This window comes from Roseibacillus persicicus (assembly GCF_014651675.1).
Lineage (GTDB): Bacteria > Verrucomicrobiota > Verrucomicrobiia > Verrucomicrobiales > Akkermansiaceae > Roseibacillus > Roseibacillus persicicus.
In genome coordinates this window covers 65,968-123,638 of the sequence record NZ_BMXI01000001.1, presented here as the reverse complement: position 1 = coordinate 123,638, position 57,671 = coordinate 65,968, and the positions used below count along the sequence as shown (strand labels likewise).

The 57,671-nt window shown below is 55.2% G+C and carries 25 protein-coding genes, 1 tRNA gene and 1 pseudogene (1 of these 27 running past the window's edge); 13 read left to right on the top strand and 14 right to left on the bottom strand.

Annotated features, from left to right (window positions below; translation table 11 throughout):
* The 6 genes from IE099_RS00435 to IE099_RS00410 form a co-directional block, all read right to left on the bottom strand.
* Positions 1-2,586: the 5' portion of a PSD1 and planctomycete cytochrome C domain-containing protein gene (locus IE099_RS00435; RefSeq protein ID WP_189566266.1), read on the bottom strand. Its footprint begins 888 nt before the window's first position; the window shows 2,586 of its 3,474 coding nt (coding positions 1-2,586); the start codon lies at positions 2,584-2,586; its stop codon lies beyond the left edge, outside the window.
* Between the two features lie 3 nt (positions 2,587-2,589).
* Entirely contained in the window at positions 2,590-3,126 is a 537-nt protein-coding gene (locus IE099_RS00430; RefSeq protein WP_189566265.1) for a sigma-70 family RNA polymerase sigma factor, read from the bottom strand.
* Positions 3,127-3,173: 47 nt separating this feature from the next.
* Complete coding sequence (locus IE099_RS00425) at positions 3,174-4,625, bottom strand: DUF1501 domain-containing protein (RefSeq protein WP_189566263.1); 1,452 nt, start codon at positions 4,623-4,625, stop codon at positions 3,174-3,176.
* 84 nt (positions 4,626-4,709) lie between these two features.
* Positions 4,710-6,074: an FAD-binding oxidoreductase gene (locus tag IE099_RS00420; RefSeq protein WP_189566261.1), complete on the bottom strand. Its 1,365-nt coding sequence runs from the start codon at positions 6,072-6,074 to the stop codon at positions 4,710-4,712.
* A gap of 75 nt (positions 6,075-6,149) precedes the next feature.
* The gene (locus IE099_RS00415; RefSeq protein ID WP_189566259.1) at positions 6,150-6,842 is read right to left on the bottom strand and encodes a hypothetical protein; all 693 of its coding nucleotides are present in this window, start codon (positions 6,840-6,842) and stop codon (positions 6,150-6,152) included.
* Positions 6,843-6,921: 79 nt separating this feature from the next.
* Complete coding sequence (locus IE099_RS00410) at positions 6,922-10,596, bottom strand: hypothetical protein (protein ID WP_189566257.1); 3,675 nt, start codon at positions 10,594-10,596, stop codon at positions 6,922-6,924.
* A gap of 169 nt (positions 10,597-10,765) precedes the next feature.
* Between IE099_RS00410 and IE099_RS00405 the strand changes: the two genes are divergently transcribed.
* A complete protein-coding gene (locus IE099_RS00405) occupies positions 10,766-15,718 on the top strand; it encodes a ThuA domain-containing protein (RefSeq protein WP_189566255.1) in 4,953 nt (1,650 codons plus the stop codon).
* On the opposite strand, the gene IE099_RS00400 is transcribed toward IE099_RS00405, so the two are convergent.
* Complete coding sequence (locus IE099_RS00400) at positions 15,696-16,490, bottom strand: histidinol-phosphatase (RefSeq protein WP_189566253.1); 795 nt, start codon at positions 16,488-16,490, stop codon at positions 15,696-15,698. The two genes, IE099_RS00405 and IE099_RS00400, sit on opposite strands and share 23 nt — an antisense overlap.
* 143 nt (positions 16,491-16,633) lie before the next feature.
* On the opposite strand from IE099_RS00400, the gene IE099_RS00395 reads away from it, so the two are divergent.
* Positions 16,634-17,701, top strand: a complete 1,068-nt coding sequence (locus IE099_RS00395; RefSeq protein ID WP_189566251.1) for a phosphate acyltransferase — start codon at positions 16,634-16,636, stop codon at positions 17,699-17,701.
* Positions 17,702-17,787: 86 nt separating this feature from the next.
* Here IE099_RS00395 and IE099_RS00390 read toward each other — a convergent pair.
* The 3 genes from IE099_RS00390 to IE099_RS00380 form a co-directional block, all read right to left on the bottom strand.
* A tRNA-Leu gene (locus IE099_RS00390) sits at positions 17,788-17,870 on the bottom strand.
* Positions 17,871-18,111: 241 nt separating this feature from the next.
* Positions 18,112-18,726, bottom strand: coding sequence for a PEP-CTERM sorting domain-containing protein (locus IE099_RS00385; protein ID WP_189566248.1), 615 nt, complete (start codon positions 18,724-18,726; stop codon positions 18,112-18,114).
* A 187-nt stretch (positions 18,727-18,913) separates the two neighbouring features.
* The gene (locus tag IE099_RS00380; RefSeq protein ID WP_189566246.1) at positions 18,914-21,463 is read right to left on the bottom strand and encodes a c-type cytochrome; all 2,550 of its coding nucleotides are present in this window, start codon (positions 21,461-21,463) and stop codon (positions 18,914-18,916) included.
* 264 nt (positions 21,464-21,727) lie between these two features.
* Here IE099_RS00380 and uxaC point away from each other — a divergent pair, with 264 nt between their 5' ends.
* Complete coding sequence (gene uxaC, locus IE099_RS00375) at positions 21,728-23,131, top strand: glucuronate isomerase (RefSeq protein ID WP_189566244.1); 1,404 nt, start codon at positions 21,728-21,730, stop codon at positions 23,129-23,131.
* Positions 23,132-23,185: 54 nt separating this feature from the next.
* Here uxaC and IE099_RS00370 read toward each other — a convergent pair whose 3' ends face one another.
* Positions 23,186-25,555 carry a PPC domain-containing protein gene (locus IE099_RS00370; protein WP_189566242.1) on the bottom strand — a complete coding sequence of 790 codons (2,370 nt, stop codon included), beginning with the start codon at positions 25,553-25,555 and terminating at the stop codon, positions 23,186-23,188.
* 76 nt (positions 25,556-25,631) lie between these two features.
* A complete protein-coding gene (locus IE099_RS00365; RefSeq protein ID WP_189566240.1) occupies positions 25,632-26,966 on the bottom strand; it encodes a DUF1501 domain-containing protein in 1,335 nt (444 codons plus the stop codon).
* A 98-nt stretch (positions 26,967-27,064) separates the two neighbouring features.
* Between IE099_RS00365 and IE099_RS00360 the strand changes: the two genes are divergently transcribed.
* A complete protein-coding gene (locus IE099_RS00360; RefSeq protein WP_189566237.1) occupies positions 27,065-29,494 on the top strand; it encodes a protein kinase domain-containing protein in 2,430 nt (809 codons plus the stop codon).
* A gap of 168 nt (positions 29,495-29,662) precedes the next feature.
* Here IE099_RS00360 and IE099_RS00355 read toward each other — a convergent pair whose 3' ends face one another.
* Positions 29,663-30,859, bottom strand: coding sequence for an AraC family transcriptional regulator (locus tag IE099_RS00355; protein ID WP_189566235.1), 1,197 nt, complete (start codon positions 30,857-30,859; stop codon positions 29,663-29,665).
* Between the two features lie 122 nt (positions 30,860-30,981).
* On the opposite strand from IE099_RS00355, the gene IE099_RS00350 reads away from it, so the two are divergent.
* The 4 genes from IE099_RS00350 (at position 30,982) to IE099_RS00335 (ending at position 44,159) form a co-directional block, all read left to right on the top strand.
* Positions 30,982-31,710 carry a PEP-CTERM sorting domain-containing protein gene (locus IE099_RS00350; RefSeq protein ID WP_189566233.1) on the top strand — a complete coding sequence of 243 codons (729 nt, stop codon included), beginning with the start codon at positions 30,982-30,984 and terminating at the stop codon, positions 31,708-31,710.
* Between the two features lie 91 nt (positions 31,711-31,801).
* Positions 31,802-34,057: a hypothetical protein gene (locus tag IE099_RS00345; RefSeq protein ID WP_189566231.1), complete on the top strand. Its 2,256-nt coding sequence runs from the start codon at positions 31,802-31,804 to the stop codon at positions 34,055-34,057.
* A gap of 85 nt (positions 34,058-34,142) precedes the next feature.
* Complete coding sequence (locus IE099_RS00340; RefSeq protein ID WP_189566229.1) at positions 34,143-39,149, top strand: glycosyl hydrolase 115 family protein; 5,007 nt, start codon at positions 34,143-34,145, stop codon at positions 39,147-39,149.
* Positions 39,150-39,302: 153 nt separating this feature from the next.
* The gene (locus IE099_RS00335; protein WP_189566227.1) at positions 39,303-44,159 is read left to right on the top strand and encodes a glycosyl hydrolase 115 family protein; all 4,857 of its coding nucleotides are present in this window, start codon (positions 39,303-39,305) and stop codon (positions 44,157-44,159) included.
* A 53-nt stretch (positions 44,160-44,212) separates the two neighbouring features.
* On the opposite strand, the gene IE099_RS00330 is transcribed toward IE099_RS00335, so the two are convergent.
* On the bottom strand, positions 44,213-45,142 hold the full coding sequence (locus tag IE099_RS00330; RefSeq protein WP_189566224.1) for an ROK family protein: 930 nt from the start codon (positions 45,140-45,142) through the stop codon (positions 44,213-44,215).
* A 643-nt stretch (positions 45,143-45,785) separates the two neighbouring features.
* On the opposite strand from IE099_RS00330, the pseudogene IE099_RS21120 reads away from it, so the two are divergent.
* The 5 genes and pseudogenes from IE099_RS21120 to IE099_RS00310 all read left to right on the top strand — a co-directional run.
* Positions 45,786-47,072, top strand: a pseudogene (locus tag IE099_RS21120) (LamG domain-containing protein); the annotation flags it as partial.
* Between the two features lie 51 nt (positions 47,073-47,123).
* Positions 47,124-50,051: a LamG-like jellyroll fold domain-containing protein gene (locus IE099_RS00325; RefSeq protein WP_229809325.1), complete on the top strand. Its 2,928-nt coding sequence runs from the start codon at positions 47,124-47,126 to the stop codon at positions 50,049-50,051.
* 27 nt (positions 50,052-50,078) lie between these two features.
* A complete protein-coding gene (locus IE099_RS00320) occupies positions 50,079-51,014 on the top strand; it encodes a HEAT repeat domain-containing protein (RefSeq protein WP_189566220.1) in 936 nt (311 codons plus the stop codon).
* A gap of 195 nt (positions 51,015-51,209) precedes the next feature.
* Positions 51,210-57,011, top strand: coding sequence for an RHS repeat domain-containing protein (locus IE099_RS00315; protein ID WP_189566218.1), 5,802 nt, complete (start codon positions 51,210-51,212; stop codon positions 57,009-57,011).
* Positions 57,012-57,013: 2 nt separating this feature from the next.
* On the top strand, positions 57,014-57,484 hold the full coding sequence (locus IE099_RS00310; RefSeq protein ID WP_189566216.1) for a hypothetical protein: 471 nt from the start codon (positions 57,014-57,016) through the stop codon (positions 57,482-57,484).
* The last annotated feature ends 187 nt before the right edge of the window (positions 57,485-57,671 follow it).

Sequence of the window (57,671 nt, the reverse complement as noted above, 5' to 3'; positions counted from 1 at the left end):
GCGGGCGGTGATGGGGTTTTCGCGGCTGACCAGCCAGCGGGCCAGTTCCAAGCGATCGGCGGGTTGGTCGTCACCGGGAAGGAGAGCTTCGAGCATTCGGCGAGGCAGGGCTTCGGATTTGTCGGGCTCGTTGTATTGCCCCCGATTGAGCAAGTAGGCTGGAGCCGGCTCACCGGAACTCTCGTTCATTACCATCACGGGAACTGCTCCAAGTCCTTTGCTCGCAAACTCACCCTCGACTTTTGCGAGATTCTCTTCCGCCTTCTTCATCACTGGATCGATGGTCTTGAAGTGGTCTTGCAAAAGCTTCTTCTCGGCGGCGCTGCGGTCGGCTTCTTTCTTGCGAATCGCGGCGTAAACGGGCTTGTTGGTCTGGAGCCCGAGTCCATTTAGTAGATCCTTGCTGGAGCTGGTCTGGACTCGGAGGCGACCGATGTTGTGATCCGCGAATGGAGAATTGAACTGAAGATGAATCTCGAGTTCACCTGCGACCTGAGCCTCCAGTGCTTTTTCTAAGACGAGGACGAGAGAGGCCTCTGAGTCGGGATTGCCACTGACCGCCCAACCGGTGTTATCTTTATTATCGAGGGCATTTTGAGCCGGATAGTTCTTTTGCTCGAAGCTGGCGACAGCTTTCGCAATCTTGACTGACAGGGCCTGTTCCGTCTGAGTAGGAGTGTGGGAGAGGTTCACTCCAGTGAGGACAAAGTTGCCGTTGTTAGAGCGGGAAAGTCCTTTGAAAGAATCATGGCCCAATGCGTCGAGTCGTAGGCCGGTGAGTCGCTCGCCTTTTTCTAATTTCAACTGCAAGTAGTAACTGGTCTGCGAGATGTTGTTGCCCTCGAAGAGGTAGGTGTGATCCGGCAAAGCGGTTAGAGCTCCTTGCCCTTCGGTGGTGGAAGCAGATTGCAAAAAGGCTTGGTTCCATCTGTTTGAGTCTTCGGACGCCAGCTGATGATGATTCTCGAGCCACTCTTGCAGTCTCTCGGGCGCGGTCTTTCTGGCGTCAGTGATCGCTTGCTCGGCCAAGTCCTTCTTGCGCTGGAGGTCGGCGGGGATTTTGTTGAGTGGGGAAGTGAAACGCTTGACGGGTTGAGCTTCGATGCCGCGACCGATTCCGCGTTCGTTGATGTTGTTGAAGTAGGCGTAGAGTTGGAAGAACTCGCGCTGGGAGATGGGATCGTATTTGTGGTCATGACAACGGGCACATCCCGTGGTGAGACCCAGCCAGATGGTGGAGGTGGTCTCCACGCGGTCGATGACGTTTTCCACCAGGAATTCCTCGGCCAAGGCGCCGCCCTCGTTGTTCTGGCGGTGATTGCGATTGAAGGCACTGGCCAGTTGTTGGGTCTCGGTGGCATCGGGCAACATGTCACCAGCGAGTTGTTCGATGGTAAATCGATCGAAGGGCATGTTGTCGCGATAGGCCTTGATCACCCAGTCGCGCCAAGGCCAGTTCGAGCGCGGGGAGTCATTCTGGTAGCCGTCGGTGTCGGCGTAGCGTCCAGCATCGAGCCAGAAGAGCGCCATGCGTTCGGCGTAAGCATCACTTTCTAACAACTGGTCGACATATTGCTCGTAGGCTTGCGAAGTCGGATTGGAGAGATACTGGTCGAGAAGGTCGAGGTCGGGTTGCAAGCCGGTGAGTGCCAAACTGGCGCGGCGCGCGAGGACTTCGGGTTTAGCCTCAGGGGAGGGGCTCAGCCCCTTTTCCGCCAGTTTACTTTGGATGAAGTGGTCGATGGGATTGTGGACGGGGACCGAGTGGTCTTCGACGGTCGGAGGGGCTGGCTTTTCGGGAGGGACAAAGGCCCAGTGTTTTTCATACTCCGCTCCTTCTGCAATCCAGCGCTTGAGCAATTCCTTCTCTTCATCTGTGAGAGAGCGGTTGGAGTCCGATGGGGGCATGGGATCATCCTCGTCGAAGATCCGGTGCACGACCTCGCTCTCGTCAGGTTTGCCAGGGACGATGGGGGCGATGCCCTTGATGGCGGCATAAGCCACCTCGGGTTCGTGAAGGGCGATATCGGCTTCGCGCTTGGCCTGGTCCGGCCCGTGACAATGGAAGCAGTTCTCCGACAGGATGGGGCGGATGTGTTGGTTGTAGCTAATCTTTTTCCCGGGTGCGGAAACCAAGGTGGGCGCTTGCGAGACCGAGCGTTTTTGGCTGCCGGAATCCTGAAGCTTCGCGATGGCGCGGGAGTAAGTTTCCTCAGGGGTCGGGTTTGGTTTAGGTTTTTCGAGTTGTTCGTCCCTTACGGCAAGCTCTTTCGGGGGGGCGGAGTCAGGCCGCAGCGCGACAAAGGAAATTCCAGCAATGGTGAGGGCAGCAGCTGCTCCCAAGGCGAGCGGGAGAGTCTTTTGTCGCCGGGGATTCTCCTTCGGGGGGCTGGTGTTGAAGGGGATGACGGAGACTTCGGGTTCACCGGAGACATCGTGCAAGAGTTGGTCGAGATGAGCCTGCTGCAGAAGCGCGGCCCGGGCCTCGGGATCGGAGCGCAACAATTGATTGAGGGCCTCGGACTCCTTGGGAGTGAGTGTGCCGGCGAGGTATCCTGTGAGGAGCGAGCGGTCGTGGTCGGTCATGATTCAGGAAGAAGGAGTTGAATTTTTTTTCTGGAGGCAGAGTTGGAGACTGTGGCGGGCACGATAGAGAGCCTGCCCCACCGCGGGAACGGTGGTGGCGAAATTTTTAGCGAGGGTTTTGAGGCTTTTGCGTTCGAAGTAATGCCCTTCGACGAGATGGCGTTGTCGCTCGGGAAGAGCGGCGAGGCAGGAGCGCAATCTCTTCTCCTGAGGTTCCTTTTCGTGCGAGAGAGTGTCGGGGGCTTCGGCTGCCATGAGGTGGACGACGTCGTCATCCAGAATTAAGCGGTTCTGGCTCCGGCGTTTGCGAAAGGCCATCAGCTGAAAGAAGGCCACCCGCTGGGACCAGGCCCAAAAAGAGGTGCCGTCCTGAAAGTCGGAGCGCTTCCGCCAGAGGACTAGATTGGTCTCCTGCAAGATATCGTCAGCGTCGGAACGATTGCCTACGGATGCAAAAAGATAGCTTTTGAGACGGCTTTGTACCGAGCGAATATCTTGCTCGAATCGGGAGAGGGAAGAATCTTCTTCGGCCACGAACATATCGGATGGTTATTGTTTTTTTTCGGGGATGGGTGGGAATGACCGGACTAGGCGAGAATGTCCTTCACGATGTGTCCGTGGACGTCGGTGAGGCGGAACTGGCGTCCTTGGAAACGGTAGGTCAAGCGTTCGTGGTCGATGCCCATCTGGTGAAGGATGGTGGCGTGCAGGTCGTGCACGTGCACGGGGTTCTCGGTGATGTTGTAGGAGTAGTCGTCGGTCGCGCCGTAGGTCATGCCTGGTTTCACACCACCACCGGCGGCAAAGATCGAGAAGCAGCGCGGGTGATGGTCGCGGCCATAGTTGTCACGCTTCAAGGTGCCTTGGCAGTAGGCCGTGCGACCGAATTCGCCGCCCCAGACTACGAGGGTGTCCTCTAACAGACCTCGCATCTTGAGGTCCTTGATGAGAGCGGCGGTCGGTTGATCGACGTCTTCGCATTGGCCGGGGAGCTGCTTGGGCAGGGTGAAGTGCTGGTCCCAGCCCATGTGAAAGAGTTGCACGAAGCGTACGTCCCTTTCCGCCAGTCGGCGGGCCATGAGGCAGTTGTATGCGTAGGTGCCGCGCTTTCTGACATTAGGTCCATACATTTGTAAGACGCTCTCGGGCTCGTTGCTGAAGTCGGTGAGCTCGGGAACCGAGGTCTGCATGCGGTAGGCGAGTTCGTATTGCTTGATGCGGGTGGCAATTTCCGGATCAGCGAATTCCGACAGCTTCTTTTCGTTCAATTCGGCCAAGTCGTCCAACATGCGCCGACGTGAACGAGCGGGAAATCCCTTGGGGTTGGAAAGATAGAGCACGGGATCGCCGGTACTCATGAACTTGACCCCAGCGTGTTGGGTGGGAAGGAATCCGGAGCCCCAGAGTCGATCGTAGAGGGGCTGACAGTTGGGACGACCCGTGCCACGCGATACCATTGCGACAAAGTCCGGCAAGTCCTTGTTAGAGGAGCCCAAGCCGTAGGACATCCAGGAACCGATACTGGGGCGCCCGGGGATCTGCGAGCCGGTTTGGAAGAACGTGATCGCGGGGTCATGGTTGATAGCCTCGGTATACATGGAGCGAATCACGCAAATGTCGTCCGAGATACCTGCGATGTGCGGGAGGAGTTCCGAGATCTCGGTGCCAGCCTGGCCATGTTTGGCGAACTGATACTTGGAGGCCGCAAGGGGGAAGCTCTTTTGTCCTGCAGTCATACCAGTGACCCGCTGGTTCATCTCGACGTGGTCGCTGAGTTCTTGGCCGAAGTACTTGTCGAGTTGAGGCTTGTTATCGAAGAGTTCTTGCTGGGACGGGGCGCCACTTTGGAAGAGGTAGATCATGCGCTTGGCCTTGGGCGCAGTGGTGCGAAACTGGTCCGGAATTTTCACTCCACCAGTAGCGAGTAGGTCTTGGCCCAGCATGTTGGCCAGGGCGGCTACACCCACGCCTTTGGCCGACTTTCCAAAGAAGTGGCGTCGATTGAGATGCAATTGGGATTCGGAAAAGGGGTCGGACATGGTGATAGGAAACGGTGGTTCGCTCCTATAGATAGCCTCCGGTGACCCGATTTAACGGTGAATCCTCCTTTTTCTCAAAAAAATCTAGCCGAGGAACTTGCCTGGATTGAGAACGGCGTCTACGTCGAGGGCGTTTTTGATCGCCTGATGGACCGAGAAATTGGCTTCGCCGACCGCTTGCTGGAACCAGCGTTTCTTGGCTAGGCCGACGCCGTGCTCGCCGGTGATGGCACCACGGTTGGCTAAAATCCAATTGAAAAGTTGGTCGAGGGCCGCGTCGGCGGGCTTCTTCTTCTCGGGATCGTCGTAGTCTTCGACCATGAGGTTGACGTGGATGTTTCCATCGCCGGCATGGCCAAAGCAAGCAACCGGAATTCCGGTATTGGCTGCGAGTTCCTGCGCGAATTCCACCAACTCGACGAGCTTGGAGCGGGGGACAACGATGTCTTCATTGAGTTTGGTGAGGCCGGTAGCGCGCAGAGAATAGGAGAACTCACGGCGAAGCTTCCAGACGGCTTCGCAGGCAGCGTCGTCCCGGTGGGTCTCGATGGAGAGTGCTCCGGCGGTGGAGAGGAGGCTTTCGAGCTCGGGGAGCTCGGCTTCCACTGCTGAATTGCGTCCATCGATTTCCACGATGAGGTGGGCTTCACCAGCGGGGAGGGAATCAGCACCGAGATAGTCGCGGGCGGCTTGAAGAGTGAAGGCATCGGTGATTTCCAGCGCGGAAGGAAGGTGGCCGGAGTTGAGGATGGTTTGCACCGCAGCGGCAGCTTCGCTGAATTGCGCAAAGGTGGCGGTCAGCATCGCCCGGCGTTGCGGGTGGGGAATGATGCGGAGGGTAGCTTCGGTGACGATACCTAACAAGCCCTCGGAGCCAACAAAAAGCTCGGTTAGAGAGAAGCCGGTTTTATTTTTATGGCAGCGCCCTCCCACTCGGGTGATGGTGCCGTCAGCGAGGACGACTTCCAAGCCCATCACATAGTTCTTGGTGACCCCGTATTTGAGACAGCGGGGGCCACCGGCATTGGTGGCGATGTTGCCACCCAGTGAACACTCTTTTAGCGAAGCTGGATCAGGCGGGTAATACCAACCGACTTCGGCTGCGGAGTCTTGGAGAGTTTTGGTGATGACTCCCGGTTGAACCACGGCCAAGCCGTCCGCGGGAGCCAGCTCCAGAATCTGATTCATGCGGGCGACGGACAGGACGATTCCGCCTTGAATGGGAACGGCGCCCCCGACATACCCAATTCCCGCTCCCCGAGTTGTAACGGGAATCTTGTTTTGATGGGCAAAGGCGAGGACTTTGGAGACGTCGTCAGTGCTTTCGGCAAAGACCACGACCTCGGGAGAGGCCGCAAAGTTCCATTTGTCGATGGCGTGGGTAGCCAAATCGTCGGTGGCTACGGAAACCTTGTCCGCGCCGAGAAGGGCGATGAGCTCTTGCTGCATGAGCGCGAGTGTAGGGGGAAGTTGTCAGCACTCGCAACGCTACATTCTGGTCCAGATGGATTGGAGGCGTTCTACTTACCTCACTTGAGCCGCAGCCCGGGGACGGATGGTGTCCTTGAAGGTCTTGACCCGGGGTCTGCTGGAGCGAGGGTCGATGTAGGCGACCAGAAGATAGCGGGAGGTGGGGAGAAAGCGATAGGAGGTTTCCTTGCCATTGACCCACTCGTCGCGGCTGTTCTTAAACTGAAAGGCGACGGGAGCCATATTGAAGTCATCTCTGTTGGTTGGCATTTCGAACCCTTTGGACTGATTGGGTTTGAGGACTTCTTTGGTCTGTCCAAGAATGAAGCGGATTTCGTCCGCGTGAAGGTTCACGACGTGGGTGCCACCGGCAGGGAAGCTGTCCTCGGTATTGTCGATGGGAAAAAGTTTCCAAGCGGTCTTGCCGCCCTGGTTGCCTTTCACGAAAATGAAGATGGCCTTCTTAATTTTGGCTGGAACTGCGGTGGAGGTGAGCAGTTCGCCTGACTTTTCATCGAAGAAGTTCAACTTCCCGTCGACCGCGTAGCATTCCATGGGGTCGGAGATGCGGTTCCTCATGACTTTGACAGCGACTTGATTCTTTTCGCCCGCGGTATTGACGAGAGCGGGAGGGGCTTCTTCGAGAGCGAGGAAGCGACACTCCAGAGCCCGGGTTTCCGCCTGAACCAGCGAGGAAAGGGCGAGCAGGGCGGAGAGTCCGAGGGTGAATTTACGAAATGGAATCATGAGTGAAATAGGATCTGTTAGGTAATAACTACTAGGGCTTTTGCCGATGAGGCGCAATAGAAGAAGGGGCGGACTTTCCTTAAACTTCGTCTTGGCTCAACCAGCGGAAGGAAACGACCCGGAAACGGCGACCGAATCTCTCGTTATCATCGCTGGTCAGATCCGCAGGCTTGGTCTCGACCGCGTCGCGGCTATCGAGCCACTCGGGATAACGTTGGACGACCGCTTCGCAAACGGCAGAGGCGAGAACCTTGCCGGCCTTGTTGCGGGACTCACCCATTCCACGGACGACAAAGGTATCCGAGCGGGCCGTTGCGGCGTTGCCCAACGTGTTCAAGAGGTCGGCCTGAGTCAGGTAACCGGGAGCGCCCTGATAGCTGGCTCCAGCAGCGGCCTCGGTGTTGGAATATTTGTAGTCGGCAATTTCGGCTCTATCGATTTCGTATCCTGCAGTTGCCTGCTGGGCGACCTCTTCGTTCAGATTTGCCAAATCGATGGCGGCCTGGAGGGCTCCTTTCATCGCGAGCTCATCGTTGCCCAACTGACGGTTGACGAATTCGGCCAAGGAGAGGAAAGGTCCCCGCTGCTTGACTTGCTCGACGATATTCTCGGCCAAGACCTCGATCTGGGCTTCAGTGTATTCACGCGGCGCAAGCCAGTAGGCGCTTCTATCTTCCCCACCATCTTCAGCTGAGCGGGATAGTGGGACGCGGAGGCGACTGAGCCGGGTTTCACCGGAACCGGTGGAGCCGAGCTCTTCGAGCGAGGAGCTGGAATTGGAGGGGGAAAGCTCATTGAGCAGGGCATCCGGAGCGTGGATGGAAGCCAGCATGGCTTTCCACGCTTTCACGGAAGTCGAATTCACGTTGAAGGCGCCTTCCATCATCTGCCAGGCTGCAATCTTCTCGTGGGCCAATTCATCGTTTGCGAGCTCCTCCAGCTCGGAGGTATCCCGGGTGCTGGGGTTGTAGAGTTGCAGGCGATCGTCGGTAAGAGAGTTGAGCTCAGAGAATTCGCGGATGGAATCGGCAGTTGAGCGACCATTTCCGAACGGGCCGGTCTGGCTGCCGAGACCGGAGAAGTAGAACTGGTCGTAGAAGGCCAGATTCATGAGGAAGGAGTGGTCCAGCATCTGGTAACCGCGGGGAGCGGTCTGGGTGATGGCGTTGCTCAAGAGAAGAGGGTGGGCCCACGAGTTTCCGATCGGAGCGGCGAAGCGAGGGAGGAAGTTGGAGATTCCGCCGGGGTTGGCTCCGTTGAGAGTGGAGAGCGACTGTAGGGGAGTGACTGGGATTTCGTAGCTCACCCCGAACTTGCTCCCGTTGAAAGAAGAGTGGCCGGTGATGAAGTTTCCGCGCTCGCCTTGCACCTCAATGATGTCCCTGGTGCCTTCCCCCAGAGTGAGAGGCTGAAGGTCAATCTCGTGCGAGTGGGCGGAGGGGTGCTCCAGCAAGAGGTCAGCGGAAGATGCTCCGACTGACCCGTGGGCGAAGGCCCAAGGCTTGGCGGCCACGCGGCCATCGATTTGAGAGGCACTTCCGGAATTGTAACCACCGTGGGTGGTCTTGGCCTGCAGGCTGAGAACAGCCAGCGGCTTCACGTTTTCCATATCGCTGATGGGGGTTCCGCTCCAATCGAGGAGTTCACGTCCATCCACTGTTCCCTCGGCTGGGAAGCGCAAGGTGCCGGTCCGGTTGCCGAGGATGGTTTCCCGAAGGTTGGCGGCGCTGCCGTAGTCGATCTCAATGGCATTGACCACTGAGGGGGTGCGGGAGCCGGTTGGGGTCGCGCTCATGGTGACGAGGAATTTGTTGTCGGAAGAGGTCGAGGAGAAAGGAGCGAACTCGGCATGGATTTTGTCATCGGGGCTGAGTCCGAAACAAGAGCTCCATCGTCCATTGGCTGCGTTGCCGTCGATCTTAAGGGCACCGGCGAGCCAGTCACAGTCGAAGCCGATGCCGTCGCCGCGCCATCCGGGCATTGCGTCCAGGTTTGCGGTTTTGTTGTCGCCGACGTAGATGTCCCAGTTCTGGCGACCACCCGAGAAGTTACTCTGGTAGGTGAGACGGGGGCTGAGGTAGGGGGAGAAAAGAATGACCTCACCAGGCAGCATCTGGAAGTTAGTGGAGCCGGGTCGTCCGGAGCGATTTGTCTTGAGGGTCATGCCGAAGACCTTGCTCTTACCCTCGGTGTCATTGTCGGCGAACATCGTCTCGAAGGGGACGAGGTCACGGCTTTGAGGTGCTCCATTGCGGAAGACCTGCAGGGCGAATGGAATGTGGTGGAACTCAACTTTCAGGTTCTGGAACTCAAGCGCGACCGAGTAAGGGTTGTGGAGGACCACTACCGGGGTGTAGAGGAGATGGAGATCGTAGTTGTAGTTTGTGTCCTTGAAGTGGTTGGCCTGCGGATTGTGCATCACCGGATACTGGCTCGCCTTGATAGGCGCGGCGTTGGCCGCATACCGGGGCTGGCGGAACAGGTCACGTCCGACCAAGCTGAAGATCATCTGGACCTTTGCAATCGTGGGCATGAGCACCAGATCTTCGGGCGGGGCCTCGTTGAGAACGTAGGTCGTGCCAGTGCGGGAGCGAACTTCTTCCGCTGCCTGCCAGCCGCGAGGAGAGGTGGTCGAAACCAAGGGAACGTTGTTGTCCTTCGTGATACCATCCTCGTGCAGCCGGGCGAAGTCGAACAGGGCGTTCCAGCGAGGGCTGGAGGAGCGCTCGGAGCCGCTCATGCCGAGCAAAGTTTCGTAAACATTGGAACCATCCAAGCTAGCGTATTCTTCGTTAACGGGGCTATAGATGGAGGGAATGTTGGGCTGGGCCGCGAACAAGCTGAAGTCGGTGCGCAACCCGCCGTGTGCGGTGTTGGAGAGGACTCCTTTTGAAAACAGGGTGATATCGTGCATCAGACCCTTGGCAGTGTCCGAATCCGTTCCGGCCAATTTCTCGGCGGCGAGCTCGAAGTTCCGGGTAGTCACGGACTTGGCGAGGACCTCGGAATCTTCAGAGTCCTTTTCGAAAGTCTCCGAGCGGATGTTCTCGAGACCCTCAATGAATTCGGCGGAAGGGCGCACGCCGCTGCCCAATTGAGCCAACTTGTCTCCGGTGGTCCGGTCGCGCTCGTTGGTCAAGGTGTTGACCCGGGCCTTGACGCCTTCGTCCAGGATAGCCCAGGCGTAAGAACCACTGTTGGAACCATTGCTGTCGTTCAACTCGACCCGCGAAGCTTTCACGTGAAGGTTGTCGCCGGTGGACTGACCGAGGGAGGCGTCTCCCCAGAGAGTGACTTGGTCTGAAAGGCTGTTTTTGGCAAACTGGTTGGTGATGCTATTGCTCTCCGGGGCACCCGAAACCAGCCAGCTGAGAAGCTTGTCTTCCTTGGAACTCTGGGAGAACTCGTTGGAGCTTGGAGGGGAATTGGCGTCAATTGGCCAGGACTCCCAGACCCCGGTCAGATAAGGGTTCGCCACATTGCCCTGAAGAATGTCCGCTCTGGCCGTCACGCGGGTATCGGGACCAGCGTGCTTCTGGAGCTCTCCCACTGCCAGGTTGAGCGCCAGGCGCGCGTTGGCACGGGCTTCAGCCATTGCCGCGTCACCTTGTGCTCCACGCAGAACAGTGCTGGAGAGTGACAACAGTCCGATGGCGATCAGAGACAAAAGCACCAGCATCGTCACAGTCACGATAAGGGAAAAGCCAAGTTTGGCCTTTCTGCGGGGTGGAGAGGTGGAGGCGTGTAGTTTCATGGGAGTTCAATTAAGTTCGCTTGTGTGATTTACATTGTCAATGCTTCTTGTTTTCCCCTTCTGGTCTAAAGTTTTGCGAAATTCGTCACTGGCTGGTCTTTCATCAGATGGTGGCACATAGGAGAGAAGGGCAAAAAAGTTCCCATGTTCTCAGATAGAAAACCCACCTATGAAATTCGCGAAACGTCCCCCCAAGGCCAGCCTGTTGCTCCTCCCTGTTCTCATTGGAGGAAGTTTGGTGCCGGTGTACGGACACGGCTTTGAAGTCTTAGTATTTACTAAAGCAGCTGGATTCGCGCATTCGTCGAGGACCGAGGGGGCGGTCGCCTTGGAGGAGCTCGGAATCGAGCATGACTTTGGGGTGACCGTGACGGACGACGCGGGGGTGTTTACCTCGGAATTGTCAAATCATCAGGTAGTTGTTTTTCTTAATACGACGGGAGACGTTCTTGACGCAACTCAGCAAACGGCGTTTCAGAATTGGTATCGGTCTGGTAAGGGCTTTGTCGGCATTCATGCGGCAACCGACACCGAAAAGGGGTGGCCGTGGTATATTGAGATGGTTGGCGCGGAGGTTGTCAATCACTCGGCGGTGGTGCCGGGGACGATCGAATTTCTTGATCAGGTTCATCCCATTACCAACGTTCAGGACCCGTCCACTGGACAGCGGGTCACCAGTTGGACGGTGAGTGATGAGTGGTATAACTTTGCCACCAGTCCGCGGGGTAGGGTTCATGTGCTGGCTCAGGTCGATGAAGCGACCTATAATGGCGGAACCCATGGGGACGACCATCCCATCATGTGGTGTCACGAGTTTGACGGAGGACGATCAGCTTATCTGGCGATGGGTCATCCCGGCGCGATATTTTCCGAAGACCTCTTTCGCGGTCTCATCACCAACTCCGTCGAGTGGGCTGCCGGGGAGTTGGGAGGGGATAGTGGTGCTACGATCGAGGAAAACTATGAGAAAGTGGTGCTCGATAATAGTCTCGCGGCTCCCATGGCGATCGATATTGCCCCCGATGGACGGATCTTTCTAGTCGAGCGCAAAGGGGCGGTGAAAGTCCACGACGAAAGTTCGGGGGTGACGACCACCATCGCGAATCTCGCTGAGTATAGTGGGGGGGAATATGGGTTGATTGGGATAGCTCTTGCGCCCGACTTTTCCACTTCGCAGCAGCTCTACATCCACTGGTCGCCATCGTCCGGAACCAATACTCGAATCTCGAGGTTCACCTTGGATACCGCGGGGAATCTGGATTTGAGCAGCGAGGTCGTGATCTTGGAATACCTCACCAATCGTCCGACCGAAACGGGGAATTCGGGGCACCACCAGGCGGGATGCTTGCGATTCGATAGTGAGGGCAATCTCTTTGTTTCCATCGGGGACAATACCCAGGCGAGTGGTTATAGCCCGCGTTTTGACAATCTCATCGGGCGTGATGCGCGGAAGGCTTCGCCAAACACCGATGACCTCCGGGGAAAGATTCTGCGGATCAAACCCGATGTGGGGGGAGGGCCGGCAGCTCACCCGAATTACACCATTCCGGCAGGAAACCTCTTTTCGGAAGGAACGGCGGCGGCCCGTCCCGAAATCTATGTGATGGGTTGCCGGAATTGCTTCCGCTTCTGTTTGGACCCGTTCACAGGGTGGCTTTACTACGGTGATGTGGGTCCGGATGCGGGAGGAGATGGAACGACTGCCTTCACTGGACCCCGGGGACATGATGAATTCAATCAGGTGAAAGAGGCAGGTTTCTTTGGCTGGCCATACTTCATTGCCGATAACAAGCCGTATCTGGATGGCGATGCCAATCCATGGAGCATGGCAACCCTTCGCGCGGATTTGACGAATTATTTGACCAACGTTTCTTCTTTCACCACCAGTGGTGCTTCTGCGGGAGATCCGAGTCTTTTGCCTGAGCCCGAGCCTGCTTGGATCTGGTATCCTGATGGAGCGGGCAATGCTCCCGAGCAGTTTTCCGAGGTCGGAGCTTCCGGCGGACGATGTGCGATGGCTGGAGCGGTCTATGACTTCGAGCCCGGAAAGAATTTTCCCGAATACTATGAGAAAAGCGTTTTCCTCATGGAGTGGTCGCGGAACATGATTTTGGAGGTCAAGAATAATCCTGATGGCTCCATCTTCGAGATCACGGAGTTCGCTCCACACATCTCGCTGAGCCGACCAATTGACATGGTCTTTGGCCCGAATGGGGCCATGTATGTGATCGAGTGGGGAGAAAACTTCGGCTCGGGCACTTCGGCTGATACTGCCTTGGTGAAAATTCAGTACACGGATGCGGCTGCCACTCCGATTGCCGTCGCTTCTGCTGATGTGACCAGCGGCCAAGTGCCTTTGACCGTCAACTTCAGTTCGGCAGGGAGCTATGACCCTGATAGCGCGAGCGTGACCTATGGCTGGGACTTCAACGGTGACCAGATCATTGACTCAACTTCGCCCAGTCCCACCTATGTCTTTGATACCCCCGGGGTCTATCAAGTGCAGTTGACTGTGACCGATGGCGATCTGCTTTTTTCGCGCGCCAATCTGACGATTACAGCTGGAAACAATGCGCCGGTTCTGGAATTCGTGGAGCCTGACACCTTCACCTTCTTCGATTGGGGTGATAGCGTTTTGTTCAGCTTCTCGGTTACCGATGTGGAGGATGGTAGCAGCGCGACGGGCGAGATCACGGATGAAGATGTGCTGTTCGAGGCATCCCTGGGACATGATGACCATCAGCACAATGAGATTCAGTTCAACGGCTTGTCCGGAGTGCTCGAGGTGCCCCGGGATGATAGTCATGCCTTTGACGCGGACTTGGCTTTTGTCTTTGACGCCTATTATACGGACCAAGGCGCGCCCGGGACTGCTCCTATTCAAGGGAACGCCAAGACGGTGATTCAGCCCAAGGTCACCATGGTGCAGACTTTCGACGGTCAGTCGGGATTGGACGTGGCCGACTCCGGCGATCCGGTGGGAGGGAATGTGGATGTGATCAATGTGGACCACGGAGATTACCTTTATTTTGGGGGATTGAATCTCGCAGGAATGGAAGCGATTCGGATTCGAGCCGCCTCCAACGGTGGGGGGACGGTGCAGGTTCGGCAGGGGTCACCTACGGGAAATCTAGTAGCCAGCATCACTGTGACGGCAGGGAATGGGGTAGACTACCTTGATTACACTGCTTCTTTGAGCAATGTGACCGAGGGCGGGCAGGACCTTTACTTTGTATTTGAAAACGCTCCTTCGGGGGCAGACCTCATGCGGGTCAACTGGGTGAACTTTCGGGGGCAGGGAGCAACCCTCGTCCCCAACCGTCCGCAGGTTGCTGAGGTTCAAGTCCCTGACTATGGGCAGGTTCGGGTCACCTTCGATCAGGCGATGGACCGAGCCACAATGGCGGATGCAGGGAACTATCAGGTGAGTGGCGGGGCGAGTGTCTCCAACGCGGAGGCCAGCGCGGATCAACAGTCCGTTCTTTTGACGCTCGGTGGCGCCAGTGCGGGCTCTTATTACACCATCATGATGGAAGGGATCGAAGACTTGGCCGGTGACGAGATGGCGTCGGGAGCACAAGTGACAGTCCTGAACGAAATCAACGCTTCGCCAGAGTTCTTTCTTGGGCTGAATGGTGGGGGCCCCGATTATACGGATTCCCTTGGCAACCTCTACCTTGCGGATAGCGGTTCTGCGGCAGGAACGGGAGTGGCAATGACGGTCCTGGTCGACTTTCAAGGCACGAACGGTAATCCTACCGAGGCGACTGCGGCGGACTTTGCGATCGCTGATCCTGCGGTGCAGTCCAATGCTGTGGTGCAAGTGATCACGGGGAATAATCCCACCGATGCCGAGGTGGCGGCAACGGGCATTACTGGCGTGACGGTGACTAATGTGGGCGGAAACGGATCATATAATACCAACAAAGGTGACTACGTGGGAGCTGCCATTACCGGCTCCTACTTGTATGAGACGGCAGCTTTCGCCGATGCAGCGGATAGCACCCTGACGATAGCAGGTCTCGGTGAGGTGGAGGAGGGGAGTCCCATGAAGCTGACTCTCTATGGAGTTGGGGATACGGGAGAATCCGACAATACCTTCGAAGTGGTCTACAATGGGTCCGTGGTTGGCACCCAAACCACCGACTATGAAACGCCTGCCAATTCATATGCCCAGTTCACGATTGAAAAGGTCAGTGGGCAGGATTCCATCACTGTGAATTGGGGCGAAGGAGGGACGACGACTACGGGATTGAATGGTTTTTCCATTACAACTACCGGGGGTGGTTCCATTCCGTATCTAATCAATGGCGACCGAAGCTATTCCACGGATGACCCCATCGCGAATACCGATGATGAGGCCCTCTATCAGACGGAGCGTTGGCAAAGCGGAGGATTTGGCTACACCATTCCGGCCCCTGACGGGACCTATCAAGTCCTCTTGCGTTTTGCTGAAATCTATCAAACCGCTGATGATAGTCGGACGTTGAACGTTCAGATTGAAGGTGGGGGGAACGTGTTCAATCCAGACCTCGATATCCATGCTCAAGTCGGACACGACGCGGCCTATGACTATTTGGTTGAGGAGGTGGTGGTCACGGATGGAAGTCTCGATATCGCCCTGATTGACACCGGGGTGGATAATCCCAAGGTCTCGGCGGTGGGCGTCTACCGCCTCGTGGCCAGTGCCAATTCCATTCCCGTGCCGTCCTTTGCTGACTATCTCGGAAACAACCCTGAGTCTTTGTCGAGTATTGTCAGCGATATTGACGGAGACGGCATCGTCACCCTGATGGAGTATGCGTTGGGTGGGGATGAACAAAGTGCTGATGTGGAAAGGCTTCCGCGCTTTCAAGCAGATGGGGCGGGCGACTTCAGCCTGATCTTCCAGCGTCCGGTTGATCTGCCGGACTTGGTTTATTCGGTGGAGGCGTCGGAAGATTTGGAGGGTGCTTGGACGCCAATTGCGGCCCCATTGGCCACGGATGATCCTATCGGGGATCAGGAGGTCGTGACTTTCTCGGGACTAGCGGCAGCAGCTGGGGCGGCTGGACTTTCCAATCCGGAGCGCTGCTTTTTCCGTCTGCGAGTGGAGCTGGTCAATCCGGTAGTGAATCCCTAACCGTGAGACCGAGTTCAGTGGCAAGTGTGTGAGCTCGGGCGAAGTCACGTGCGACCTCGCCGGGAGCATGGGCATCCGAGTTAATATAGATGGGGATGTTGGCTTGAGCTGCGAGTTCGAGGAAGCCGCGTGCGGGGTATTGCTCCGCACAAGGCTTGTGCCAGCCTGCGGTGTTGATTTCAAAGGCTCCGCCGGTAGCGACCAGAGCCTCAATTGTTGGTTCGTAAAATCGCCGGAGATCTCCAGCTGGGGCAAAGGCAAACTTTTTAATCAAATCGGGGTGCCCGTGAATCTCAAACCGCTTGGCCCTCACCATCCCGGTGTAAGTTGCCCAGTAATTGGTCCAAAGGTCATCCAGCTCGCTGGCGCCGAGATCTTTCCATAGGGAAAGGTGGGCTGGATTGTCAAAATCCCAGCGGTCCCCAGAGGCTCCGGGCAGATAATGGACTGAACCGATGAGGTAGTCCCAATCATGATAGCTCCGCAAAGTGTCGAGGTGAGGTTCGCAGCCCGCCAACCAGTCACACTCCATGCCGGCTCGAATCGTCAAGCGATCGCCCGCGTGTTCTCGAGCGGTCCCAATCCAATCGAGATATTTGGGCAGATCGGACATGCTCATGCGCCAGTCGTCGAAAGGCTCGGGCGTGTGCGGGGCGTGGTCCGAGATTCCATACTGATGCAGTCCGGCAGTGAGGGCCGCCTCAACGTATTGCTGGGGCGTGCCCTCTGCATGGTGGCAGAGAGGGGTGTGGGTGTGGAGGTCGCTCGTCACGCCATCGACGATAGCTCTTTCCTTTCAAGTCTCCAAGAACGGTGTGTGAGACTTGATTTGATACGCTTTGCCATTGTGGCTGGCCGCAGTCGTGCGTAGAGTCACCAGTGAACCCGAACTGAATCCTCGGGAATTGGCTGAATATGAGTGAAATCGGAAGCGGGTGGGCAGAGCCGGATGTCTTTACAGGACCTTTGTTCGAAATTTTAAAGCGTCATCCCAAGCGGATCGTGTTTTCGGAAGGAGAAGACCCAAGGGTCGTGCAGGTTGCTGCTGAGATGGTTAGGCTGGAAATTGGCATCCCCATTCTCTTGGGGAACAAGGAAAAAGTCCGGGCGATGGCGACCAAGCTAGGCGCGAAGATGGATTTCGTGAAGGTCATCGACCCCAACACCGCTGATGACCTGGACCTATTCACCGAACTGCTCATCCGTATTGAAAAGCTGAAAGGAATCAACTTGGCCAATCCGCGCGAGACGGTGAGCCGAAGTCATTTCTTTGCCGCCATGATGATCCAATATGGTCAGGCGGATGCGATGGTGGGGGGAAATATCAATTTGCCCGCGACCATTCACCGCGCGCTCGTGCAATTGGTGAAGCCGATGCCGGGGGTCTCCCATCCCTTCACGGCGGCCATCATGGTTTCCGAGAAGTTGCCTCACTTCGGTCCCGATGGGGTGCTCTTTTTGGCCGATTGTGGAATCACCGACATTCCTACCGTCTCCGAGCTCACCAATATTGCGGTCGAAACCGGTCGCTTGGCCCATCACTACGTCGGCCGACGCGTGCGGGTGGCCATGTTGAGTCACTCCTCCATGAACTCTGCGGCCAGTGATTCCGCGGCACGGGTTCGCGCAGCCACCGATGCGGCTCGCGCGCTGGTGAGCCACAATCGCTATGAGATCGAGATCGATGGCGAGCTTCAAGCCGATGTCGCCCTCGATCCTGCGGCGGCTGAGGTCAAGCTGCCCCAGATGGTGAACCGTCCTCCTGCGGACGTGCTGGTTTTTCCCAATCTCGATGCCGCGCACATCTCGATGAAGTTGCTTCGTCACGTCGGAGGAGCGACCAAATATGGTCAGTTGGTCCTTGGGCTGACTCGCCCCGCCGCCCAAGTGCCACGCACCGTGACGCCACGGGGCCTACTCGGTACCGCTGCCGCAGTGGGCGTCGAGGCCATCAAGTATCACGAAATGTTCCCACACGGGTAGCTTTCGAGAAATCCCAAGGAAAAGTTCGTCCCACGGCATCAGAAGCCAGTGGGGCGGAGGCGGGAGCCGGAGAAGGTTTCGAAAAATACCGCCGGCGGGACTCGAACCCGCACGACCTTGCAGTCAATGGATTTTAAATCCACAGCGTCTACCATTCCGCCACGGCGGCATTTGATTTCGATTGTGATAGGGGTGGTCGATTCTATCCTGTTAGGAATCCGTCGTTTTGCCCCTCACAAGCTCGGGGGATATACCATGCGGGTCTGACCGTCAACGGTTGAAGAGCTTGGCGCTGTCAAAATCCTTCTCTTGTTTCATTTGCGAAAAGCAGGGGAGCAATTCCCCGGGAATCTGGTCCAATAGGCCCGACTCCCGGAAGCTTCTGACGAAACAGTTTGAAGAAGGAAAAGCTATCTCCGCGAGCGGCGAAGACTCAAGGCAGTGAGGCCGGACAGAAGAATGAGAGAAGTGGAGGGTTCTGGAACGATTGCTTGATCGGAGATTTGCAGAGTGAATCCGTTGAGGAAAAGGCTCCCGCCGTCTGAGTCATCATAATATGAACCAACCTTCAAAGCGTCATTGCGGAGAAATGTTTGAAGGGTTGTCACTCCGTCCGCCGAGTAGGGTGTGTTGGGTGACATCGCGTTGTCGATGTAGACTCGGAAGTCATCAGCGCCATCCCCTCCCACCGGATCAGTTGGGTCGTTATCAATCTGGATGCCGATCATATTGACTCCTGAAGCAATTTGAATGGGACTGGCGAAATAATAGTCCGCATTGTTGAGGTCGATGGTATCATCGAAAGGATTTCCAGTGAGATTGAGCCATTGTTCACTAAGGGTAGTGGTTGTGAGTTGACTGCCCGCAGTAGTGGTGGTGCCGCTCCCAAAGACCCGGACTACGGTGCCTCCTGCTCCATCGGGATGGAGACTAACGGTGAGTGCTGCTTGCAGCCCCGTAGTCATCGCCAGGAAGCTGAAGCCACGGAGGATAGATTTTTGAGTAGGAATGAACGTTGCTGTCATCCACTTCTCGATATCTTTTGGGTTTTACGCAGTCAAGTGTATGGATGATGATTAAATATGTATTTAAATGTGATTAACGTTGCTGTTTTTGTAATCAGTAAGTGTATTTTTTATAACCTTATCAAGGGTCGAGTTTCGTGAGCTTTGAAGCAAGGGGTGAAAGACCTGACTCGAGTATTTGTTCAATCTATCTCCGGGAAATGGAGTAGAAGCCGAGGGTCTCTTCTTTCTCTTCTTCCTCAGGGATGAGGCTTTGGAATCGGATGACGGTGTTGTCGTCGCTTTTTGAAAGTCCGGTGGTCGAGATATGGAGGGACTTTCCTTTGGCTTCGATTTTTGTGGTGGTGAGGGTGGCTTTATTGAGCTCGCCGGAACCGTAGTTGGGGCTGTCGTGATAGTCCCAAGACATGATTCGCAACTGCTCGGCGGTCGGAGCGGATTCGATCTCTTTTGAGTAATGGAGAACGAAGTCGTTGCCGTCGCGGGTGATATCAAGGAGTTCATTACCGAGTGATTGCTCGTTGCGGAAGATTCGCACCAAGCCGTCTTCCTGCCCTCCTTGCGCTCGCCAGCCGCGGCCAGTTTGACCAGCGTAGAGGCTGTGGTCTTTCGCGAATAGCAGACGCATCACTCCGGAAGAAAAACCCTTCGCAAAGGGGATGAGGGCGGCTTCGTTACCCTCTTTCGGCAGGATGCGGAAGAGTTGGGAAAGGGTCTGATCACCGACGAACATTTGCCCTCCGAAGGGGCCGAACTTTCCATCGGCTGGAGCCCATGCGGGACTGCCGGGAGCATTGGCGAGGTGGGAGTGGGCCATCAGCGCGAGCGCCTTTTCCTTCGTGCCTTTCACGGTGTCCCAAGCGATTTCAGGGGACTGGGGAGTCATTCCGGGAAGGTCGATGAGGCCACAGGGATTGCCGTAGAACTTGTCCTGCTCGAGCCGGAAGAGTTTGGATGTTCCGACGTATTCACCTTGGTTTTCGGTGTAATAGAGCGCGCCATCCGGCCCCGTTGCCAAGCCTGCGGGACTGCGCAATCCGTTGGCGTAGGGAGTCATTTTTCCTTCGGGAGTAATTTGCAAAGCCCAACCGCGCAGGCCGCCCTGGGTGCCCATGTATTTGCCGCCCGCCATGTAGTTGACTTCGGGCTTTCCGCGATGGCCGAGGTTGAGCTGAACGTAGTAGTTGCCGTCCGTGCCTTTGGCGGGGCCATGAAGATACTCGTGATAGTTGTGGGTGAAGAGGAAGTCGTCCCAAATGGTCTCGTAGCGGTCGAACCAGCCATCGCCATCGACATCGCGGAGGCGGGTGAGCTCGGGCTTCTGTCCCACCACGATGGTCTTTTCGTCCTCGATGATGAGTCCGAGGGAATCGAGCAAGCCCTCGGCAATCTGGGTCCAAGTTCCGTCCTTCAATTTCCACAAGCCACTGGTGCGGGTAGAGATGATGAGGGAGCCGTCGGCGGCCTCGTCCATGCCCATGGGCTCGAAGAGTTGTTCGCGTCCATGGATATCGAGCGGTGGAGCGATTGTTTCGGCGCTGTAGCCAGCTGGGAGTTCAAGCTTGGCCGGAACAGAGGTCTTTACCGCTTGAGGAGCCCGGTTGGTTTGGGCCTGCCAAGGGCGCCACGCGGGTTTGATAGGGAGCTGGAAGGCGAGTTCGGCAGGGAGTTCGCTGACCGTCCATTTCTCTGACTTTCCGTGGATGATTTCGCTGAGTTGAAAGGTCTGGGGTTGAGAGAGCTTGCCGTCGATTGTAATCTTGGCCGCGCCTTCGTTGGAGACCGTGAACTGAAACTCCAATTCGTTGTCGCCAATCTGATAGAAAAAGGTGGGCACCTCGGCATGCATGTAGCCACGGAAATGGCTTTGCGAAGCAGCGACTTGTTCGAGGAAGTCGACGTCATCGCTCATGTTGGCGATGATTTGCGCATTGTCCGCGTAGGTTGGCGACTTGAAGGTCAAGTCGACTGGCTTGCCGGTCGTGGGGTCAAGGGGGGCGAGCAGTGATGAGCCGAGTTTAACTTCTTCTGCTTGTTCGCCCAGATTGGAGTCTTTGCCGCCACGGGAAGTCATCTCTTGCTTGAGATTGAGAAAGCCGCCCCACCAGATGCGCTCGACGGAGAGAGTGCGGGGATCGAAGCTGTAATTGAGGCCGTTGGGCATGCCCACGTGGACCGCCCGCGCGGAGGTCTTGCCGAGACGAGCGCGGAAAATTCGGGTCTGATCAGCGACAAGCACCTCGGCCGGATCGGTCAGGGCTGTGAGAGGAGCGGCATCCGCCTTCTTGGCGGCCATCACCTTCGCTGGTCCTTGTTGGCCTTCTTCGTTGAGAGTTTGCAGATAGTGGTAAAGGGCTTCGACTTTTTGCTCGGGAAGAATGCTCGCGTCGTAGGGCGGCATCACGGGGAGAAAGGGCTGACCCTTCGAGGGGCCGCTTTCGGCAATGGCGAGGTCTTGGGTCGGGGTGCGGAGGGAGTCGGTGAGATACTTCAGATCGAACTTCACCTTGTGCTGGGCGTCACCTCCTTGAACCAACTTTTCGATGGGGGTGGGTTGAAAGCGTCCGAAGAGGCTGGGGCCGGTCTTGATGGAGGCGTCGTCGCTGGCCACCGCATGGCATTCCGCGCAGCCAACGGCCTGAAAAGTCTCCGCGCCGAGCTGCACGAGGTCAATCTGCTGGCCCTGGGCCGAGGTCAGGAGCAGACCGAAAAGGGAAAATTGTGAAAAACGTATCATTTTGTGACAGAGATTTACGGACGTTGAGGGGAACTTTTACCAGCTGAATTTTTCCGAATCTGTAATCGCAACGCACGTCCTCGGCCAAGCTTGCGGACTTAGGACAAGGATTTGGGGAAAGCCAGGGTGAGGTGGCCAAAGGGTATGAGCGGAAAGTGCAGGGGGATTTCGTAGATGAATCTCTGGCCTCGGCCCTTGGCGGGAAAGCTTCCCATATTGTGGGTTGAATCAGTGGGGGGAACGGATCAAGCTGGGGGTCGCAGCATGAAAACCTTTATCACTAACGATTTTCTTCTCCAGAGCGAGGTGGCTCGGGAGCTCTATCACAACTACGCCAAAGAGCAGCCCATCATTGATTACCACTGCCACCTGCCGCCCGATCAGATTGCGGAGAACCGGACTTTCGAGAATCTCTATCAGGTTTGGTTGGCCGGAGACCACTACAAGTGGCGGGCAATGCGCTCGAATGGAATCAGTGAGCGCTACTGCACTGGGGAGGGGAGTGATCGCGAGAAATTCGATGCCTTTGCCAAGACTGTTCCCAAGACGTTGCGCAATCCACTCTATCACTGGACGCACCTGGAGCTGCAGCGCTACTTCGGTATTGATGATTTGCTCGACGAGTCCTCGGCGGATGCGATTTGGAATGAGGCCAATAGCCAGCTCAAGGACCTCCCGGTTCATACTCTGTTAGAGCAAAGCAAGGTGAAGGCGGTCTGCACTACGGATGACCCGGTGGACTCCTTGGAGTATCACCAGCAGATCAAGGCCAGTGGGCTGTCGACCAAGGTCTATCCTACATTCCGTCCCGACAAAGCGCTCGCGGTGGACCAGCCGGAAGCTTTCAATGCTTGGACTGACAAATTGTCGGAAGCGAGTGGCGTGGATTGCGGCAGCTTCGGGAGCTTTCTCGATGCCTTGAAGCAGCGGCACGACTTTTTCCACGAGATGGGGGGACGGCTTTCCGACCACGGCTTGTCAGCTTTGGACAACGAGGATTGTAGCGAAACGGAAGCCGCGGTCATCTTCGACGAAGCTCGCGCTGGGCGTGAGGTTTCGCCGGAAAAGGCGGCCAAGTTCCGGACCTATCTGATGGTTTTCTTCGGTCATCTGGATGCGGAGAAGGGCTGGACCAAGCAGCTGCACCTCGGGGCCTTGCGGAATAACAATACCCGCCTTCTCAACGAGCTGGGTCCGGATACCGGCTTCGATTCCATTGGGGATTTTCCCCAGGGACAGGCGCTGTCGGGCTATTTGGACCGCCTCGATAGCGACAACCTGTTGCCCAAGACCGTGATCTACAACCTGAATCCTGCCGACAACTACATGATGGGGGCGATGATTGGCAACTTCCAGGATGGCACCTTGGCTGGGAAGATTCAGTTCGGGAGCGGCTGGTGGTTCCTCGATCAGAAGGAAGGGATGGAGATGCAAATCAACGCCCTTTCCAACTTGGGTCTCTTGAGTCGTTTTGTCGGAATGCTGACTGACTCACGCAGTTTCCTCAGCTACCCGCGCCACGAATATTTCCGCCGTATTCTTTGCAACCTGATCGGCAAAGATGTCGTCAATGGCGAGTTGCCTCACGACATGGACTTGTTGGGAGGAATGGTGAGCGACATCTGCTACGGCAATGCCAAGGACTACTTCGGTCTGGAGCTGGGGTAGTCGATTGCGATTTTAGGTGAACTGAATCGTTAGGCGCGGCTCTTGGGAGTCGCGCTATTTTTTTGCGGTCACCTCGGCGGGTTTGGGGGTGATGACGAGGGTGGTGCCTTGGGCGATTTGATGGGGGATGACGTGATTGCCTTGTTTGATGAGGACTTGGGCAAAGATGGACTTGGATTTCCCGGGTTTGACATCGGCGGGGATGGTGAGGGGGATCTTGATGCTCTTGTCGCTGGCTTTGATCTTGATGGGAGCGGCGGTCACTTTGTGAGGAAGGCTATGGAGAGTGAGCTCGGCTTCGCCTTCGAATGGCCGCAGGGTTTCCAGTTCGCAGAGGAGGGCAACGTCTTTACCAACCTCGGAGGTTGCAAGATCGATGCTGCCGTTTAGATAGGGTTCGGCGACCTCCAAAGTGACAAATGGTGAAGACACTCGCACGTTGCCGTTGCCGGGATTGCTTTCGCCGGTTACGCAAATGGAGGACGTGCGCAAAGGGGCGTCGCCATTGGCGTTGATTGGAATGATGGCTTCGCTTTTTCCTTCCGGAATAGAGACTTCGGGGGGAGCTCCCACCCCCGCAGGCCGCCATGGGAGTTTGACCTTGATGGCCTTGGTAAAGCCCTCTGCGCGCTTGGCCCGGACCACGAGATCCATCGTTCCACTGCGCACCAGGGGCACGGGAGGAGCGACGATCTCGAGGTGAAAGGGTGCTTCTTCAATGACGGAGATGGCGAGTCGTTCGTTGTGGGTCGAGTGGAGGGGGCCGGCGTTGTTGATCTCGATATGGTGGATGTTTTCCTCAAAGGGCCCGCGCAGCTCGGATTTGGTATCCTTGATCGTGAAACGGGAGAGAGTGGCTCCCAATGGGGCGTCTGCTGCGGCTGAAAAAAGGATGGGGAAGTTGACTGGTGAGCGGGGTGCCACTTCGGATTTCATGGTTACTCCTTTCGGCAACCGGTCGTGTTCCAGGACAACGTCGCAGTTGGTGTTCTGTCGAGCAACATTGGGCACAATGGCGAGATGATTGCCGCGGGGGATGGTGATCATGCGATGCTTCTGGCTGTCGTTGTTAGACGCGTATGGAAGTTCCGCTCTCAGGCTGGGAGTGCGAGCTGCGAGCTCGATAGTGTAGGTGAAGTCCGGGCCACCGCGATTGAGGTGATCGCGAATCATCAGGAAGTATTCACCGTCTTCCGGGGCCTTGAAGTCGAACTTGGAATCGGGGTTGTTACCGTCGTCATCACTGTTGCCGAGGTTCTTGTTGTCCTTCGCATTGCGAACTTGGATGACGGGGTCGAGGGGGGACCGCAGGGCGCGGGCATGAACTTGCACTCGGATGTCTTGGCCTTTCTTTGCTGAAAAGAGAAACCAGTCGACGTCGTCCTGCTTGTCAATGACTCCGTGCAAGGTGACGGGGAGTGCCGCAGGCTTTTGCTTTTTCGCCAGGCCCTGCTGATTGTTCGGCTCCGTTTCACCAAGAATGGGGTGAGGGGTTAGGAGAACTTGGTTCGGAGAGGGAGCGGACTTGCCGTTGACATTGGCGTAGATGGAAGCCAGCCCGGGAGTGTAGGGAAGAGTGACGAGTTGTTTGCTTTCGCCAGCGGCGTCTCCTTTGAAGGTGAGTTCCAGTTTTTGCCCTGGCTGGCCGACGGGTGGGTGAACTGAGGTGGGGCGGGGGGATTCCGATACTTGCAGCAAGTAGTTGGAGTTGTCGTTTCCTTGATAGGACGACTCGCGTAGTAGCAGGGTGTAGTCGCCATCCTCGGGAAGAACGATGGAAACGAATGGATCGCGCTTGTTCAAGACGTGGTCGTCGCAAGTCGCGAGCTCGAATCGCTTCGAGTCCAAGATGGCCAGATAGGGATCGAAGACTTCGCGGCCCAATCTCATGCCGAACACTTCCGCGGTAACACGCTGGCCTTTCTTGCCACTAAAAACATAGTAGTCGGCATCTTCCTTGCGGGCGATGCCATGGACAATGTGATTGAGCTCGATGCGCTGCGGGGCTTCAAAGGTATCGTTCTCCTCGTTGGTTCGCTTGCGCTTTTCATCGTAGCTCGTCTTTTCCGTGACGGTAGGGAAGGCTCCGACCCAGAAGGTGCGTTGGTAGGTTACGCCTTGTTTGGTACGGACCCGAAAGGGGTGTTCTCCCAAGGGCGCATCGGCAGCAATCTTGAAGGCGCCCTTGGCCCGCTTGCTGTTTTCGTTTTTCAAATCCGAGACCGTGATCCCGGGGCGATAGAAGAGAACTTCCTCTACCTCATCGAGTCGGTCCCCGTGAAAAGTGACCTCGACCTGTTGCCCTGCTTGGCCTCCGCGCGGGGTCACAGTGCTAAGAACCGGATCAAAGGCGTGCGCCAGGTTGGTCAACGATAATAGAGTAATTAGTGACCAGAAAGCGCGGGGAAGAAACTCGGGGAGCATAAGATTGATACGAGGGGCCCGAGCTTGGTTTGTCGTTCAAACTGGGTTGATGAGGTTCAGTTTGCCGGCCACGTGGCTAGGCCTTCTTTTCCAAAATTCCATCAATGACATTTCCGCCGTCGACGATCTCAATGGGTCGATCGCCGGGGGCCATCAGTTCTTTGTCCGCAGTAATTCCCAACTGATGATAAACCGTGGTCATCAAGTCGGCGGCATTGACGGCATTTTCCTCGGGCTCGCCTCCGAGGGAATCCGAGGAACCGTAGATCATTCCTTTCTTAACTCCGCCACCAGCGAGCATGACCGAGAAGACGCGCGGCCAGTGATCCCGTCCGCCGTCCTTGTTGATTTTCGGGGTGCGGCCGAACTCGGTGGTCAGCATCACGAGGGTGTTATCCAACATCCCCTTGTTCCCCAAGTCGGTCAGCAGGGCCGCAACTGCGTGGTCCACATTGGGCATGTTTTTGTTAAAGCCATCCTTGATGTTCTGGTGGTGGTCCCACCCACCGGCAGTGAGGGACACGAAGCGAACTCCCGCCTCGACGAGTCGTCGAGCAAGCAACATGCGTTGGCCGGGTTCGTGACGGCCATAGAAGTCGCGGGTCTTGTCGCCCTCCTGCTTGATGTCGAAGGCCTCGCGTGCCTTTTGCGAGGAGATGAGCTTGTAGGCGTGGTCGTAAAAGGCATCCACGGAAGCGATTTGATCGGAGTTCTCCAAGTCGCGAAAGTGGGCGTCCACCGTATCAAGCAAGGAGCGTCGACGGTCAAAGCGCTCGGTGGAGACTCCCTTGGGCAGATTGAGATCGCGGACCTCAAAGTCCTTTCGAGAAGGGTCGGAGCCGATGGCGAAAGGTCCGTGCGCGGAGGAAAGATAACCGGAGTTCGCAAACTCGTTGGGAACCTGGGGGATACAGACGTATGGAGGCAGGTTTTTCCGAGGTCCCAGTTCATGGGAAATAACGGAGCCGACCGAAGGATACTGCAGGGCGGGGGAAGGGCGGTAGCCGGTGAACATGTTGTGCGTGCCCCGTTCATGCGCTGCCTCGCCATGGGCCATGGAGCGGATAACGGTGAACTGGTCGGCAATCTTCGCGAGCTTGGGAATTTTTTCCCCGAAGCGGACGCCAGCCAGCGCGGTGTCGATGGAGCCATAGGGCCCGCGATATTCCGAGGGAGCATAGGGCTTGGGATCGAAGGATTCCTGATGAGCCATTCCGCCGGGGAGAAAGATGTTGATGACGGATTGCGCCACGGGAGCGTGGAGGTCGTATTGCTTCATGGCCGCACCAGCCTGCTGGCGCAGAAAGGTCGGAAGAGTCAGGCCAATCGAACCTACCAGTCCAACGTAGAGAAATTCGCGACGTGAGGATTGTCTCACAAGAGGGTTGCCGGGGCAGGAGGTGTTTTTCATGACAAGAGAGACAGGGATTTGCACAGGCGTTGGATTGACGCCTTTACCGATTACGATCATTCTTCCATACCCCTTTCACTGCGGGTTGTCTGTCAAAAATGAAACCCACTCTTCCTGGTTACCAAATCGGAGAACTCATTGGCGAAGGAGTGTGCGGACGCGTCTGGGCTGCGGAGGATCCGGTTGGCAATGCGGTCGCGGTGCGAACACTCAACGCCCTTTCGGTGAATCTTGATCTCGTGCGTGAGGTCGGGAGGCGGCTCCACGGAGTGACGGTGGAGGGGCACGGACCGATTCCGATCTGGCTGCAAGCGCTTGATCTCAAGCCAGCGATGGAGGTTACGCCCCTGATCGCAGACGAAGTCGAGGAGAAGGTGATTCCGCGTAATTTGCAAGCCCGGCTCTCCGACTATCTGGCTACGGGGGAGGCCCAGGCGGTCGTGAAGTGTTTGGCGAAAGCGCTGGCTTCGCTTCATCGTCATCAGGTCGTTCACGGCAACTTGAAGCCGGGCAATGTTTTCATCAGTGAGGAAGGGCGAATCCTCGTAGGAGATTACGGACTCGGCTGGATGCCTGGAATCGATGTTCTGGGCTTTAGCGATGCCTTGCTCTACATGTCGCCCGAGCAATTGCGGGAGCCGAGCGGATTTTATCGGGAGGCGGGCTATCGTTGGGATGTTTTTTCCTTTGGGGTGCTGGCCTATCGGCTCTTGGAGGGCAAGTTTCCCCGTTGCCACGAAAGTTTCGAAGACGTTGCGCCAGCCCCCGGGGTCTTGCACAAGGAGGGAATCGAGGCCGACTACGCCGGGGTTGCCGAGGAGCTTCTCAAGGAAGAGATCCGTCCTTGGGAGGGAGAGCACGACGAAGCGCTCAAGGCGATCATCGAGCGATGCCTGAGTCTCGACCCCGAAGCGCGTTTTCGCGACATGGTCGAGCTGTGCGAAGTCTGGGAGCGCGAGACCTTGATTGCCCGCCATGCCGCCGAAATGGAAGTGGTGGCTCGCAAGTTGCGCGTTGGCCGTCGCTGGAAGCGCAGTCTGGGCTGGGGTCTCGCCGCTAGTCTCGCCGCAGGAGCGGGAGCCGGGATTGGTTGGGGCGTGCGAGAGCATCAGATGGCCAGCAAGCTCGATGTGGAAATCCTCGCAAAATCGGCTGCGCAAAAAGCGAAGAGCGAAGCGGTCGACGCGCGCGAAGAAGCCACTATCGCCAAAGACGTGGCCGAGTCCGAGCTCGAGCAAGCCCAGCTCGATCTCAAGGAGCTTGCAACCAGCCGCGAAAAGCTTCTCGACTGGGCCTTGTCAGAAGGGGGAGACGGTTTACCCACTCTCATCGGAAGGGACGGGCGATTGGATCTCCTCGACAAGCATTATCAGAAGCTCGCCCAGTCCCAGGGGAGCCTTGCCAAAAGGTGGCAGGAGCAGTGGCAAGCCGAACGTGCCCTCCTCGCCCTCGCCCGCGATGAACCAGAGGAGGCCCGAGACTTTGTCTCGAATGAGGTGAGCCGTCTGGGCGGCATCGGTCTCACTCGACTCCTCCTGAAAGAATCGGGAAGCAAAGAAGCCTCTCGCGAAGACTTGGCTCTAGCCCGTAGTTTGGCCAAGAAGGTCAATGGTCCGCAGTCCGCCTGGTTGCAGGCTGCTCTCGACTTGGTCGAAGTCCGTAGCCTGGAGCGTAATGGGCAGAAGGCTCGCTCTCTCCGGCTCCTTTCCGAGTTGGCGGCCAAAGTGGGCAAGCTTCCTTCCTCGGAGCCGGGCACCATCTCTCTCTGGCGTACCCAGTTGCAACGCGAGGCCGCTGATGTGGCCGAAGGCGCGGGGCGCGAGGAATTGGCGGCAGAGTTCCGCCAAGAGATGGTCAACGACCTGCGAAATGAACTGGGTGCAAAGGGGTTGAGCGAGAACATCAAGAAGGAGCTGGCTGAACAATTCGTCATCGCTGCGGAAGGCTTGGCCGAACAAAACTATTCCCGTGGCGAGCTCGCCAAAGCGCGCGCTCTCTCGCTGGAATCGCTCAAGTTGATTCCCGAGAGCGCCCACTCACGCGTTCAGATAGCCCTTGCCGTGCACCATGCTGTGATTGGCGGATGCGAGCGCGAGAATGGTCAGACCGAAGCCGCGCGGGAGTCTTTGCAAGCGGGCCTCTCTCTTTTGGAAGAACCACGCAAAGACGCGGCGGAGGAGCGTTGGCGTCTCTATCGCTTGGGAATCCTGAAGTGGCAGCTCTCCGGAGTGCTCGGCCAATCCGATAAACCGGAAGAGGAATTGGCGGTCGGCCAAGAAGCGCTCGAAATGATGCGCGGACTCCTCGAGGAAAGTTCATTGCGCCCGAGCGCGATTCAGGTTCACCACGTCATTGGCTATCTCTCCGGGGACCTCGCGCAAGCTTGCGAAACAGCGAAGAAGAAGCAGGAGCGCGACGAGTTTCTCGATGATGCCATCGAGTCCTGGAAGTTCCTGCGGGCCGCCGACCCTGAAGAGCCGGAATATGTCGCGGGCTTGGCCTGGTGCGAGAGGCTAAGGAAGAAATAGCGCCTTCTGAGTTTTCTCTAACGAGTCGGGGTGTTTAAATCGAACAGTTGGGTTCACTGGCGAAAAGAGAAGGGATAATCGGTCGCGAAGATCTGGGGGTTCTGCTTTTCCAAATGGAAGTTCAAGTCGCTATCAAGATGGTGGCGGAGGTTGCCGATGCTGGGGAGCTTAAGAATCTTCCGGGCTGATGAATTCACCCTTTTTCGTTCGTTCCGGCGGATGACCCACCACGCGTTTGAAGCTTTCATAGAAGGTTTGGCGGGAGCGAAAACCACAGTCTGCGACAAGGGATTGAATGGTTCGCTTGGGATCCAATTCCAGTAAAGCCTGTGCCCGCTGAACGCGCAGTTTGGTGAGGTAGGAGCGGGGGGAGGAACCCAGTGCGGAGGCAAAGCGCATCTCGAGCTTTCGCCGCGAAACATTCACTGCATCGGCCACATCGCTGATCCCGAAATCCCTGTTGAGGCGGTTCGTCATGTAAGCAATGGCTTGGGCGACAAGCTCGTCACTGCAGTAATGCATGTCCGTGGATTGCCGGGCATAGACCTTGGCCGGGGGGACGAGGATCTCCTGCTCCGTAGGCTCGTTCCCTTGGATCAGTTGGTCCAAAAGAGCGGCCGTGCGATAGCCAACCTCGACGGAACTCCGGGAAATGCTGGTCAGGGTCGGGATGGAGTGCTCGCAAATGATATCGTCATTATCCATGCCCACCAAAGCAATGTCTTCCGGGATGAGGAGGTCAATTTCTTGACAAGCTTCCATCAGAAGTTGAGCGCGAAAGTCGTGCACCGCAAAGACTCCGCAGGGCTTGGGGAGTGATGAGAGCCAGCGGGTGGGTTCCGCGATTCGCCTCGTCCAGGAGAGGTCTTTTTCTTTGTCTGCCTCCCGCAGCATCACCTCACATTCCAAGCCGGACTCCGCTGCTCGCTCGACAAATCCGCGTTGCCGTTTCTCCGAATAGGCAAGATTTTCCCAACCGAAGAAAGCCAAGTTGGTGAGTCCGCGCGAAATCAGGTGTTCTGCAGCCAGTCTTCCCGCAGCGTGGTGATCGACCATGACCCGGGGGACACCGTGACCGCTTTCCAGGCCCCCTGCTAGATTGATGACGGGAATCTTCATCCGACGTGCGCGGGTTAGCTCGTTTGTATTGTTAGAGGCCAGAATGATTCCGTGACCGTGCCAGCCTTTGAGCGAGGTGAGAGAGACCGCCCCTTCGCCCACGCCATGGATAGCGGGCGGGGTCGTGAACAAGTGCCAATCGCCATGTTGCTTGGCGAACTGGCGGATTCCGTCGAGGCAGCGGGCCATCCACGGGACTGAGGTGGGATAGAGGATGGCGATTCGGTAGGGAGTGGTTTTGCGCAAAACTTTACAGAGAATGCGCTTTCTAGCTCTTGTGCGCAACAAGGAAGTAAACGTAATTTGGGAGTTCAGCAACCTTCAACGGCTGTTTCAACAGCACGTCGTGGAAGAATAAAAAAACCATAATGAAACAAACAACCCATATTAAATTCCTTGCCGGGCTTACGCTTTTTGCTGCTTCTGCAAGTTCACTTTCAGCCGCTGCGCTGGTGATTGCCAATCCGAGCTTTGAGGACGATACCGCGCCGGCGGTTGGTGCGACTGGCTGGACGGTCGTCACCACTGGCGGAAACGGATTTTTTGTAGCGACTGCAGGCTCTCCTGATTCCACTGTCGACCCGGATAGTGCGGCTGCCGGGAGCAATTGGTTGTCGGGCAACCGATTGGTCACCGGAACGGGTAGCAGTGGTAGCGGCGGAACCCAGACCATGTTTCAGGTCGTGGATATCAGTGCCGATGCGGCCTTGATCGATAGCGGCTCTTCGACTGTTGGCCTGACCTGGCAATTTGCCGACAACGATCCTGCCGATGAAGGCTTCGTGACCATCTCGTTCTTCTCAGACGTGGCAGGCACCACTCCGCTGGGTACGAGTTTGACTACCGGGGGCATCGCAGCCACTTCCACCACTGGCAATAGCGCCGCTCCGTGGGTGCTTGAAGATCTTTCTGGTGCCGTCCCGGCTGGAGCACGCTCGTTGTCGATTGAGTTGGAGATCGTGCGCACTTCTGGCTCTGCTGGAAATATTCATTTCGACGACTTCACTGGTTCCATCGATGCGATTCCGGAACCATCGACGGCACTTCTCGGTCTTTGTGGAGCCGGGCTCCTCTTCGGTCGCCGCCGTAAATGTTAGATTCTTTCATGTTAGGAAGTCTGAAGCTGGATCGTGATTCCGGCTTCAGGCTTTCTTTTTTCCTGACCTTCCCCCCTGCAAGAGCAAACCTATGAATATAAAAAATTTTGAGACGAAAGTCGCTGTCATCTTCCTCCTTTGCGGAGTGAGCTGGACCATGGCAGCAGACGTAACGATGGACGAGGCCAACCAAAGTTGGCTCAACGCGAATGTGTGGGATGATGATACAGCTCCATCCGATACGAACGATTATTTCACCGCCATTGTTGGCAACGCGATTATGCGAACCTCGCCGATGAATACCACTGGCGCTGGCAGCGCGGACTTTCCCGGCAACTCTCTCACGGTGGTATCCGGCACTCGTCTTCTGATTAAGCAGGGTGGGACGGAAACCGTTTCGATTCGGAATGGGGCCGGGGATTTGTTCGTCGATGGAGGACGGGTTTCCTTTGGCGGAAATCCAGGGGCGAACAGCCCTATCCTGGATGTGAATCAATTTGTGGTGAATGAAGGCACTGGTGGAGTTGTCGATATCAACGGCACGGTTGTCAACGCTGTGATCGATGGGGTCCTCACGGGAGCCGGCATTTTAACCGTCAACTACGAGAATGCAGGAAGCAGTGCGGGGCGGACAGTCACAATTACTGAAGTTGACGAGACTGGTTTCACGGGAGAGATCCTCGTGCAGGAGGGGTTGATTCTGGATTTCGGTTCAGATGTTAACTTCGCAGGCCTGGTAGAGTTGTTTGATACTGCCATCCTGAACGTGGATCAGACCCTGACCTTTGCTGCTGGCAAGCTTTACGATCCCGTCAATGGTGAAGTCCCCTCGGGAACCTATAGCGGAAGTTTGTTAAGCTCTCTGGGTGCAAATTACGCGGACGGTGGAGGCACCATCATCGTTGGAACAGGAACACCTGGCGACACCGATGGCGATGGATTGCCTGATCTGTATGAAAATCAAATCATCAACTTCGATCTCGCTGACGACGTGGATGGCTTCGAAGATATTGCTGGACCCAATGATGCTCCAACCACAACCGACTTTGACCAAGATGGTTCAAGCGACGCTGATGAGTTCGTGGCTGGTACGAGCCCAACAAATCCAGATAGTGATGGCGACGGTCTCGAAGATGGTCCGGAACTCGCGGGAACCGATAACGACGGGAATTCGCATGGCTTTGGCCCCACCAATCCGCTGAATGCAAACAGCGATGGCGATGCTCTGGGAGACCTCACGGAAATTCGATACAACTCGAATCCGAATGACGGCGGCTCTCTTCCGGGTGTTGCATTGGGGGTGGTCAACGGAGGGTTCGAGGACCCTGCTGTTGCCGCGACCACCGAAGGAATCTCCATGGCTGGCGGAACCGTCACGGGGTGGACTGCGGTCATCAATGACTTTTACGTCACCGATGCTCTTGGTTTTGCTGATGCGGGAACTCCTCCGGGCGCAAGTGAGGGAACCCAATTTGCGACCGCGGATCGACGGGCTCCCAATCCGGATCTTGATGCAGCTGCCTATGAGGGCGGTATTGATGCGACCCTGTCTTTCCAACAAGAAATCGACGTGACGTCACTTGCCGCCGCGATTGATGAGGACAACCAAACGATTCTACTGACCTTCGATTTCTTTGATGCTGATGCGAGTGATGAAGGATTCGTCACCATGAACTTCCTCGATGCTTCGGGAGCGGATTTGGGGAGGTCGTTCACATTCCAGACTGGAGTCAATATGGGGTCGAATTGGATTTCCGCCGTCCAGCAGGCCTACCCGCCAGCGGGAACGCGTATGGTGAGGCTCGGCTTCGAAGTCCGAAAGGTTTTGGTAAACGCCACAACTGCTCGGAACGTGGCCTTTGATAATGTCGGAGCCCGTTTGGTCGACTTCGATCAAGATGATGACGGTTTGCCGGACGACTGGGAGCTTTTGTATGGCTTGGATCTAACCATTAATGATTCTGCAGGTGACCCCGACAGCGACAGTTTGTCGAATTTGCAGGAGTTTGGCTTCCAAACCGATCCTTCCCTCGCTGATACGGACGGTGACGGCATCGATGATGACGTGGAGATTGCCAATGGAACCGATCCTCTGGATGCGGGCGATCCATCGGTCGACCCTGTGTTTGAAAGCTTGGTGTTTACAGAAGAAGGCACCATTGAGGTCACCTTCTCGGGACTCAAGGCTTCGGCTACCTATGACTTAAAAAGGGGAACCGACCTCGTCAATTTCGCGGATATTGTCGATACTTTTCAGCCGACTACCGAGACCTTCACCTTTATTGACTTCAACCCCTTGGCTGAAGAAGTGAGCTCTCGCGCCTTCTACCGCTTGGAGGAGCAATAACTGATAGTTGTTTAAGCATGGCGAATTCTTCAAGAGCCCCAATTTGGGGCTCTTTTCTCACAACTCAAAACGAACGGCTCACCATTTGAAATTTCTCCCGGCACTTGTTTGGACCGGACTGCTTCTTGCCAGTCCCGCGGATGAATTGGCTCTGACGATTGGGAATCAGAGCTGGCTCAATGCCGTTTGGGGATCGCCTGCGGAAGAACCAGTCGCTGGTCAGCAATACGTGACTGCGAGTGGTGTGACTGGAGATTTGGTCCGGACTTCACCAGCGGGCACCACCGCCAATGGCAGTGCGAACTTCCCTGGAACATCCGTGAGGGTGGTGGCTGACACCCGGTTTCTTATCAAACAAAGCGATGGTGAAGTGGCTTCCATTCGGTCGGGTAGCGGGGACCTCATCATCGACGGGGGGAGGGTTTCGTTTGCTCCCGATGGTTCTGGTCACAGTGCGACCCTGAAGGTCGACAAATTTGAGGTCACCTCGGCTTCGGGCTCGGTCTTGGATGTGGCAGCGTCGGCTGACATTTCGACAATCGATGGCACGCTGACTGGCCCTGGCGACCTTTTCATTGCCTACGAGAATGCGGGGCTCAGCGTAGACCGCACAATTGTTTTCACCTCCGTCGACGAGGCAGGGTTTACGGGCAAGCTTTCAGTGACGGAGGGCCTTATCTTGGACTTTGGATCTGATATTGATATTTCTGGGACCATCGAGTTGGTGGGCTCGTCGATTCTCCTCGTTGATCAGACCTTGGTCTTTTCGGATGGGGCTTTGATTGATTCAGTCAATGGGGTTGTTCCCTCTGGCACCTATTCCGGCAATAGCCTGAGCGCTCTGGGAGCTAATTATCGGGATGGAGGAGGGGTGCTTGTGGTTGGTGATGGTCACCACCCAGGCGATAGCGATGGGGACGGCTTGCCGGATGAATTCGAGCAAAGGCTCATCGACCTGGATCCTGAGGACCAAGTGGTCGACCTTGCTGATGTCTTGGGGCCGCTGGATTCTCCTGCTACCTCAGACTTTGACCAAGATGGGGTCTCTGATGCTGATGAGTTTGCGGCTAGGACGAATGCGGCGAATCCCGATACCGATGGCGATGGTCTCAACGACGGAATCGAGTTGGCCGGGACGACGGACGCGACGGCTCCGGATAGCGATTTGGATGGCTTTGGTGACGGGGTGGAAGTGTCAGCGGGGAGTGATCCGACCTTGGAGGAGGAGACTCCTACTCTGGCAACGGACAACCCGCGCTCCTTGCCTACGGTGGTGCCGGGCGGCGAAGGGGGCTTTGCTCTTGTCAGTGATGCTGGAGCCGTGACTCTCGTCTACGACGATGGTGACGTAAAGGTCGTCGGAATCGCGGCAACTCTGCTAGCCGACGATTTGGAAGCGATTTCCGGAACAAGGCCTTTGAGGCAAAATTCTCTGGAAGGGCTCAGCGGGCCGATTCTACTCGCTGGGACCATCGGAGAAAGTGCCTTTGTCGATCAGTTGATCGACGAGGGTAAATTGGATGTGTCGGGGATTCTGGGCAGTTGGGAGAGCTATCGCTTGGAGCTCGTTGCCAATCCCTTTCCCGGGGTTTCCGAAGCTTTGGTTGTGGCAGGAAGCGACCGTCGTGGCACGGCTTACGGTCTGGGAGCTCTTTCCGAATGCCTGGGCGTGTCGCCTTGGACATGGTGGGCTGACGTTCCTCCTCCAGCGAGGGAGGAGATTCACATCGGGGGCCTTCCCCTGAATTCCCTTCCGCCGAGTGTTCGCTTCCGGGGTATCTTCATCAACGACGAGGACTGGGGCTTGCAGGAATGGGCGGAGAAAACCTATGAAGCTGGACCGGATGAGGTAAAGGACATCGGTCCCAAGACCTACGCCAAGATATTCGAGTTGCTGCTGCGTCTGCGCTCGAACTACTGCTGGCCCGGGATGCACCCGAGCACGCGGGCTTTTCATTTCTATGAGGAGAACAAGGTGGTTGCTGATGACTACGCCATCGTGATGGGGAGTTCTCATGCCGAGCCGATGCTATGCAATAATGTCGACGAGTGGAGCCGCTTCACTTCCGAGAACGGGTATTCCAGCAACTGGAACTATGCCCAAAACAAAGCGGCCATCGTGGACTACTGGGACCGGCGCGCGCAAGCGACTGCGGGTTTCGACTCCATCTATACGGTAGGGAAGCGAGGGATCCATGACTCCGGAATGGTGGAGGGCTCTGGCACTGCTGAGAAAGCTTCTTGGCTGAATACGATCTTTGCCGACCAGAGACAGATTCTGGCAAATCGGGTGAACCCAAATCCAGCCCACGTCCCACAAATCTTCGTGCCCTACAAGGAGGTCTTGAGCATCTACGACAGTGGCTTGGTCGATGTGCCGGAGGACGTCACGCTGATTTGGCCGGATGACAATCATGGTTACATCCGCCGTCTCTCCAATCCGGCTGAGCAGGAACGCTCGGGAGGCGGGGGAGTCTACTATCATCTGTCCTATTGGGGAGCGCCTGCTGATTACCTGTGGCTGGCTTCCATACCGCCATCCTTGATTTGGGAGGAAATGATGAAGGCGTATGAGAACCGTTGCCGCCGGGTCTGGATCTTCAACGTGGGAGACATCAAGCCCATGGAATTGCCGATGGAGTTCTCACTGCGGTTGGCTTGGAACGTGAATTCGTATGGGCTGGATTGTCAGCAGGCTTTCCTGAAGGAATGGGCTGCCCGCGAGTTCGGTGCCAACGCTGCGGATGCCATTGCCTCGGTGATGAATGACTATTTTCGGCTGAATCACGCCCGCCTCCCCGAGCACATGGATTGGCGAAACGACGATCCCGGTGCACCCGCTCCGGCGTCCGGTAGCCACTACCCACTCTTTAGCCAAGTGCACCATGGGGATGAGGCTGGAGACCGCTTGGAGGAGTTCAGGCTGTTGTCCGAGCGTGCGGGGGCCATCTATCAAGCTCTTCCTGCCGGCCAAAGGGATGCGTTCTATCAGTTGGTCGTTTATCCCGTGCTGGGTTCTGACGCGATGAACCGCAAGTTCCTGCACACCGCGCGGGCACACCGGGGAGTGGCGCAGAAGAGAAAGACTGTTGCCGCTGACTCAGCTGCTGCGGAGGCTGCTTTCCAGGAGATTCAAGACGAGACCGATTTTTACAATCAAAGTCTCTCCGCTGGAAAATGGAACGAGATGATGGACTGGAAGCCTCGAAATCTGTCGGTCTTCAATCTGCCTGATCAGCCTCAAGATCCAGGGGCTCAGTCGCTAGGTTTGGGCGTGGCGGTGGAAGGGCGATTGGAGCCGAAATTCATCGGTGGTTCGGTGGCGAGTTTCTCGACTTCACTTCATGCGGTTGATGATGCGGAGGTCGTGAGCCCAATGCAGGAGGCGACTTTGGATGGTCAGCGTTGCCTCTGGACCCCGGGCACGGGAGGAGCCGCTCCAGCGGGGGCCGGTGGACGTGCCAGCTATCACTTCGAGATTGCAGAGAGCGGCACGTATTCGATTCGGTTTCAGGTGAGGACGCCTTCTCCCAATGATGACTCTTGGTATCTTTCCCTGAACGGCTCTCCTCCGGAAGAATGGAACAATCTGGGAGTCGGTAATCCGACAGGGTGGCGTTGGCGAACTTGGAAGAGTGTCGAGCTGGAGGCTGGAGCGCATTCTCTCGTGGTGCATGAGCGGGAGGACGGAGCTGCCTTCGCTGCAATCGTCATTGAGAACTCGTCGGAGAATGGCGAATTGGGAGAAGATGATCTTTTGGCTGACTTTCGATTGCCCGAATTCAATTCCATGACGAAGCGGTCATTCTTTATCGACCTCATCAATACCAATTTGGATTCGGTCGCTTGGAGTGCATCCGTCAGTCACCCGTGGGTTCAGCTTTCGAAAACTTCCGGTCAATTGGAAAGCGACGACCGGCTGACAGTCGCAATCGATTGGGATGCCTTGCCCGCTGAAGAGGAGTTGCAGGGGACAGTGAAGATTGAGCAGGGGACGGAGTCGATCGAGGTTCCTCTCAACGTCTGGAATCCGATGCCGTTGCCGGCGGCTGATTTCATTGAGGAAAACGGGGTGGTCGTAATGGAGGCGGAGCACGCGTCTGCCACTCGACCTGGAGCTCCGGCCCAGTGGCAGTTTCTGCCTGACTTGGGTCGGGGGGAAGGTGCGATGATCATCTCGCCGACGGATACGCCTAGTTTGGAGAGCCCTCCGGAAATTCTCGCGAGCTCGCCGTCGTTGGAATATCGTTTCTACTTGAGGAATCTGGGTGAGGTGAAGGTGATCGCAGACTTTCTCCCTGCTCTGTCTTTGAACAACGAACGGGGTCGCCGTTTCGCAGTGTCTATCGATGAAGCCGAACCAACGATTGTTTCCCTGTCTTCGCAATCGGGATCAGGGAGCGATTGGTCGCGCTCAGTTCTTCAGAAAAAGATTGCGGGTCAGTCACTCCATACCATCTCGACAGCCGGGGTGCACACTTTGAAGGTTTGGATGGTGGATCCGGGGCTGGTCTTGGATCGGCTGGTCTTGAGCACCTCGACGATTCCCTACAGTTATAATGGCCCGCGGGAAACCTCGGCTGAAATCGACGCGGTGAGTGTGATCGGTGAGGAGGAAACTCTTTCGGTCTCGTCCGCCGACCGCTTCCGCAGGATTGTCAACTATGGCACGCTGGAAGTTCGCGACGCCGATCTGCATTTGTTGGGTGACCTCTGGAACTACGGAACAGTGCGGGTGATTGGCGATAGCGAGCTCAATATTGGTGGCAATCTCGCAAACTTTGGCTTTCTGGATCTCCTCACTTGGTCGGGAGCTCAGTCGGGCAGCGTCTCGCAATTGGGCAATGTGCTGATGCGGGAAGACATCCGTGTGGAGAACCTCCAAGTTTCGGAAGGCGACTTTCGTTTCGAGGTCCCTTCCTACCGAGGCCATTTCTATCAACTTTACGAAAGCGCGACCTTGCAGTCTGGTGATTGGTTTCCTGTTGGGAGTCTCCTCGCCGGACTGGGGCAAAATGGAAATCCAGAACGGCTCTCTTATCAAATCCCGATCAGTGAGTTTCAGAACTTCTTCAAGATTCAGGTCGATTGAGAAGAAATGGCCTTTTTGTTGGATATGTCACCGCCGCCGAACAACCTTTTAGCACTTAAATTCAATTCTCAAATTACCATGATCCCATTTCGTCTTAGGATTCTTTTATTACTCGGGCTTACACCGATACCGATCGTTGCCGCTGAAGTTGCGATGACTGCGAGCGATACCAGTAACGGGGGAACCACTTCTTTCAACGGTGATTTGAACCGTTGGAGTGATGGGCTTGCTCCTCAATCGGGAAATACCTATTTCAATAAGGCTTATCTCCTTCGCACTCCTTCATCTGGCTCGGCACACACTTTCGCGGGGGACTTACTCACTATCGGCCGGAGTTCCAACTCGATTGGAAGGCTTCTTCTCAAGGGGACCGATGACTCGACCCTGACGGTTGGGAATCTTATTTTGGATGGTGGTCTGATCGATATGGGGGTGGGGAACGGAACGATCACGAACAACCTCGCGGGAGCGATAACGGTCCTTCCCGAGTTTAAAGGCTACCTCACCGCCGAAGGTTCATCGCAGCCCGGCACCGGAGGCGAGACTTTGGACATCCTTGCTTCCATTTCCGGGAGTGGGGAAATTCAGATCGGTGGAACTTGGGGGGCGGCAAGTCTGGAAGGACTGGACGTGCCTACCGCGGCAATCAGCAATGCTGCTGGAACAATTCGGCTATCGGCCACCAACAGCTTCGACGGGCACGTTACAGTGGCTGGCAGACCCGTCAATTCCACTCGAGGGGGCTTGCAGTTGGCTCATCCCGAGGCATTGCGCTTTGCGACCCTGAATCTTACCACGACCAATTCCACCAGTGTGCCTCCAGTGTCGTTTGCGGCCTCAGTCAATACGGAGCCTTTTCAAATCGCGGCCTTGGAGGGAGACGCCACCCTGGTGCTCGGGGATACGACCGACTCCGAAATCGTGCTCGAAGTAGGAGGAACGGGGGCGAGTTCCACTTTCAACGGCGTTTTGGATGGTCCCGGAGTTTTGAAAAAGGTCGGAGCGGGGACACTTCGCCTTTCGGGGGAAGCGGACCACGGTTGTCGAATTTTGGTGGCGGAGGGAGTCGTCGAATTGTCGGAGCCTAGCTTGGGAAATGAATCCGAGGTCTCCGTTACCACCGGAGCCTCTCTCCATTTAACCCATGGCGAGACCGATACAATAGCGACTCTCTACTTCGATGGGGTGGAGCAGGACGAGGGGGTGTATAGCGCTGCGAACTCCGGTGGTCGAATCACGGGCTCGGGGTCCATCAATGTGGGGGATGAGCCGGAACTCGTCTCCAACTATCGCTCCACCCGCAAATGGGTTCCCTATGACGGGACCGCGGTCACTCCCTCTTCGGATCCTGACTACTATGCGATCCCGTTCATGCCCGTGACCGAGAACGCGACATCCGGGTCCCTCAAGATTGCGGGAGGTGGACAGACGGCGACCATTCATTACAGCTTGGAAGATGCCGCGGTGGTTCAGATTGCGGCAGAAGCTTTGGGGGACGATGTCGAGCGAGTTACGGGACTAGCACCTGAAGTTTCCACCGCGACCCCGAGCGATCGGGAAGTCATTCTGGTTGGCACTCTTGGTTCAAGTCCCCTGATTGATTCGCTGCATTCTTCGGGGAAAATTGACCCTTCCGAAATTGAGGGAAAGTGGGAGGCGTATCTGGCTACTGTGGTCGAAAACCCACTGCCAGGCGTGGCACGCGCGCTTGTCATTGCTGGAAGCGACCGGCGGGGCACCGCGTTCGGAGTCTTTGCTCTCTCGGAATCGATGGGCGTTTCGCCGTGGTATTGGTGGGCAAATGTTCCGACTCCATCGCGGTCAGCCATCCACATCGCGGGGAGCCATGTTCAGCATTCTCCTGGGGTCAAGTATCGTGGCATCTTCCTCAATGATGAAGACTGGGGACTACAGCCTTGGGCTGCAAATACCTTTGAACCGGAGGTTGGAAATATCGGACCCAAGACCTACGCGACGATCTTCGAGCTGCTGCTTCGTCTGCACAGCAATTTGATCTGGCCAGCGATGCATCACTTCCCAGTTGAAACCACTCCATTCTATGAAGTGCCGGGAAACAAGGAGATGGCGGACGACTATGCGATTGTCATTAGCACCTCCCATCATGAGCCCATGCTTCGTAACAGCTACGAATACGATGAGGGGGACTTGGGCCCCTACAACTATTGGACTAATCGCGAGAATATCGCGCAGTTTTGGGAGCAGCGGGTTGCTGAGACAGCTGACTACGAGAATATCTACACCATGGGGATGAGAGGTCGCGACGATGCTGGGATGCTCGCCCCCTCGGGAACCAGCAATCGGGAAAAAGCGCGTAAAATCCAAAACGAGATCATTCCCGACCAGCGGCAAATGATCACGGACCACGTCAATGCTGACGCTTCCGAGATTCCGCAAATCTTTATCCCCTACAAAGAGACCTTGGTCCAATATCAAGCTGGGCTCGAGTTGCCTGATGATGTGACCATGCTCTGGCCGGACGACAATCACGGATACATCCGGCAGCTTTCCACAGATGCGGAGAGAGCTCGTTCAGGTGGCTCGGGAGTCTACTATCACTTGTCCTACTGGGGAGTTCCCACCAGTTATCTCTGGTTATACAGCACTCCGCCGGGGATGACCTGTTCGGAGATGATCAAGGCCTGGGACTTCGAGGCTGATAAAATCTGGTTGGTCAATGTGGGTGATTTGAAGCCCCACGAACTGGGAACAGATTTCTTCCTTCGCATGGCGCGCAATCCGGAAGGGTTCCGGAACTTTGATCAGCGGGTTTTCTTTGAGCAATGGGCTTCCCGAACTTTCTCTCCAGCGCAAGCGGAGGGGATTGCCGATGTGCTCGAAGAGTATTTCCGACTTAATATCACGAAGCGACCCGAACATCTCAACCGCTCTAACAGTGGATTCAGCCTCGTGGACAACGGGGATGAAGGGCAGAAGCGCTTGGATGACTTTGCTACCATGACTGAGCAAGCCAACGCGATCTATCAGCAGTTGCCCGCGGAACAGAAATCGGCTTTCTACGAAATGGTGCTCTACCCGGTGAGAGGTTCCAACCTGGTGAATCGTCGCGTGATACTCGCCGAGCGCAGCCGCCTGTGGGAAGAACAGGGGAGAGCATCGACCAACGCGGTGGCAGCAGAAGCCGAAGCGGCTCACGACGCCCTGTTGGCCGAGAATCAGTTCTACAACGAAGTGAACGCAGACGGGAAGTGGAACCTGATGATCGATCCCATGCCCATTTCGCAACTCCCCGGTTGGGCGCGCGAGACTCAGAACGCGTTCATCATGCCTGAGGTGGGAAGCTTCAACGCTGCGGGTGGAAGCTCCCTCGGAGTGGTCGTTGAGGGCTCGCGGGAACCACTTGAGGCAGGCATGCCAGGTGAGTTGCCGATGTTCAATAGGCCGAGCGACCCGAGTTACTTCATCGATGTATTCAACCGGAAAAGCGGAACCATGAACTGGACTGCGACCACTAGTGTCCCATGGATCAATTTGAGCGGGTCCCAAGGAAGCGAAGATGCTCGGATCTGGGTGCGGATCGATTGGAAGAAGGCCCCCCGCGGTCATGCCGTCCCGGGTAAAATCACGATCAGTGGTTTAGGGGGACAATATCAGGTGAATGTTCGCGCCTTCTATCCTCTCGATCTGAACCTAATCGATTTACCCGAACATGTGGAGAACAATGGTCTCGTGGAAATCGAAGCGGAAGACTTTGCGGAACGCGACGATTCATCGGATGGGGTTGGTTGGCGATTGGTCGATCAGGCGACCGCTTCGGAGGACGGCATGACGATTCAGCCGGTCACGGTGGATAGCCTCAATCCAAATAATCTGCCGGATGATACCCCGTCACTGACCTATCGGTTTTATACCTTTGGTTCCGGTCCTGTTAAAATCTCGACCCAGTGTTTGCCCACGCACCGCATCACCTCCGACCATCCGGGATTGCGCTATGCCATTTCTCTCAATGGAGATGAACCGCAGATCATCGATGTGAATGCCGTGGAGTATTCCTCGGCTTGGAATGCCAACACTTTGCGAGCGGCATCGATTGGAGTTTCCAAACACAACATCGCCGAACCAGGAATGCAGGCTGTTCGAATCTGGATGGTCGACGCGGGAGTGGTTTTGGACAAACTGACGATGGAGATTGCTTCGGGAACATTCGAGGCGGAAGACTTGGAAGTTCACAATTCGAATCGTTCTGTCGTCGAGTTCTCAGATGGACCCGCGAGTGAAGGGGGAGGACTTCATATCCAATCAACTTCCGTGAATGACTTTGCCATCTTGCGTCTCCCCGAAATGCAAGCCGGGGATTACGAGTTAACCGTGAATGTGAAACGATGGACGAGTCGGGGAATCATTCAGATGGCAATTGCCGAAAATCCTTCGGGTCCCTATCAGAACATTGGCGGTGAGTTCGATCTGTATGATCGCAATGGGGTTTACGTCGAACTTGAGTCTGTACCGGTGAGTTTCAACTTCGATGGAACCAAGTATCTTCGATTCACGGTGGTGGGGAAAAACTCCGCTGCGACCAACTATTGGATCTTGCTCGATTATCTCAAATTCGAGCGAGTGAATTCCGTGAGCGGTTTACCTCTTCGAAACTGGCGCAGCGTCTACTTTGGAAATCCCAATGACGAAGCTGACGCCTCGGATTACGCTGATCCGGATTTCGACGGAATTCCCAATCTGTTGGAATACGCCACTGGAAGTTATCCGACCTTGGCAAGCGCGAGTCCCGTTTCTTCGGAATGGGTGGGCGACTTCTTTACCTTGAAATTTGATCGGGCAAAGGTCGCAACGGATGTGGTTTATCGAGTGATGGCCGGCAACACTTTGCCTCCCGAGACTGAAATTTGGTCGAGCGAAAGTAATCCTTATGCGGGAGGGGAACTCTTAACCTTTGAGGAAACGGTTTTCGATGTCCAGAGCGTGGCAGCCAGTCCGACCCGCTTCTTGCAACTGCAGGTTGTTCGTCCCGACTGAGAAAATTGCCGGATTAGGTTCTTGAGGTTGTCAGGTTGAACGAGGGACCTATCTTATTCGAAAGTCTCCAGAGCCAAATTAGCAGCCCCGAGCATACCGGCTTCGTTACCAAAATGGGCGGGGAGAATTTGGAGGTGCTCTTTGAAAGGGTCTCCGATTTGGGAGAAGAGTTTTTCCTGCAAAGGCTTGAAGAGAAGTGGTCCCGCTTTGGAGACCCCTCCGCCGATGATAATGGCCTCCGGATTGAGAAGAAATACGGTTGAGGTGAGGGCACAGGCGAGTTTCTCGGCAATCCCGTCCCAGACTAACAGCGCGATGGGGTCGCCGGCTTGCGCGGACTCGGCAAGTGTCTTGGGGGAACAGTCGTCGAGTGAAAGGCGATGGCCAGCTTCGCGATAGAGCTCGCGAGCGCGGGCTACGATTTCGTTGTTTCCAATATATTCTTCCAAGCCGCCATGATTGCCGTAGGGGCCCGTCCGGCCCTTGTAGTTGATGGAAACGTGGCCAAGCTCCGAGCCTACGGAGTTTGCCCCCCGGGCGAGCTTGCCATCTATGATGAGGCCACCGCCGACTCCAGTACCCAAAGTGATGGCCACAAGGTGATTCATGCCCATACCCGCTCCCACTTTCCACTCTGCATAGGCCATGGCGTTGGCATCGTTGTCGATGGTGGCGGGGAGATGGAGTCGGTCTTCGAGCTCCTTTTTCAGAAAGACGTTCTTCCATCCCTGAACGTTGGTGAGATTGTGAACCCGGCCGGTGGGAAAGTCGACAAAGCCCGGCATTCCGGCTCCGATGGCGCAAATGTTAGGAAAAGACTCCTGCAGGGTGTGAACGGTGCGCGCGATGTCGTCGATGAGGGTCGTGGCATCGAGGTAATCCTGAGTCGCGATGGGCGGTGCTTTGTCGAGAACTTGCGAGCCCTCCACCACGCCAATTTTCACGGTCGTTCCTCCGAAGTCGATGCCGATAGCCTGTTTCATGGCGCGACTCTAGCGAGTAAGGGGAAGAGTGGGAGTGTTTTTTAAGGCCTCTTTCGGGGGGCTGGCAGCAGGCTTGTGGTCTGAGCCTCAAGGCTTGAGCGGCTTGCTACTGGTTATACTAGTGACGCAAACTATCGTTGTGGGGTGACCCACTCCAGCTGCCGCTCAGGGCAAGTGTTAGTCTCAGTCTCGGAGTCAGCCTGCATTGCTGATAATCCGTTGCTATACTCCTTTCTTTGCGAGTAGATGCCGGGTCTAAGCTGTTTACGAAGTGAATTCACCTTGTCTAAGAGGGTAGATCCGAAGCTGTAGGTAGCGTCGGAAAGGTTTCTTATATGTATTTGACCGTTTCTCGGGGTAATGGAAGTTCGATTTCATGTTGCCTTCGGTTTTGTTTTTTTTCGTTTGGATTTTCTTGAATTGATATTGGTGGGTGACGACGAAGTGGTTTTGTAGTAGGTGTAATTATGTGGAAGTTCGGCTATTTCTGAGAGAGGGATTAAGTTAACTGAGGTTGAAATCGAAAATTGGACGAAAAAAATAAAAATGTTTTGATTAACTTGTTTTTCATCTTTTTGTCTTGTCCGGTTCTATATTTAGTTGTCTATCGAGGCGTCGCCGTGATGTCGGGAAATGTCTTACTATGAAATTCCAATTTTTGACCGGGAAACAAAAAGGTAGTGAAGATGCCTTTTTAGCGATTCGTGCGAAAAGTTATCTTTTGAGCTTTTGCGTTGTCTGTTTCTTAGGGAATTTGCGAGCCCAAGAGTTGCCATTCGGAGTGATTGCCGATTCTTCTATGGCTTGGGAAGCGGACGGCTTGCAGCCTGATGGGCAGTGGCAATTTGGTAGGTATACTGCGCCCGGAGATTCGAGCAGTTTTGTCGCGTCAGGGACTTGGCGTACTTATTATGGAGGGGTCGATAGCTGGATCGGGGCTTTGGGAGAAATCTGGGACTCCTCGGGTTATCCTCGGATTGGTAAGTATGCAATTGCCCCTAGCTCTACCGAGCCTGCAGTTCGAAGGTGGACGAGTGATTTCTATGGGGACGTCGTTGTTCAGGTAGATTGTCAGCAGATTCAGCAGAGTGTGAATAATCAGGCTTTCAAGTTTTATAAGAATGGCCTGCTCGAGAATGTTTTTCTGCTTTCTCAGGCGTCTCATCACCTTGTTTCTCAATTTTCATGTCAGGTTTCGGAGGGGGATGAGTTGGATTTTGTGATCGATTCGCTCGGAAATGGGAATGCAGATTGGACGCATGTTGGGATTAGGGTACTATTAGAGAACCATGTTTCAGACGCTCTCTTTCATTACCCGTTTGATGAGAGAAATGACCTTCCTACGGGGTGGGCTTCTGATGGGGTGCAGTACGATCGACGAAGCCGAGTGGCCGACTTCAGTGGGTCAGACAATCACGCTGTGCTTCACGATATGAATCGGGACACAGAGTCCGTGCAGGGGATACACGATCAGGCGCGGATGTTTGACGGAATCAATGACTACGTTAGGGTTGAAAATACGGATATAGGTGATGGTCTAACGCAGCTTACGTTATCAGCTTGGATTAAGCCTACTAGCAAGGGCGAGAGGGAGGGAATTGTTGGTTCAACGGGAAACGATCATTTTGGTTTCACATTTGCCCCTGTGAATGAAGGAGTCGGTTTTCCGGTCAAGTTTTCGGCCAAACAGCAGTTTGTGGTGTGCCCTGACTTCAGTTGCCCCATAGGCGAGTGGACTCATGTAGTTGGGATTTGGGAGTCCGGAGAATCCCTGAAGATTTACCTTAACGGTGAGAAGGTGGCCCAACATTCTTTTCCTCCAGGAGGAACCGTAAGCGTTGAAGATTGGATTCTAGGTAGCGATCGATTGATGGAGGGAAGGTTTTTTGATGGAGCACTTGATGAGGTGACTTTGTTTCCAAGTGCATTGAGTGATTATTCTGTGCGAAAGTTGTACCGGGCTCGAGCTCGGTTCGAGGGAGTGGCTGGAACTGCATTCTATTACGATGGTGACCGCGATTGTGAGCCGTTAGCGGTAGGGGCAGAACAAGGGAGCGATGAGCTGACTCTTGCCGCATGGGTCAATCCGTTTAAGAAGAACGAAAACTCAGCAGTGATTTCGAGTCTCGGTGCTGACTTCTTTGGAATTCTACTTTCAGGGTATGGGGAAGGAAATCCCATTGAATTTCGGGCGAAGAGCAAACGTCTGACCGGGCCTGATTATTCTTGTCCAATCGGGCAGTGGAATCATGTCGTCGGAGTTTGGAAATCTGGTGAAATTCAAAAGCTCTATCTAAACGGAGTCGAAGTGGCATCGTCGCCCAGTCCTCCTCAAGGGGTGGTTGACATTGAAAAGTGGATGCTTGGGCGTGATCGCAACATCCTTTCCCGAAATTTCGAAGGCCTTTGTGATGATGTCGTTATTCTTTCTGAAGCATTAGATTCGACGGAAGTGGATTCGCTTTATCGGCAATCACTTGCTCCAGACGCAGTTGGACCGGTCGAAATGGAGGGGTTCCTGCGATTCGACCACCGCAATGTGGGAGCAGGAGATCATTCTCTTGTTACTCTCACGCGAGATCGAGAATTTCACGCTGCTGGTTTGACCGGTATTGGAGACTTTCTGCCTGCTTCCTCGACCGGAGCTCTTGTTACAAACGCCGGTTCGACTCACTTGCGCGGTTATCTTATCCCCCCGGAAACGGGCTACTATCATTTTTGGGTATCCGGGCAAGTTAGCGTGGAGCTTTCACTTTCTCCTGATTCTCAGAAGTATACCAAAAGGCCCATCGCCATGCTCTCGCCAGAGAATGGAAATGCCACTGGGATTGATATTCGATGGGGAAATATCTGGAACGTGTTTTCGAGCCAACTCAGTGATTTCATTTGGTTGGAGGAAGGGGAGCGATACTATATTGACGTTCTACAAACGCAACGTAATCGGGGTTTGACCTCTCACCTGAGTCTCGCATGGGCGCGACCAGGGGGGCAACAAGAGGCCATTCCTACTGAATACCTTCGGCCGTATGTCTTTGAGAACGAGGATACAGACGACGATTATTTGCCTGATTCTTGGGAGCTTCAATATGGCTTGGATATTCATGACAATGGTCGCAGCGACGCAGAGCGTCAGGGCGAGTATGGTGATTTTGACGCCGATGGGCTGACGAATCGTGAAGAGTATCTCTATGGCTGTGATCCAACCAATAGTGACACGGATGGAGATGGTCTCAGTGATTTGGCGGAAGTTCGCACCTATGGGTCAGATCCTGCGGTTTCGGATGTTTCCTCTGAGACTTTGGTGGCCAACATATCGCCTGCTTCGGTCTCAGGGTTGGGGACGAAGTGGATCGCGACTGGAGGGAATGGAGTCGTGGGGGCCTCCTTCCGTGGCGAGGCCGTTTGGGATTTTTCTGTTCCTTCCGACGGATTTTGGGTTCTCCAAGTGGAGGGCTTCCTTCGAGGGGATCTGAGGGCGGATGAGATTCTCCCTGTCCAGATCGGTATTGATGGAACCGAAGTTCTCCGGGGAGAAATGACTTTCAGAAAAGGCGATTCTGGAGCCATTCGGATCCTCACTCCCTACTTATTTGCAGGGAGTCATCAGCTGAGTCTCTTCGCAGATAACTACACGGCGCGGAGGACTCTCGAAGTCACTTCAATCAAAGTGGTAACTCCAGGGGGTTTGGATGCTGATGGTGATGGGATTGTCGATTGGGTGAGGCAGAGCTTGGAGGAGCGGAGTCATCTCTTTTCCCACGTCACGTTCACCCACACTTCCCCCGCGTTTGTTGAAGGGGTGGCTTCTAGCCCAAACTTGGTTGATCTGACTTATATTACTCGGTCAGGAGAGACCAATCGCTCGATGCGGTATAATAGTCAGCAGTGGGACAATATGCTTCCGGGTTTCTACACCCGTCTCGATAGCTTTCAAACTCGCCTCCAAGACCAAATGAGGGCCGGTCACGGTAGAATGGAGGGAATCTTCGCATCCTCTTCAGCGGGTCCGGGGCACTCCAAGTGGTTTGCTCAGCTTCCTCTTCAGCGCAACGAGGCAATTGGATACGTTGCCCAGTTCGAGAACCTTGGCATTGCTGAGAACAGGGTCATCGTTTGGACTCCTTATAATGTTCTGGATGGTGGTTCACTGACCATTCCGGTTGGTTCAGATCTTCTGTTGGGGGCTTGGATTCAGGATTGGGATTGGACGACGGTGTCACTCTCGATCAATGGAGAGGTTCACTCTTTCCCTGCAGCCGAAACCCATGTCGAGCATTTTGCCCAAGCTGGAACCTATGTGATTTCCGGGTCGCATCCACAGGGCCAATCAAATACGCTGACGGTCTATGTTCAGGATGCTCAGTTGCAACCTGATCTTGGTTTGGGCGAGGAGCGCTACCGAATGGTTCAGTTCCCGGGAGTCGAGGCCGAACTGGCTCTGGATTCCGGAGGAGAGATCCGAATTGATGAATTGATGAGTTTAGGGACGGGGTCGGGCAGCGAAGCCGGGCTAGGGGGGCTGTTTCCTGGCGTTCATCGTACCGCCGCTCGGATGTCAGATGCCGCACCGATCCTTGATCAGGAACTTGTTCATGTCGTGGGTGTTTCTGACGGATTGCGCAATGCCTTTGACCATGCGGTCCCAGTTGGAGATGATTTGTTTCAAGTCATTTCTCCTTTCCTGGTCACGCATCTTCCTCCGGGAGCCTACGTGGAAATCACGATATTTGCCGGGGGGGTGATGTTCCCGGACGGAACCACTTTCAAGACCCTGACTGCTTCTGATTTTGATGAAAATGGACTCATCTATCTGGAGTTTCTAGTCCCTGCCGGCCGTCTCGGCGCCCCCTGCCATTACTCCAAGGTCTTTGATGCTGACGGCGTCAAGATTTGGGGCAGCACCAATTAATCGAGCGCAAATCCGAGTCTTCGAGAAATGAACCTGACCCGTCACATTCTAATATCGACCATAGCCTCGCTATCGGTGGTGATTCTTGCGCTTCTTTTTCAACTGAAAAAGGCGTCTGCTCCTGCGGCCCGGTCCGTCGTGCTCACGGAGAAGAAATCGGCGGTAGAAAGCGGTTCTCCGACTCCTCACTTGGTTCGGCAATTGTTAAGAAATGAGCTCTTGTTGGAAGAGCAAATCGAGGCCGTGAGGGCCTTGCCTTCTGATTTGTCTCCAGAGGAATTCGATTCTCTTTTTCAAATCATCAAAGAACCCGCTCCGGCAACCGTCAACGCGGCTCGTTGGTATACCTTGCAAAACGAGATCATGGAGGTGCTCCGGGACTCCAGATTTCATTGGAGTCAATACCCGGTTGAAATGGCTGCTCTCATGGCCGACCGCAATGTCGACCCTGTCGTGCGTGACTACTCCGCGCAACACCTCGCACTTTATCTTGGCGATAGGTCGCACGAAGTTGAGCAGACCGTCATTGATCCGGTCATGGAGTCTTACTTGGCCCTATTGCAGGGGGAGCGCGAAGCATTTGAGCAAGTCACGGGTACCGCGATGATGGCTCTTTGTGACTTGTCTTCCAAGCGCCCCGAGCTCGTGGAGCCCTATCGAGATTCCCTCGAGGCTATCTTTCTCTCCATCGCAAGTCAGGAGCGTCCGGCTACCCTCGCCAATCAGATTTCTGCCATTCAGGCTTCAGGGCGCATGGGATTCGTTTCCCTTCTTCCAGTGGTTCGCGAACTCGCGAAGGACCCCTCAAGCAATCCCTCCATTCAACTCAGCAGTGTGGCCGCTCTGGGCTACTTTGCCGACTCAGCCGACAAACCCTTTCTTCTTGAGCTGGCACAAAGCTCCCAGCGAGTCCGCTTCGCCGCCGCCGCGGCTCTCAAAAACTATTCTGTCACAACTGACTAATTCTCCTAATTCATGAAACCGTTTTTATCGAAATTTGTTTTCTACCCGAAAACTGCAACCATCTCTTTACTGAGTTTGTCCTGCTTCTTTTGGGCAACTCAATTGGAAGCGACGAATCCTCCAGTTGGATCGCCAGCCTGCAGCACTTGCAGCAGTTGTGGATGTTCAGAGTCTGGCGGGAACGATAGTGATTCCGTGGATGACCAAACAAACGCCGATGAGAATGCCGGTGGGGAAGACGACGACGAGCCAGGCGAGACCGATGGCTCGGCTCCGGGAACGCAGACTCAACAGACCGGAGAGCAGGCCCCAACCAACATGGCTGCCAATACTGACGGGGGAGGGCAGGACCTCTATCCCGCTGACTTGGCCAATGCTGCCCAAGGCAAACCCTACTTGACTGTCGCCGCCGCGAATGGAGGGGGCGCGGCGATGAAAGTCCGCTTCTTTCTAGGGGATGTTGCCAGTCCTCGTCCAGCCGATCATCGCTCGTTCTATTATGCTGGTGGCGTCAATAGTTTGGAGGAAGACCTGCCTGCCAGCTGGAAGGAGAACGAGTCATTTTTCAATGCCGCCACCACGGGCGGTCTGGTGCCATCGTATGCGACCATGCGGGTCAGCCGGGCCCATCCCGACATCTTCGACCCAGAGGAGATCCTGACCTACAATCATGCGGTGTATATGGAGGTTGACCGACCTGCTGCCGGGGTCAGGGAGTTCAAGACCAAGCAATACCGGGTGGTGGTTTCCGAGCTTTCTGCTCCCGATGAAGGATTCAAGCTAGAGTATTACCACCGGAAGCCGACCAATCGTTTCGACCCTCTGGATACGGCTGTGACCAAGACTGTGACCGTGAGCAATCCGACGCCGGGCTTCTACCGCTTTGTTGATGTTCATAGTGTCTGGAAGGATGGCGCAAGCAACAACCAGCAGCGCTACATTCGCTATGATTTGCCAACTGCAAAAAGTGAAACTCCTCCTGCCATCGGTATGCTTGAGGCCGGCCTAAGCGTTCGCAAGACCGTCTATTTTACTCCCCCGACCGGAGCATTGACCGCGCAAGGCGACGGACCTCGCGAGGAAATCGCCTTTCTAGACACTGTTGACGGTGCCTTTGTGAAAACTGTTTGGCTTCCCTCTCTGAACACGACTCCGGCTTCTCACTACATCGCTTCCCAGGAGCTGCTTCGCCATCGTTACTTTGGAGGGGTCAAGCGATTGGTTGCTCACACTCGGGGATACAATACTGACCAGCCACTCACCACTCGCTACGGCTACATGTCCACCCCGGGCAATGTGGACACACATGGTCGATTGCACTTTGTGCATCATCCAGACGGTCGTTGGCAGGTCCACAAGTATTCGACTTCCGTAGGTATTGTTCAGTCCAATGGAAACGAGTTTGTTCTTCCTGGCGAGGGCGAAACTCCGGAGGTCACCACGCTCCTCTACGAACGCATTTATGAGCCAATCGGGAACCAGCCTTTCACCACAGACTTTCCAGAAGAAGGGGAAGAGTTGAACAACTATCGCCTGACCACCCTGACCAGCCCGGATAAATCTTCAATCAGTGAAGTGGTCACCATTGGGGGAACCGTCGTATCCTCCGAGGAGCGGAAATATTATCACCTCGAAGGAATCTACAGCCCGTTTACCGGGGAGTATGTCACTACGACGCAGGCACCCCCGGGACACAATCAGCCTACGATTTCCATATTAAGGCTGCAGCAGCGCATTACCGAGGCAGGCCGGACCACCATTGCGACGTTTGGTTCGGTGGCCAATTCTCCCGATGCGGGGCGCTTGGCCTGGAAAAAGTTTCCTGACGGAACCGCTGAAGTCTATTCCTACGTTAATGACCATGATGGGGTAACGGGACGTTACAAAGTGACGAAGACACGAGGGGCCTATACGACCACTACTGATATCACGGATACTCCCGATATCACGTCCGGGACAACTGAGATCACCGTTTTCAACGCCGCTGGTGTCGCCCAAGAACAACAAATTTCTGAATCCGGAAAGCTCCTGAGTTCTTGGGAGGCGACCGAGTTTGATGCCCAGGGAAGACCGACCAGGATTATCGAGAACGGGGACGTCGATCATCCTCGACTCCGGGAATATGGTTGTTGCGGTTTGCTCTCGGAAACCAGTCCGAACGGAGTCGAAACTATCACCACCAAAGACAAACTGAAGCGCACCAGTTCGGTGAGGGTGGTGTCTGGCGACTGGAATCTTGAAACGACTTACACAATCTATGGCGGACAAACCGCAAACGGGGATCCCACCATCATTACAGAAGTGGTTCGGAGCGGGTATCTGACCGAAGCTTCTGGAACGACAACAGAGATTTTGCTCTCCAAGACCGTTCGGCATGTCAACGGCTTGGTGCTAGAGTCCTGGACCGCCGATGAAGACGGCGATTCGAATTTGGAGAAGACAACCATCGATACCCAATATGGAGTTGATGGTTTTGGCAAAGTCACGACCACCACGGATTCTCTCCAAGGCACGAGGGTTGTCACCACCTACTGTGACGGCAGGACCTACTCGGTAAAGGGCACTGCCGTGGCAGATATTAAGTATGATTACTCTCCGCGCACAGTTCGCTCCATCCGTTTGCAATACGACGGCAATGGAGACGAGATCGTCTCGGAGTGGACCGAAGACTTGTATGATACTGCGGGAAGAAAGACTCGAACCTCTTTCTCGTCTCCCTCCGTCTTTACCTCCTATTCCTACTACACCTCAGGATATAATGGGAATCAGGTGCATCACGCAGACCGTGCTTTTGCGGGGTCATGGGGACGCCTTCAGTCTGTAACGGACCCCGATGGGGTGGTCACCTCCTACACCTACAACTCCGAGGGTGAGCACGAAACCATCTCTCGGGCGATTCCAGGGCACGCGGGATCGCAAGACACGAAGACCACCACCGCAGCCGTAACTCGCGACGGCTACAACGGCTTGGAGACCACTACCGAGGTGATCGGGGCAGGAGATATGGTGGGGGTCGTCGCCTCCAAGTCCTTCCGCTCCGGGGATGGGATGTATAGTCGCCAGGAGAGCTTTCCGAATGATGCCTCGACTTCATTGGTAACCACCACGAAGAGGATCTATTCCGCGACGAAAGGGGAATGGACTGAGAAGATCACCAGCCCGACCACCTTCACCCGGCGCACCTACAAGGATGGCCTGTTAAACAGCGTCGAACTGAAGGAAGCTGACGATGATAGTTTGGACAACCTCACTTCCACCACCTATACCTACGATTTGCTGGGACGGGTGAAAACCACGAACCACTCCCGAACCGGTGTTACCACCTACAGCGGGGTAGCCAGTACCGGGTACACGCCATCAGGCAACCTCTTGGGAATGAAAGACGCCGGCAGCCGACTCACGCAATACGCTTACGACCAGCTCGGCCGACGCATCCAAGTCGATGCTCCCGACACTGAGGACCCATCCGGCACGCCGGACAATACCGACTTCGACAACATCACCCACACCAGTTATTATCCCACCGGGCAGGTGAAGGCCACCTGGGGAGACGGCGTCTACCCACGCTTCTACCAATACGACGAGCAAAACCGCATGACGACGCTTCGCACCTGGCAAGACGCTTCGTCTCTCGACCTCTCGGACGGACTCAGCACCGCCGAAGCAAATGCCTCCGCGACCAGCACCTGGAGCTACAACCCGACTCGGGGCTGGCTCGACTACAAACGCGATGCCGATGGCAAAGGTGCCGATTACACTTACACCGATGCGGGTCGTCTCGAGACCCGCCAGTGGGCTCGGACCCTGCCCAACTCTGCAACCCGTCTCACCACCACCTACGGCTACGACGAGGGCCAGCTCACTTCCGTAACCTACAACGACAGCACCGCCAACGGAGGTTACGAGACCCCTGACCTCGCTTACACCTACACCAAATTCGGTCAGTTGGATAAAATCTACCGCGGGAGCGATTTGACCGTCCTTAACAGCGCGGAGCTCCATGCGGATTATGGATATGATCCTGTCACTTTCCAAGTCACCTCTGAGGAACTTTATCAGGATACCTCAGTTTCTCGGACTTTAACGCGGCACTACGATGACTTGCTTCGTCCTCAAAGCCTCGTGCTTGGCTCGGATCATAAGGTGGGCTATGGTTACGATACTGCTGGCCGCTTGAATCGGGTTTGGCACAATCCCTCCTTGACTGCAGGCGTGCCGCAGGGAAGTGCTGACTTCATCTATGGCTACGAGGACGATTCCTATGGGCTCATTGAAGAAGTCGCCGGGCCCGTGCACACCGTCACAAATACTTGGGAAGGGGATCGTAACGTTCTCGATACCAAGTCAAACGTCAAAAATACTGGCAGTGTCACCGTTTCCGAGTATGATTACACCGTGAATGACATCGGTCAACGCACTCGGGTCGATCGCACGGGCAGCGCCTTCCCTGTGTCTACCGCCCCTTTTGTGAGTTGGAGTTATGACTCCCTGGGTCAAGTCAGAAGTGCCGGTTGGGACAGTGCTTACGAAAGTAACGATGAACGTTATCGCTATGATTCCATTGGCAATCGCGTCACGTCTTTTACTGGGCCCGAGGAGCCTGAAGACTTGGATGAGTATGTCGCGAATGGAGTCAATGAATACACCTCCACGCCCTTCGAACGCACTACGAGCTACGACAACGACGGGAATATGACCTCCGGGGTCGTGCCGGGAGAGACGGGAGCGGCTGGCACCGAGTATGAGGACGAGGATAATCCCGATTTTGCGGCAGCGACCGACTTGACGTGGGATGCGGAGAATCGGCTGGTTTCCATAACGGTTGGCGGCGAGACCTTTTTCTACGATTACGACTACTTGGGGCGGCGTATTGTCCGAAGTCGCTCAAGCGACAATTTGGAAATGCATTTTTACTATGATGGCTGGAATTTGATTGCACAGAGAAATCTTACGAGTGTGGGACTTGAGACTCTGGCCCGCACTTATACATGGGGACTCGACCTTAGTGGCAGCACGCAAGGTGCAGGCGGAGTCGGTGGGCTTCTAACGGTGGGCTTCAGGAATGGGAGCAACGTCATGCAGGATGATTACTATCCCGTTTACGATGGCAACGGGAACATTTGCCAATACCTCGATAGCAGTGGAAACACAGATGCCCGTTACGAGTATGACTCTTTTGGGCGTATCGTGGTGAATGAGGGGAATAATGGCTTGAATCAATGGCTCCGATTTCGTTTTTCAACGAAACATAGGGACTATAATACTGGACTCTACTATTACGGCTATCGTTATTATGACCCGGTGACGGGGAGATGGCCAAGTAGGGACCCTATCGAGGAATACGGTGGAATTAATCTTTATAATTTCATAAGCAATAGCGGTCTAGATCGATGGGATTTTCTTGGGTTTTGTGAAGGTGAACGCTGCGCGGGAAGCGATAGAAATACAATGAGAGGTTCGATCTCTGTGGTGCAGTTCGTAATTGACAATGTTAGACTGACCAACACGTTACAGGATCTTAAAGACCAAAAGCCAGGCACTGTTGCCGACATTATCAAACAGTTTAATGACCGAAAAATCAGAGGTGTTGGATTCTTCCGTCTTGATTTTGAGATAGGTGGCGAACTTGAAGTAACAATTAAATGCGAACGCTGTACCTGCTGCTGGGACGCTGAACCAATTTACTGGTACTGGTGGGAAATGTCACCAGTTGTAAAGAAAGTCTCTGTTCCCAAATTCGAATTTCCAGTTTTACTTAGAGCTTCACCTGGAATTATAGGCAAATTAAAACTACTCCAAAACGCTCTAGGAGCTGCAAATAGCGTTGATGATATTGAGATTGATTGGGCGACGGTCTTTGAGTTGAGTGAACGTGTTAATCAAGACCTTGGAGAGTTTTTCGAAAAAGCAGTGGAGGGAACGGCCGAATTTTCTCAGTCTCAACTTGATAGGATTTGTGATGAGCACTGGGATTCAACAACCGAAACTCCTGATTGATTATGAAATATTTGAGAATATGTTTTTTGGCGGGCCTCCTATTCAGTAACTTTAGTGCGGCGCAGGATTTTTCGTTTTTGGATAAGGCAGGCTATTCTTTTAAAACAATCGAAATCGAAAGTGAATATGAGAAAACTCATGTCCGAGTTTTTACTGCAGGCAAAAATATTCCGATAATTGCAGAAGGTTTTGTGCAGGATAGTGAAATTACCACCGAATTTTTTCTTTGCTTTTCAGATTCTGTCCCAACTTTTTTTCATTTTAAAAAGTGGAAAAGTATCTCTCATCCTACCTTGTCTGCAAAGAAAGAAGGTGAATTGAGTCAGTTTTTGCTTAAGGTTCAAAATGGAGAGTTTGGGAAATTAGAGAATGAGGTGGTAGATTCTCGATTGTGGAAATTTTTTCAAACGGTAGCTACGAAAATACAACAAGAAATACCTTTGGTTAAGAATCCCGATTCGAAGGCAAAATAAGGTGCTTCGCTGGGGTCAGTCTTGAATGGCACCCATCAATAAAAATGCCTGACCCCTTCCAAAGAATTAGAATAAAAATGCCTGACCCTTTACAAAGAGAATTGACGCGGAGGGCTAGATTTGGCAGGATTTTGGAATGAGACGGCCCCGCGTCAAAGTTCCCCCCGGTCATGCCCAAGCCTATTAT

Coding starts and splice junctions, on each gene's coding strand:
- IE099_RS00310 (WP_189566216.1), top strand. CDS start 57,014: ATGAAATATTTGAGAATATGTTTTTTGGCGGGCCTCCTATTCAGTAAC.
- IE099_RS00360 (WP_189566237.1), top strand. CDS start 27,065: ATGAAACCCACTCTTCCTGGTTACCAAATCGGAGAACTCATTGGCGAA.
- IE099_RS00330 (WP_189566224.1), bottom strand. CDS start 45,142: ATGAAACAGGCTATCGGCATCGACTTCGGAGGAACGACCGTGAAAATT.
- IE099_RS00345 (WP_189566231.1), top strand. CDS start 31,802: ATGAATATAAAAAATTTTGAGACGAAAGTCGCTGTCATCTTCCTCCTT.
- uxaC (WP_189566244.1), top strand. CDS start 21,728: ATGAAAACCTTTATCACTAACGATTTTCTTCTCCAGAGCGAGGTGGCT.
- IE099_RS00415 (WP_189566259.1), bottom strand. CDS start 6,842: ATGATTCCATTTCGTAAATTCACCCTCGGACTCTCCGCCCTGCTCGCC.
- IE099_RS00410 (WP_189566257.1), bottom strand. CDS start 10,596: ATGAAACTACACGCCTCCACCTCTCCACCCCGCAGAAAGGCCAAACTT.
- IE099_RS00385 (WP_189566248.1), bottom strand. CDS start 18,726: ATGACAGCAACGTTCATTCCTACTCAAAAATCTATCCTCCGTGGCTTC.
- IE099_RS00320 (WP_189566220.1), top strand. CDS start 50,079: ATGAACCTGACCCGTCACATTCTAATATCGACCATAGCCTCGCTATCG.
- IE099_RS00335 (WP_189566227.1), top strand. CDS start 39,303: ATGACTGCGAGCGATACCAGTAACGGGGGAACCACTTCTTTCAACGGT.
- IE099_RS00395 (WP_189566251.1), top strand. CDS start 16,634: ATGAGTGAAATCGGAAGCGGGTGGGCAGAGCCGGATGTCTTTACAGGA.
- IE099_RS00365 (WP_189566240.1), bottom strand. CDS start 26,966: ATGAAAAACACCTCCTGCCCCGGCAACCCTCTTGTGAGACAATCCTCA.
- IE099_RS00380 (WP_189566246.1), bottom strand. CDS start 21,463: ATGATACGTTTTTCACAATTTTCCCTTTTCGGTCTGCTCCTGACCTCG.
- IE099_RS00370 (WP_189566242.1), bottom strand. CDS start 25,555: ATGCTCCCCGAGTTTCTTCCCCGCGCTTTCTGGTCACTAATTACTCTA.
- IE099_RS00425 (WP_189566263.1), bottom strand. CDS start 4,625: ATGTCCGACCCCTTTTCCGAATCCCAATTGCATCTCAATCGACGCCAC.
- IE099_RS00350 (WP_189566233.1), top strand. CDS start 30,982: ATGAAACAAACAACCCATATTAAATTCCTTGCCGGGCTTACGCTTTTT.
- IE099_RS00420 (WP_189566261.1), bottom strand. CDS start 6,074: ATGCAGCAAGAGCTCATCGCCCTTCTCGGCGCGGACAAGGTTTCCGTA.
- IE099_RS00430 (WP_189566265.1), bottom strand. CDS start 3,126: ATGTTCGTGGCCGAAGAAGATTCTTCCCTCTCCCGATTCGAGCAAGAT.
- IE099_RS00405 (WP_189566255.1), top strand. CDS start 10,766: ATGAAATTCGCGAAACGTCCCCCCAAGGCCAGCCTGTTGCTCCTCCCT.